This window comes from Peribacillus sp. FSL E2-0218 (genome assembly GCF_037992945.1).
In the GTDB taxonomy this organism is placed as follows: domain Bacteria; phylum Bacillota; class Bacilli; order Bacillales; family DSM-1321; genus Peribacillus; species Peribacillus simplex_B.
This window is the reverse complement of record NZ_CP150304.1, coordinates 1,763,945-1,821,615: the sequence shown is the minus strand read 5'-3', so window position 1 is coordinate 1,821,615 and position 57,671 is coordinate 1,763,945. Positions and strand designations below refer to the sequence as shown.

At 42.1% G+C, this 57,671-nt stretch carries 49 protein-coding genes and 1 pseudogene (1 of these 50 cut by a window edge); 4 read left to right on the top strand and 46 right to left on the bottom strand.

The genetic code is table 11. The annotated features are described in order from the left end of the window. Positions 1 to 731: 731 nt before the first annotated feature. Entirely contained in the window at positions 732 to 1,628 is an 897-nt protein-coding gene (locus MHI53_RS08760; RefSeq protein WP_340373217.1) for a LysR family transcriptional regulator, read from the bottom strand. A gap of 130 nt (positions 1,629 to 1,758) precedes the next feature. On the opposite strand from MHI53_RS08760, the gene MHI53_RS08755 reads away from it, so the two are divergent. Then, positions 1,759 to 2,805, top strand: a complete 1,047-nt coding sequence (locus tag MHI53_RS08755; RefSeq protein ID WP_340373216.1) for a 2,3-butanediol dehydrogenase — start codon at positions 1,759 to 1,761, stop codon at positions 2,803 to 2,805. A gap of 80 nt (positions 2,806 to 2,885) precedes the next feature. Here MHI53_RS08755 and MHI53_RS08750 read toward each other — a convergent pair whose 3' ends face one another. From MHI53_RS08750 to coaA, 7 genes and pseudogenes are all read right to left on the bottom strand, one after another. Beyond that, complete coding sequence (locus MHI53_RS08750; protein WP_340373215.1) at positions 2,886 to 3,659, bottom strand: SDR family oxidoreductase; 774 nt, start codon at positions 3,657 to 3,659, stop codon at positions 2,886 to 2,888. 193 nt (positions 3,660 to 3,852) lie between these two features. Further along, a complete protein-coding gene (locus MHI53_RS08745) occupies positions 3,853 to 4,755 on the bottom strand; it encodes a hypothetical protein (protein WP_340373214.1) in 903 nt (300 codons plus the stop codon). Positions 4,756 to 5,290: 535 nt separating this feature from the next. Continuing rightward, positions 5,291 to 6,478, bottom strand: a complete 1,188-nt coding sequence (locus MHI53_RS08740; RefSeq protein WP_340373213.1) for an amidohydrolase — start codon at positions 6,476 to 6,478, stop codon at positions 5,291 to 5,293. Continuing rightward, on the bottom strand, positions 6,475 to 7,707 hold the full coding sequence (locus MHI53_RS08735) for a Zn-dependent hydrolase (RefSeq protein ID WP_340373212.1): 1,233 nt from the start codon (positions 7,705 to 7,707) through the stop codon (positions 6,475 to 6,477). Before MHI53_RS08735 ends, MHI53_RS08740 begins: the two co-directional genes overlap by 4 nt. Before the next feature lie 18 nt (positions 7,708 to 7,725). Continuing rightward, entirely contained in the window at positions 7,726 to 8,913 is a 1,188-nt protein-coding gene (locus MHI53_RS08730) for a hypothetical protein (protein ID WP_061144697.1), read from the bottom strand. A 232-nt stretch (positions 8,914 to 9,145) separates the two neighbouring features. Continuing rightward, positions 9,146 to 9,904 carry a GyrI-like domain-containing protein gene (locus tag MHI53_RS08725; protein WP_340373211.1) on the bottom strand — a complete coding sequence of 253 codons (759 nt, stop codon included), beginning with the start codon at positions 9,902 to 9,904 and terminating at the stop codon, positions 9,146 to 9,148. A gap of 293 nt (positions 9,905 to 10,197) precedes the next feature. After that, positions 10,198 to 11,121, bottom strand: a pseudogene (coaA, locus tag MHI53_RS08720) (type I pantothenate kinase). A 353-nt stretch (positions 11,122 to 11,474) separates the two neighbouring features. Between coaA and MHI53_RS08715 the strand changes: the two are divergent. Beyond that, the gene (locus MHI53_RS08715) at positions 11,475 to 12,023 is read left to right on the top strand and encodes an SAR2788 family putative toxin (protein ID WP_340373660.1); all 549 of its coding nucleotides are present in this window, start codon (positions 11,475 to 11,477) and stop codon (positions 12,021 to 12,023) included. 8 nt (positions 12,024 to 12,031) lie between these two features. Beyond that, on the top strand, positions 12,032 to 12,454 hold the full coding sequence (locus MHI53_RS08710) for a hypothetical protein (protein WP_340373210.1): 423 nt from the start codon (positions 12,032 to 12,034) through the stop codon (positions 12,452 to 12,454). Positions 12,455 to 12,907: 453 nt separating this feature from the next. Here MHI53_RS08710 and mutL read toward each other — a convergent pair whose 3' ends face one another. The 27 genes from mutL to MHI53_RS08575 all read right to left on the bottom strand — a co-directional run bounded on the left by mutL (position 12,908) and on the right by MHI53_RS08575 (position 44,692). Then, positions 12,908 to 14,854: a DNA mismatch repair endonuclease MutL gene (gene mutL / locus MHI53_RS08705; protein WP_061144694.1), complete on the bottom strand. Its 1,947-nt coding sequence runs from the start codon at positions 14,852 to 14,854 to the stop codon at positions 12,908 to 12,910. Between the two features lie 20 nt (positions 14,855 to 14,874). Further along, complete coding sequence (gene mutS, locus MHI53_RS08700) at positions 14,875 to 17,499, bottom strand: DNA mismatch repair protein MutS (RefSeq protein WP_340373209.1); 2,625 nt, start codon at positions 17,497 to 17,499, stop codon at positions 14,875 to 14,877. Between the two features lie 217 nt (positions 17,500 to 17,716). After that, a complete protein-coding gene (locus MHI53_RS08695) occupies positions 17,717 to 18,256 on the bottom strand; it encodes an outer spore coat protein CotE (protein ID WP_061144692.1) in 540 nt (179 codons plus the stop codon). 213 nt (positions 18,257 to 18,469) lie between these two features. Beyond that, positions 18,470 to 18,898 carry a RicAFT regulatory complex protein RicA family protein gene (locus tag MHI53_RS08690; RefSeq protein WP_061144691.1) on the bottom strand — a complete coding sequence of 143 codons (429 nt, stop codon included), beginning with the start codon at positions 18,896 to 18,898 and terminating at the stop codon, positions 18,470 to 18,472. A 1-nt stretch (position 18,899) separates the two neighbouring features. Then, entirely contained in the window at positions 18,900 to 20,444 is a 1,545-nt protein-coding gene (gene miaB, locus MHI53_RS08685; protein ID WP_340373208.1) for a tRNA (N6-isopentenyl adenosine(37)-C2)-methylthiotransferase MiaB, read from the bottom strand. A 448-nt stretch (positions 20,445 to 20,892) separates the two neighbouring features. After that, complete coding sequence (gene tdh / locus MHI53_RS08680) at positions 20,893 to 21,936, bottom strand: L-threonine 3-dehydrogenase (protein WP_340373207.1); 1,044 nt, start codon at positions 21,934 to 21,936, stop codon at positions 20,893 to 20,895. A gap of 224 nt (positions 21,937 to 22,160) precedes the next feature. Beyond that, positions 22,161 to 22,322, bottom strand: coding sequence for a hypothetical protein (locus MHI53_RS08675; protein ID WP_155645602.1), 162 nt, complete (start codon positions 22,320 to 22,322; stop codon positions 22,161 to 22,163). 216 nt (positions 22,323 to 22,538) lie between these two features. Beyond that, positions 22,539 to 23,405, bottom strand: coding sequence for a 2-oxoacid:ferredoxin oxidoreductase subunit beta (locus tag MHI53_RS08670; protein ID WP_061144689.1), 867 nt, complete (start codon positions 23,403 to 23,405; stop codon positions 22,539 to 22,541). Further along, complete coding sequence (locus tag MHI53_RS08665) at positions 23,392 to 25,149, bottom strand: 2-oxoacid:acceptor oxidoreductase subunit alpha (protein WP_061144688.1); 1,758 nt, start codon at positions 25,147 to 25,149, stop codon at positions 23,392 to 23,394. Before MHI53_RS08665 ends, MHI53_RS08670 begins: the two co-directional genes overlap by 14 nt. Before the next feature lie 217 nt (positions 25,150 to 25,366). Next, the gene (locus tag MHI53_RS08660) at positions 25,367 to 26,344 is read right to left on the bottom strand and encodes a dipeptidase (protein ID WP_061144687.1); all 978 of its coding nucleotides are present in this window, start codon (positions 26,342 to 26,344) and stop codon (positions 25,367 to 25,369) included. A gap of 82 nt (positions 26,345 to 26,426) precedes the next feature. Further along, entirely contained in the window at positions 26,427 to 26,687 is a 261-nt protein-coding gene (gene spoVS / locus MHI53_RS08655; protein WP_029281188.1) for a stage V sporulation protein SpoVS, read from the bottom strand. Positions 26,688 to 26,875: 188 nt separating this feature from the next. Then, complete coding sequence (locus MHI53_RS08650) at positions 26,876 to 27,673, bottom strand: TIGR00282 family metallophosphoesterase (RefSeq protein ID WP_061144686.1); 798 nt, start codon at positions 27,671 to 27,673, stop codon at positions 26,876 to 26,878. A gap of 150 nt (positions 27,674 to 27,823) precedes the next feature. After that, on the bottom strand, positions 27,824 to 29,383 hold the full coding sequence (gene rny, locus MHI53_RS08645; RefSeq protein ID WP_061144685.1) for a ribonuclease Y: 1,560 nt from the start codon (positions 29,381 to 29,383) through the stop codon (positions 27,824 to 27,826). Between the two features lie 355 nt (positions 29,384 to 29,738). Next, a complete protein-coding gene (gene recA, locus MHI53_RS08640) occupies positions 29,739 to 30,782 on the bottom strand; it encodes a recombinase RecA (protein WP_061144684.1) in 1,044 nt (347 codons plus the stop codon). A 345-nt stretch (positions 30,783 to 31,127) separates the two neighbouring features. Further along, positions 31,128 to 32,360, bottom strand: coding sequence for a competence/damage-inducible protein A (locus MHI53_RS08635; protein WP_340373206.1), 1,233 nt, complete (start codon positions 32,358 to 32,360; stop codon positions 31,128 to 31,130). 22 nt (positions 32,361 to 32,382) lie between these two features. Then, positions 32,383 to 32,967, bottom strand: coding sequence for a CDP-diacylglycerol--glycerol-3-phosphate 3-phosphatidyltransferase (gene pgsA, locus MHI53_RS08630; protein WP_061144679.1), 585 nt, complete (start codon positions 32,965 to 32,967; stop codon positions 32,383 to 32,385). Between the two features lie 179 nt (positions 32,968 to 33,146). After that, positions 33,147 to 34,064: a RodZ domain-containing protein gene (locus MHI53_RS08625; RefSeq protein WP_340373205.1), complete on the bottom strand. Its 918-nt coding sequence runs from the start codon at positions 34,062 to 34,064 to the stop codon at positions 33,147 to 33,149. 8 nt (positions 34,065 to 34,072) lie between these two features. Beyond that, entirely contained in the window at positions 34,073 to 34,864 is a 792-nt protein-coding gene (locus MHI53_RS08620) for a DUF3388 domain-containing protein (RefSeq protein ID WP_057913349.1), read from the bottom strand. A 237-nt stretch (positions 34,865 to 35,101) separates the two neighbouring features. Further along, positions 35,102 to 35,359, bottom strand: a complete 258-nt coding sequence (locus MHI53_RS08615; RefSeq protein WP_061144677.1) for a DUF3243 domain-containing protein — start codon at positions 35,357 to 35,359, stop codon at positions 35,102 to 35,104. 80 nt (positions 35,360 to 35,439) lie between these two features. After that, the gene (locus tag MHI53_RS08610; RefSeq protein WP_340373204.1) at positions 35,440 to 36,165 is read right to left on the bottom strand and encodes an SDR family oxidoreductase; all 726 of its coding nucleotides are present in this window, start codon (positions 36,163 to 36,165) and stop codon (positions 35,440 to 35,442) included. A 19-nt stretch (positions 36,166 to 36,184) separates the two neighbouring features. Continuing rightward, positions 36,185 to 37,471 carry a pitrilysin family protein gene (locus tag MHI53_RS08605; RefSeq protein ID WP_340373203.1) on the bottom strand — a complete coding sequence of 429 codons (1,287 nt, stop codon included), beginning with the start codon at positions 37,469 to 37,471 and terminating at the stop codon, positions 36,185 to 36,187. After that, positions 37,471 to 38,751, bottom strand: coding sequence for a pitrilysin family protein (locus MHI53_RS08600; protein ID WP_061144674.1), 1,281 nt, complete (start codon positions 38,749 to 38,751; stop codon positions 37,471 to 37,473). The genes MHI53_RS08605 and MHI53_RS08600 overlap by 1 nt, the downstream gene beginning before the upstream one ends. Positions 38,752 to 38,975: 224 nt before the next feature. Continuing rightward, positions 38,976 to 39,935, bottom strand: coding sequence for an ABC transporter permease (locus MHI53_RS08595; RefSeq protein WP_100534137.1), 960 nt, complete (start codon positions 39,933 to 39,935; stop codon positions 38,976 to 38,978). Further along, a complete protein-coding gene (locus MHI53_RS08590; RefSeq protein ID WP_061144673.1) occupies positions 39,936 to 40,979 on the bottom strand; it encodes an ABC transporter permease in 1,044 nt (347 codons plus the stop codon). Further along, a complete protein-coding gene (locus tag MHI53_RS08585) occupies positions 40,972 to 42,507 on the bottom strand; it encodes an ABC transporter ATP-binding protein (RefSeq protein WP_061144672.1) in 1,536 nt (511 codons plus the stop codon). The genes MHI53_RS08590 and MHI53_RS08585 overlap by 8 nt, the downstream gene beginning before the upstream one ends. Positions 42,508 to 42,717: 210 nt before the next feature. Beyond that, positions 42,718 to 43,818 (bottom strand): BMP family protein, encoded by a 1,101-nt coding sequence (locus MHI53_RS08580; RefSeq protein ID WP_061144671.1) that lies wholly within the window; start codon positions 43,816 to 43,818, stop codon positions 42,718 to 42,720. Between the two features lie 148 nt (positions 43,819 to 43,966). After that, the gene (locus MHI53_RS08575; protein ID WP_061144670.1) at positions 43,967 to 44,692 is read right to left on the bottom strand and encodes a GntR family transcriptional regulator; all 726 of its coding nucleotides are present in this window, start codon (positions 44,690 to 44,692) and stop codon (positions 43,967 to 43,969) included. 311 nt (positions 44,693 to 45,003) lie between these two features. Here MHI53_RS08575 and MHI53_RS08570 point away from each other — a divergent pair, with 311 nt between their 5' ends. Then, entirely contained in the window at positions 45,004 to 45,303 is a 300-nt protein-coding gene (locus tag MHI53_RS08570; RefSeq protein ID WP_061144669.1) for a DUF6509 family protein, read from the top strand. Positions 45,304 to 45,333: 30 nt separating this feature from the next. On the opposite strand, the gene MHI53_RS08565 is transcribed toward MHI53_RS08570, so the two are convergent. The 11 genes from MHI53_RS08565 to MHI53_RS08515 form a co-directional block, all read right to left on the bottom strand. Further along, positions 45,334 to 47,664, bottom strand: a complete 2,331-nt coding sequence (locus MHI53_RS08565; protein ID WP_061144668.1) for a DNA translocase FtsK — start codon at positions 47,662 to 47,664, stop codon at positions 45,334 to 45,336. A gap of 233 nt (positions 47,665 to 47,897) precedes the next feature. Beyond that, entirely contained in the window at positions 47,898 to 48,128 is a 231-nt protein-coding gene (locus MHI53_RS08560; protein WP_340373202.1) for a YlzJ-like family protein, read from the bottom strand. After that, positions 48,125 to 48,871: a ClpP family protease gene (locus MHI53_RS08555; protein ID WP_061144666.1), complete on the bottom strand. Its 747-nt coding sequence runs from the start codon at positions 48,869 to 48,871 to the stop codon at positions 48,125 to 48,127. Before MHI53_RS08555 ends, MHI53_RS08560 begins: the two co-directional genes overlap by 4 nt. Positions 48,872 to 48,998: 127 nt before the next feature. Then, complete coding sequence (locus tag MHI53_RS08550; protein ID WP_061144665.1) at positions 48,999 to 50,669, bottom strand: ribonuclease J; 1,671 nt, start codon at positions 50,667 to 50,669, stop codon at positions 48,999 to 49,001. Between the two features lie 289 nt (positions 50,670 to 50,958). Beyond that, complete coding sequence (gene dapA, locus MHI53_RS08545) at positions 50,959 to 51,828, bottom strand: 4-hydroxy-tetrahydrodipicolinate synthase (protein WP_340373201.1); 870 nt, start codon at positions 51,826 to 51,828, stop codon at positions 50,959 to 50,961. Between the two features lie 37 nt (positions 51,829 to 51,865). Continuing rightward, positions 51,866 to 53,092 (bottom strand): aspartate kinase, encoded by a 1,227-nt coding sequence (dapG, locus tag MHI53_RS08540; RefSeq protein WP_061144663.1) that lies wholly within the window; start codon positions 53,090 to 53,092, stop codon positions 51,866 to 51,868. A gap of 102 nt (positions 53,093 to 53,194) precedes the next feature. Next, positions 53,195 to 54,250, bottom strand: coding sequence for an aspartate-semialdehyde dehydrogenase (gene asd / locus MHI53_RS08535; RefSeq protein ID WP_061144662.1), 1,056 nt, complete (start codon positions 54,248 to 54,250; stop codon positions 53,195 to 53,197). 217 nt (positions 54,251 to 54,467) lie between these two features. After that, positions 54,468 to 55,070: a dipicolinate synthase subunit B gene (locus tag MHI53_RS08530; protein WP_061144661.1), complete on the bottom strand. Its 603-nt coding sequence runs from the start codon at positions 55,068 to 55,070 to the stop codon at positions 54,468 to 54,470. Next, entirely contained in the window at positions 55,067 to 55,969 is a 903-nt protein-coding gene (gene dpaA / locus MHI53_RS08525) for a dipicolinic acid synthetase subunit A (protein ID WP_340373659.1), read from the bottom strand. The genes MHI53_RS08530 and dpaA overlap by 4 nt, the downstream gene beginning before the upstream one ends. A 234-nt stretch (positions 55,970 to 56,203) precedes the next feature. Next, positions 56,204 to 56,470, bottom strand: a complete 267-nt coding sequence (locus tag MHI53_RS08520) for a YlmC/YmxH family sporulation protein (protein WP_100534128.1) — start codon at positions 56,468 to 56,470, stop codon at positions 56,204 to 56,206. Between the two features lie 168 nt (positions 56,471 to 56,638). Continuing rightward, positions 56,639 to 57,671: the 3' portion of a pitrilysin family protein gene (locus MHI53_RS08515; protein ID WP_061144658.1), read on the bottom strand. 194 nt of this gene lie beyond the right edge of the window; only the last 1,033 of its 1,227 coding nucleotides appear in the window; its start codon lies beyond the right edge, outside the window — the gene reads right to left on this strand; it ends in the stop codon at positions 56,639 to 56,641.

Sequence of the window (57,671 nt, the reverse complement as noted above, 5' to 3'; positions counted from 1 at the left end):
GGTGTCATTTCCGCCTTAGTCCTGATACGTCATTCAGCCTTTTGGATCATACCTTCATAGTCTTCCCCACTTGTCGTTTTTTACCTTTCCATCTTCACTTTCCTAAGACATTGCAGAATCACGGAAACCGTTTCCATTATTTTTCTCTCATTTAAAGCGTTGATTATTTTTATCATTTGTTACGTGCTTTATTATATGGACAGAACAAATATAATAAAAATATATATTTTTTATAGAATATATTCATAAAATTTATAAATAGAGTACTATGAAGATTCATAAAAGATTACACAGCAAATATTCCTTTATGGATTAGAAAAGGAGGGAGAATAATATCTTGTTACAGTTACTTAGGGGTGAAAATAGGGGCTTATTTACAGAGACCTTCAAGTTACGGAGGTTTCCAAACATGTAGAAGCAATGAGGAAATTCGTTAGTAAGACAGCTAGAAAACTTGAGCAATCGACACAGGGGTGCCCATCAAAAATGCACCGTTGGTTTCCTGAATTATCAACATATTTATCATCAGTGTCATATCGTACATGCGGAGGAAATAATCCACAAAAGGACCATAATGATCTTTCCAATAATTAAATGTAATTCCTAACCAATCACAAAAGGCTAACCTCCTCCCTGGAGAAAAGTTACCGCACCATTCCTCCATATTTATCACTTAGCTTCCTTGCATCCATAATGGGGCCAAACCATACGGGAAAATTTATACAAGTGCACTACCCTACTATCGTGCCATGGATCCGTTTTAAGAACTCTCTTATAATTCTTGAAAGTCCATTGTTCGTGTTATAAATGTATCCGAAGGAATACGTTTTATAATGTGGAGCAGCAAAGTTAATGACCACATACTCGTCACTTTTGGATAAACCGGCGTCCGTTTTGAAGGCATAATCAAATCCAATATTGATTGCCGTGTTGTTTTCCAGCGTGTTACGAATCGTATCTACATTGTTGGTGGTAAACAGAATATCAAACGGGAATGAAGTAAAGCCCTTCATAAAATCGTGTATGTAAATATCATTGTATAAAACGATTGGTTCATTCATTAACATTTCTTCTGTAATCAGATCATTTTGGGCTAATGGTGAGTTCTTGTTTACCGCAGCAACCATATGACCTTCCAACAATTTTTTAAACACAAGATTCCGATACTTTTTTTCCTCTTTTTCCGTGTATGTTATGAATCCAACATCTACTTCACTTTCGAGTACTTTCGTGATAATCGACTCGGTACTGTTTTCATAGATGGATGCTTTAATTTTCGGATACTCACGTTTTATATCTGAAATAACCCCCACCAGCATTTCCATTGGCCCTGGGTATGTGGCAATTTTTATTTCTCCATTCATTGTCTGTGTATAAGCTTCTGCTTCATCAACGAATTCTTGAAGCTTCAATAATACGTTATTTGCTTTCTCAATCAGCCTATATCCTTCTTCTGTTGGAACAGATCCTCTTCGAGAACGGTGAAAAAGGATAATATTTAATTCCTTTTCTAAATTCTTTATCGATTGGCTCAGAGCTGGTAAGGTAAGATGCAGATTATCGGCAGCTTCTTTAAGTGAACCCGTTTTCGCTATTTCCACCATATATTTTAATTGTTCGATATTCATATTTACCTCTTATTCGTTTTTCTATAATTAAGCAGCACTTAACTATAGTTAATAATAACTAAATTTATCATAAGCAAAGTTCATAGTACAATTATATTGAAAAAGAAATTAACATAAGGGGATGGAATGAATGAAAGCGCTAATATGGCATAATCGAAAAGACATTCGTCTAGAAGAGATAGATGAACCGGTTGTACAAGCAGGTCAAGTAAAAATGAAAGTAAAATGGTGCGGCATTTGCGGAAGCGATTTGCACGAATACTTAGGGGGTCCGATCTTCATTCCAGTGGATAAACCGCATCCTTTAACTAACGAGGTTGCTCCAATAACATTGGGACACGAATTTTCAGGTGAAGTAGTGGAGGTTGGCGAAGGAGTTATTAACTATAAAGTGGGCGATCGTGTAGTGGTTGAGCCGATCTTTGCTACACATGGCCACCAAGGTGCCTATAACCTTGATGAACAAATGGGATTCCTGGGCTTAGCCGGCGGGGGCGGAGGTCTTAGTGAATATGTTGCTGTCGACGAAGAATTATTGTTTAAACTTCCAGAAGATTTGTCTTATGAGCAAGGCGCATTGGTAGAACCAGCAGCAGTTGCTCTTTATGCCGTACGTTCAAGTAAAGTGAAAGCTGGGGACAAGGTGGCCGTGTTTGGCTGCGGACCAATTGGACTGCTCGTAATCGAAGCATTGAAGGCAGCAGGTGCCACTGATATTTATGCAGTCGAAATCTCCCCTGAAAGACAGGCAAAAGCAAAAGAATTAGAAGCCATCATCATTAATCCAGCTGATGTTGAGGATACAGTAGCTGAAATTGCTAGATTAACAGATGGCGGTGTCGATGTCTCATTTGAAGTGACAGGAGTACCTGCTGTATTGCGTCAAGCCATTCAATCCACTGGGATTGGCGGCGAAACGATTATCGTCAGTATATGGGAAAAAGGAGCAGAAATCCTGCCAAATGATATCGTAACGAAAGAACGCACGGTCAAAGGCATCATTGGCTACCGCAATGTATTCCCGGCCGTATTATCCTTAATGCAAAAAGGATACTTTTCTGCCGATAAATTAGTAACGAAAAAAATCGCATTAGACAATGTTATTGAAGAAGGATTTGAAAGCTTGATCAAGGAAAAAAACCAGGTAAAAATCCTAGTAAAATCTGAACGGTCTTAATGAAAGGCTTGACGGACGACAAAATCAGCTGCAACCTAGCGGCTGGTTTTGTCTGCCTAACGCAAAAAAAACAGTTTTACTCACCTTCTGAAACCGCCCTCTGAATGAATAACCTGGCCTGTTACCCAATCTGCTTCCTCGCTTACGAGAAATTTGATCGTTTTTGCAATATCTTTCGGTTTTCCGATTCTACCGAAGGGAAACATCGGTTTAAGTTCATTTTTTATCTCCTCCGTCATCCACCCCGTATCAGTTGGACCAGGGTTTACTGCATTAACCGTAATTCCTAAGGGGGCCAATTCAGCCGACAATGTTAGGGTTAGCGCATCTACAGCCCCTTTTGTTGTGGCATAGGCCAATTCGCCTGGCATCGGCCCTTGAAATTGGCCTGAAGTGAGGTTGACTATCCTTCCGCCTGATTTCTTTTCGAACCTTTGGGCAAATTTACTGCTCAGCAGGGTTGTTGCACGGACATTCACCAGATAATGTTGATCCAATTCTTCGGCCGTTATATTGGAAAAATCGTTGTTGGTCGAGTATGCTGCGTTATTAATCAAGATATCCGGATGACCTAGCTGTTCGGAAACTTGGTTCATAAGCTGTTCCGGGGCATCATTTTGAGTTAAATCCAACTCCATACACGATACCTTTATACCTTTTTTCAATAACTCTTCTTGCAATTTCATGGGCTCATCGGATTCAATGCCCCAGGGCATTTCTTTATCATATTCGGTCCAATAAGTGAAAAATATATGATACCCGGATTCAGCTAACTCCTGACAAATGGCAGCCCCAATCCCTTTCAGCCGGCTTACTCCCGTTATGATCGCAATTTTTCCTTTTAACTGATCCATTGATATCCCTCCATGATAAAAGTGAATTTACCCTTTAATAATCATTCATATTGCGGTATTTCTTTTTAAATAAATAATCGAGTTGAGTATGCATACCCCTAAAATTACTAGAAACGGATTTGAAGGAATAATGTCTCCTGCTTCTCTACCTGCCACCCCCCTCTGCTTAGCAGCTATTCAACCATCATTTCTATCATTTCTCACCAACAATCACATCTAATAGATACTCAGAGTATTCAGTGCTCTCGAAGCTTTCTTGTGAGATATTCCCTCGATCATTCCTTTTTTCTTCCGTTTTCTTCATGGCAAATGTGGAAATGATATACCCCTCAACTGGTACCTGGTCATTTTCCACTAATTTTATTTCTCCATCTGTTAGGATATGGGTTGGATTTCCTTCAGAATAATGAATTCGTTCCCCAGTACTTTTGATAACATAGGAAGGAAAGTCACCCTTAGCATGTGTAAGATCTTTTATATCAAGCACACTAAGATTTTCAAAAAAACGCTCAGCGTCAAGAAATTGGTTGGAATGGGGACCCGGTTCGAGTTGACTTTTCATGACTTGGTATCTATTCTTATCCATATCATATTCGATTTGATAGAGGGTATAGCCATCATCATTTTGCCCACCCAGTTTCCAGCTTAAATCCGTAATACTGCCATCTTCCGTATAGTCGACCTCGAAGTTATCAAGCCTCAAACTGCTGCTCTTTACATTCAATTCCTGCATAACCCGTTCATTTTCTTCTTGAAAATCGACTGTATATACTGAACCAAGCTCATGCTCCATCGATATTGGCCGATTTTTCCATCCATCAATGACATACGGTGTCATCCATTGGACGATTATAAAGGCCAAAAAACCAAAGACTGCAGCTATTCGTTTACCCTGCACATTCAATTTTGGCCGAAAAAATATCAAGTAGACGATAAACCCAAGTGGAAGGGAAATTTGATTGATATTAAAGGTAAAAGAACCTAATATAAAATATCCCAATATTTTTAACGGAAAATAAGTTTCTTTATCGACATTTTTCCTCGCTAAAAATATTATGCTACTAATCAATATGGCTGTGTAAACAATGGATGCCATTTTCAGTCCTCCTTCCTGCTAGAACATTGTCTTGATTGATTATCCGTTACAAGCTAATCAATATGAATATTTCACCATTATTATGATTGGCCGAAAAGACAATAAGACTACCTAGCCAAAATGAAAATGCTTTATCGTGACCAACTATCTTGATTCCACGCAATTTTCTTTTACATATTTTTTGGATTCAAACCTTGCAGCAGAACAAAGCGAGATTAACATTTGGAACGAACTTGCCAATGTTTTTTTGTCCGTTCTTACAAATCTATCGAGCAGTCACGTGAAGCAGCGGAAAAACGGTGTGAGCGCATCACGCTTGCTTTCAGCTGTAGCAATCCCCAATACCGAAGACCAACTAATAATTGTCCACGGAAAGGATGTTTTGATCAGACCAAGTCTTTGATTGGAAAATAACACCACTTTCCATCTGTGGATTCTCTATTGTTTGAAACAAGCAAGCGTCCTAATGGGGCGATTACAAAAGAAAGAAGGCAGCCAATCAGCTTCCTTCTTTACCCATATTTGCAGGTTCCCCCTATTTTTCAGTCCCTTCGTTCAGATATGCCCATGCATATTGAGCATAAAGCTCTGCTCCTGTAGCCAGCGCATCCTCGTCGATATTGAATTTTCCGTGATGATGGGCCCATTGCGTATCTTTTTCTCGGTTTCCAGCTCCAACCAAAGCGAAGCTTCCAGGTACTTCATCTAAATAAAAGCTAAAGTCTTCCCCGCCCATTGTGGGCTTTTCATTATATATGGCCTCTTCGCCAAATGCATGGGCAGCCACGTTTTGCACTAACTTGGCACTGGATTCATCATTGATGACAGCTTGCGTGCCGCGATAGTACTCAACCTCCGCCATCGCCCCATATATATTAGCGACATTTTCAGCATAAATCTGAAGCTGTTTTTCAATATGATCACGGGTCTTCGGATCAAAGCAACGGACAGTCCCTTCAATCACGGCATTTTCAGCAATGACATTAAATCGGGTGCCTACTTCCATTTTTCCAACTGTCAAAACAGCGGGATGTTGGGGATCGACCGTTCTTGATACGACCGATTGAACATTCATGACGAAGGAAGAGGCAACGATGGTTGCATCAATACAATCCTGTGGCATTGCACCATGCCCCCCTCTTCCTTTAAACTTTACGGTAAAGATATCTGCTGAAGCGAATGAAGGGCCTGGAGTACAAGCGACCTTGCTTGTCGGCATTTGCGACCAAATATGAATGCCAAACACATTATCGACACCTTCGACTGCCCCTTGTTTAACCATTTCCTTTGCACCTGTTGCCACTTCTTCGGCTGGTTGGAAAATTAATCGAACATTTCCTGGTAATTCTTCTTTACCTGCATTTAGGGCCTTCGCTGCAATCAATAGCATGGCTGTGTGTGCATCATGACCGCAAGCATGCATTTTACCCGCTTCTTTTGAAGCATACGGCAAATCCTTATTTAACTGTTCAACAGAAAGTGCATCCATATCCGCTCGTAATGCTACCGTTTTTCCTGGTGTGCCTCCTTTAATTTCCGCAATAACGCCAGTTGGTTCCGCTTTTCTATAAGTGATGCCTAATTTTTCAAGATATTCACAAACAAAGGCAGTCGTTCTTACTTCCTCCCAGGATACCTCAGGTTCGCTATGTAGTTTTCTGCGTATTTCCGTTAATTCAGCACCATGATTTTGAATGGTTGCTTTTATCATTTGATTGATCATCCCATATCTACCTCCGTTAAACGTTTAGCCAATTCGTAAAATATTTGCACACCATTCGCCAAATGACGTGCATCAGACCATTCCTCTGGACAATGACTTAGTCCTGCTTTACTAGGAACGAAGAGCATGCCGACATCAGTGACATCGGAAAAAACCATCGCATCGTGACCTGCACCGCTGTTAATCGAGCAGTATGGGATACCTAAATCGGCACTGATTTCTTTCATCAAAGCGCTGATCTCCTCATTCAAGATTTTAGGGGGCATATATAATAACTGTTCAGCCGTTGTCTGAAAACCTTGATTTTGATAGGAATCGATTAATTCCCGTACCTTGCTGATGACATGGTTCATATTTTCTTCCTTGCCAGATCGTATATCCACTGAAAATACCACTTTATCGGGAATGACGTTTGCTCCATTTGGAAAAACATGAAGGCGGCCCGTCGTGATGACCGTTCCTTCTCCCTCCTCGATCGCTAAGCCCGGTAATCGGGAAATGATTTGGGCGGCCGTAACCAATGCATCCGTTCTGCGATCCATCGGAGTTGTGCCTGCATGTCCTGCCTTTCCTTCTATCGTTACTTCCAGTTGCGTTAAACCAACGATAGCTTCTACAACCCCAATGGGGATATCCTTTTCTTCAAGAATGGGCCCTTGTTCTATATGCAATTCAAGAAATGACTTAATGGTCATCGGCTCTCTCTTCTTTGGAAGCGAACCATCCAGTCCGATCTCCGCCATCGCTTCTAAGGTTGTGATGCCATCTTTGTCCTTCAATCTTTTAAAATCGTCCTCACTAAGGGAGCCAACCATGCCTCTCGACCCCATTAGCCCCCCGCCAAAACGAGACCCTTCTTCTTCAATGAGCGCAACGATTTCCAACGGATATTTAGGTATCAATTGATTCTTGGCAAAAAGGGCTGCCACTTCAAGAGCGACAATTACGCCCGCTGGCCCATCATATGCACCGCCATTTGGGACGGAATCAAAATGTGAACCGATCAGAACGCTCGGAGCATCTTTTACGGTACCCTCAAGCTTTCCAAAAATATTCCCCAAGCCATCTTCCCGAACCGTTAGTCCATACTCCTGCATTTTATCTTTCATATAATTTCGGGTAAGTAAGTCTTCCTTGCTATAAGTAAGCCGGGTAGTCCCTTTTCCTGGTGTTGCTGTGAATTTGCTCAACTCATTTATTTGCTTTTCTATACGTTCATCAAGACTCACCTAGAATTCCTCCTCTGCTTACAAAAATTGCACGAATATTCCTGCTAGAATGACCGATACAATAGTAACCGATATGAATCCGCCGACTAGCATCGGCGGCAGCATATGGCTTAGCAATGCTTCTTTTTCTTTTTCATCTTTTGTCAATGAATTGACCACTTCATTGGTGATAATGTAATCAGCTGGAAATCCATATAAGGCCGTTAAAGATACAGCAAAGGCCATTTCTTTACTGACTTTTAGTAACGTACCTGCAATGAATGAGAATATATACATTCCAATCACCGCTAAGATAATGCAAACAACAAGTGGATAAAGGATCTCCATCATCATGCTTGGCGTTGCACTTTTCAATCCGTCAAAAACGAAAAGCATAAGGGCCATGATGGCAAAACCAAACCCATTCGCTTTTTGCAAAGCCTGTCTTTCCAGGAAACCGATACTTTTTGCAATGACTCCAAAAAGCAAGCAAAGAACAAAGGCATTGATGGATATGATCGGTGCCAAACCAGTTGAAACAAGGTAAGCTAGAAAAGCAACAACCGCGAGCCTGAAAAATTTAAAATATTCCGTATTATATTTATCGGGAAGTTTTTTAAACAGCTTAAGTTCCGCCATGCCTCCAGCTTCAGATGCCGAATCACTCTTTTTTACCGTTAATTGTCCAGTTCGATATTGCCCAAGAAGCTTCTTGCCTTCTTTCTTTAAAAAAATGGATGTCAAAGGATAGCCAGCGAAACCTTGCATCACATAAATAACGATGGCAAAGACGGACAAACTCGTCAGACCTGCATCTGCAGCTCCTTCCGACATGATTATTGAAGATACCATGCCGCCGACTAAAGGAGGTATCGCGACAAGCACCGTTTGCAAATCAAAGATTAATACGCCGATTCCGAATAGTAGCGCTACAATACCAAGAATGCCAGATAGGGAGATGACAATCGTTTTCCATTGATTCATCAATTCCCGTATCGAAAGCAATGTTCCCATATTCGTGATCAAAAGGTACATCATCATGGTTGCCACTACAGGCGGAATACCTGCGATTGAAACGATGTCTTTCGGGAAGAATGTCCAATAGCCAGCCAGAAATAGGATCGCGGAAATAAAAACGGAAGGTACCCAGGCTTTGGTTCGAACAGCCACTATGTCTCCTGCAAATAAAATCAAAATAACAATAACTAAAGCCAACATCTGTGACATTTGAGTGCCTCACCTTCGAATTAATAGTTTGAATATTCTAATAAAATAATATCACTGAATTATATTAATTTAAAGTCAATTCAATATATTCAGGTAATTATACATAGATAAAAGGAAATGTAAGTGTTTTATCACAGAGATGCAATCCAATACATTAACATAAATTGAAACAAACGGAATATTAAAATAGTTTTATTCTTTTATAATTTTGGGACTGATTTAAAATGTGTATCTAAACAAATAAAAAAAGACCCATTTTATCTGGCCTCCTTGATTGCAGTCTATAAACATAACATATCCGGTACTCAGAGCTCACGCCTCCATCGATAAATTCGATAGCAATGACATGTGGGTAGTTAACAAAACATTCAATCGCCTTAACCTTATAACGCAACACAGTCTTTAATTTTGCAGGTTCAACTTTCCTGAAATCAGAAAGATATATTTCTCTATGTTGTAATGAAATTCGTTCCAGATTATTATTTTCGGTGAATTCTTTCATGAGTTGGAAACTTTGGGGTTCGTCATCATATGGACCGACATGAAGCATCTGGACAGTTAAACCATCTTCATATGTACCGAACTTCGCTTCATTTAGAAAGGGATGAGGTTTCTTTTTTTCTACATGTTCAAACGCTCTCTCTGCTACTTCTTTTGTTACAAAGTCCGGCTGTCTAATCATGATCGTATATAATAATTCTTCCTTATCCAATGTATTTAATTTCCTGCCCGCTTCTGTTAGATTCCATACACCTTCTAATGGATATACAGTATATTCGAAATACCCATCGGGAGTTTCCCCCTGCTTCGGTATCATTCTCACCGCATAAGCTAATGAATAAAGAACACCTATCTTTTCAGCAAATTCCTGCTCATTTGGATTTCCTTTTCCCCCTATCGAGAAAAAATATTGCTCCGGAATTGTGACAAGTTCAGGCTTTCTCTTTGGAATATATAATTCCTTCTCTTTTTTTCTCCACTCGTATTTCATTAATTTCTTTCCCTTCCACTGTTTGATATTTTTGTTATCTCCTACTATTATACCCTCCCCCCGGCAGTGTACGTAGATAATGCTTTTTAATTACTTTTTGACGTAACATTCGTCATGAAAGCAACCCAAATGTAGCTGACGAAGCTGGTAAAATACAAGTTGGTTTTTGCTTTTTTTGAACAGCATAAGCCTAATCTGTCACAGGGTTGAATAATATAGGATTGAATATGCTTAGGATAAACCAACCTCCAATCGGGATTTGAAAAAAACCATAAAAAGCTGCCAAATGGCAGCTAGAACTTCTTTAAATATACTTTTTCAATTTCATGATCGTGATTTTTTCTAAGTATTAAATCAGCCCTTCTCATCGTAGGCAGTATATTTTCTTTTAAATTTTTAGCATTAATGTCTGCCCAAATTTCAGTAGCTTTTTCCATTGCTTCTTTCTGAGAAAAATCTTTATACCGATGAAAATAGGATTGTTTATCCTCGAATGCTGTCTTTTGAAGGAGAAAGAACCTTTCGATATACCATTGCTTTATATCACTTTCTTCGGCGTCAAGATAGATTGAAAAGTCAAAAAAGTCACTTACAAATAAAGGATTGGAATTTTTAACTTGAAGAACATTAATTCCCTCTACAATAAGGATATCTGGATTTCTTATAATTTCAGCTTTGTCGGGCACTATGTCATATGTTAGATGAGAGTATACTGGTGCTTCCACTTAATCTACTCCGGATTTCACTCTAACCATGAAATCAATTAATTTTTGGGTGTCATAGCTTTCTGGAAAACCTTTTCTACTCATCAGTCCCTTTTTTTCTAAAGTATCCGTAGAGTATAAGAAACCGTCTGTTGTAACCAGATCCACTTTTTTATGGCTTTCCCACCTTGATAAAAGGGTTCTCAACACTCTAGCAGTGGTGCTTTTCCCAACTGCAACACTTCCTGCAACACCAATAACAAAAGGGACTTTTTTAGGTTTTTTATCTAAAAATGAGCAGGTTACCCCCTTCCATTGTCTAGATGCTTCCACTTTTAGATTAATTAAACGTGATAAGGGTAGGTAAATCTCCTCCACTTCTTGAAGAGAAATTATATCATTTGTTCCTTTAACATTCTCCAATTCATTTTTTGATAACAACAACGGTGTTTTGTTACGTAATTTAGCCCATTCTTCTCTATTTAATGCTGTATGGGATTGTAATATATTCATATCTAAATTTACCTCATTGGTTTTTCCTGATTTCTTGTAATATAAATTTACCATGTCCATATCCAAACAACACGACTTTTTTTAATAATGATTTCTCCCTTACTATTATATTTTTGCTTGCCTTACATAAATATACCCATGAAAAAGTAGTGGTATAAGTGAAAGGATATCCAGTTTGATCCAAATACTTCACTTATTGAAATCATCCTCATGCTGATTTCTCAAAGGTCGCTTGATGAAACTATTCAATCTCATTATGAGCGGAGAACAGTAATGAGAAACACTTTTCATATCACACTCCGAGATAAAATCCTAATAAGCCATTCTGGTGTAAAAAAGATAAATCGCAAAAGATAAAAGCACCATTTACTATTGTTTCAAATGAACCAAATGAAACTGGAGAGATTCTAAAAAAAACGTATAATGTCATAGTTGAAAAAGCTACAGATAAAGAATTCATAGCAACATTTATTGATGCAGAGACTGGAGAGGCTTATAATGTTAACTCAAATGAATTTAAAGCCTCACTTGTGTGGTTTATTCCTCTATGTGTAGTATTAGGGGAAGCCTTAATTGCTCACCTGATTTCTGCTGGATTGGCTGTTGTTATTGCTGGTGTAACTTATACCGCTGTAAAAGAGGTATCAAGTAAACTTAAAAAGAATAAACATAAACACTATATGGCTATGCTGACTAAGGGCGATTTATATATTGGAAATTCATTATCAAAAACACAAGCAGTTTCTCGACTAAAATCTTCAGATAAAAAAAATAACAATGTTTGGTCTGTTTCGTATACTGAGACAAAGGTAAATCTTCTGCAGAAGGTTATTATCACCACTTCCACCTATATAATCGTAATGGTGGGCATTCATTTTATTATTAAAAGATTAAAAGGATGATATAATTCATGGATGTAAGAATTGAAGAACTATACAAAAAATATCTTAAACGTTCGATACCTAATAAATTTTTATTATCTGATGTAGAAGATGTTCTAATAAATGAATATCTTTCTAAATCACTAGATAAAAAACAGATGCGTTTTCTAGTTGATCCAAAGGAATTTGATTTATATAATAAGTGTTATATCATTGATAGTGTTGAAATTCTACACAACTTATTTACAGTTCAAGAAAAAAATGAATTTATAAGTTTAAAAGAGTTAAACAAACAATATACTCTTGATTCTTCTGAAACTACAAAAGAAGAAATCGAATATACTCTTATTCAAGAAGGAGAATATTTAGTGATATTTTTAGGAATAGACAGTGATGTTTACATTAAAGATTTCAAAACAGTTGGGAATAGTGAGAGATTATTCCATAGATAAGTCGTATTAATGGGAATCGAAAAAGAAGATTGCAACCTAGAAAATAGAGATTTTCATGATTATTTAGAAGCCCTTTCAAATTTAGGCTACTTAGATTAATCGCCCATCACCATAAAAATCCAGAATGAATTTTATAATCTATAAAGTCGATTCCTAAATCTTTAGGGGTCGACTTTTTTTGGGCTGAAGTAATTAAAAGAGTGTTTAATAGGGATGATTCAAAACATAATCTTACAAGAGATAATTGTGAGTCATAAACAGTATCTTTTTAAAAATATAAATTAGGTTTTTTCCATTACCTATAATCTTCGTATCCAGTACCTCCGCCCGCATTAGGAAAATATCGGCCCCCCAAAACTGTTAGTGGCCTTGGCATGGACCTATGAATGTGGTCATTTAACGAAAAAAAGCAATGGAAAACCCCATTACATAACGGTTTTCCATTGCTTTTACTTACATGACCCGTTTGAACATTTTCTCCATTTCGTAAATGGAATAGGAGATGATGATGGGCCTTCCGTGCGGGCATGTGAAGGGGTCGGTCGTCCTTCTTAGTTCATCGAGCAGTGCTTGTATTTCGTCATTGCGCAGATGGCGGTTTGCCTTGATGGAGGCTTTGCAGCTCATCATGATGGCTGCTTCTTCGCGCAGTTTCTTGATGTCCACCTTTTTCATCGACAGTAATTGTTCGATCATTTCTTCCAGGATTTCCTGTTCAATCCCTTTTGGGAACCATTGCGGATGTGACCGGACAATATAGGCGTTGTAGCCAAACTCCTCTAAGTAGACGCCGACTTTTTCCAGCTCATGCTGATATTCATTTATCCTGATGCATTGGTCTGTCGAAAATTCAAGCGTGATCGGGACAAGCATATCTTGTAGCTCATTTTCGACCTGTCCGACTTTTTCTTTAAAATATTCGTATTTGATCCGTTCCTGGGCGGCATGTTGATCGATGATATATAAGCCATTTTCATTTTGGGCGAAAATATATGTTCCATGCATCTGCCCGATTGGATACATCGGCGGGACCCGGCTTGCCGATTCATCCTCTTCGACTTCTTCCTCTTGCTCGACTGTGTAGGTGGTATACTTTTCAGCCGATTCGTAATATGGTTTGCTTTCTCCCTCTGGCAATACCGGGATATAGACGTCGGCCATTTGCTGCTGTTCCTCATTGCTGTAGATCAATTCCTTGATTGGTTCTAGATTGAAATCCGATATGAAAGCCTCATGATTCTTTTGTTCCTGCTTTTCACGGATCAATGTATCCTTCAAAAGTGACGCTTCTTTCTTCGCTTCTTCAAGGACACGCTTGCCGCTCTCCACGACATGGTCCAAATCCAGCGTTGTTTGCTCACTCTTTGCCTGTTCCGGCTTAGGGGCAGGCGGTGCATACCCGCTTGGAATGAGGGATAGCTTCTTAAACGCAGATTTGATCGTTTCCGATACTAAACTGTACAGTTCCTGTTCCTTGCTCAGCCTTACCTCCATTTTTGATGGATGGACGTTGACGTCGACAAGGATCGGATCCATTTCAATATTCAGCAAGGCAATCGGAAAGCGGCCAATCGGCAGAAGCGTATGATATCCATCGAGGATGGCCTTCACAAGTGCATAGTTTTTGATGAAACGGCCGTTGATCATAGTTGAAATATAATTCCTTGAAGCCCGGGTGATCTCAGGCATCACGATATAGCCAGATATCGTGAAATCCAGGGAGCTTGCTTGAACAGGGATCATCTTTTTGGCAATATTCGTACCATAGATGGCCGCCAGCACCTGCCTGACATCACCGTTACCATTCGTATGCAGGATACGCTTTTCATTGTGTGATAGCCGTATCGAAACATCCGGGTGCGAAAGGGCGAGCCTATTGGCGACATCGGTGATATTTCCAAGCTCTGTATGAATGGTTTTCATATATTTCAATCTTGCAGGTGTATTGTAAAATAGATCGGAAACGAGGATATCCGTTCCTTTACGGCTCGACGAAGCTTCCAGTTCACTGACCAAGCCGCCTTCGAGAAGGATGCGCGTACCTGCCCCATCGCCTGTGCTCGTTTTCATTTCGAAGCGGGAAACGGAAGCGATACTTGGCATCGCTTCCCCGCGGAAACCTAGCGTTCGAATTCGGAACAAGTCATTTTCATCCTTTATTTTACTTGTGGCGTGACGTTTGAATGCTGCCTCTACATCATCAGCCAAGATCCCATCGCCGTTATCCACAATCCGAATCGAGCCAAGTCCCGCCTCGACCAATTCAATTTCAATGATGGTACTGTTTGCATCTATGGCGTTTTCAACCAGTTCCTTTACGACTGAGGCAGGGCGTTCTACAACTTCGCCGGCTGCGATTTTATTCGATAAAGACTCGTCCAGCTGTATGATTTTTCCCATTTCTATCGCCTCGCTTTATTTCATTTAAGTTTCTTCTGCAATTTATAAAGGATATTCATCGCCTCCAGCGGCGTCATTTCAAGAATATCAAGAGATTTGATATCATCCAGCACCTTTTTTTCCTTAGGTGAGGAGGTCGCTTTTCCTCTAGGAGCCTCTTCACCGAAGAAGGAAAGCTGTGCCTCATCGGCAGATTCCGGAACCACTTCGGCAATAGGAGCTTTTACCCGTTCAACCGGCTGTTCAGGCATGGCCTTTACTTGTCCATTTCCCTTCTCCAAATGTGCTAATATGGCTGCCGCCCGCTCAATTAACGGCTTCGGTAAATCAGCAAGCTTGGCAACATGGATTCCGTAGCTTTTATCCGCTGGCCCTTCTTTGATTTTATGAAGGAAAACGACGTTTCCGTTCTGCTCAATAGCACTGACATGGATATTACTTAACTTAGGCAATTCCGATGCCAGGATCGTCAATTCGTGATAATGCGTTGAAAAAAGGGTCTTTGCCCCGATTTCTTCATGTATATATTCAATGATGGCCTGAGCAAGTGCCATACCATCATAAGTGGATGTACCCCGCCCGATTTCATCAAATAATATCAAGCTATTTTCGGTTGCATTCATGATCGCATTTCTCGCTTCAAGCATCTCGACCATGAATGTACTCTGACCTGAAATCAAATCATCTGCCGCGCCGATCCGGGTAAACACTTTATCAAAAATAGGCAATTCGGCTATGCTTGCCGACACGAAGCAGCCGATCTGCGCCAAAATCGATGTCAGCGCAACCTGACGCATATATGTGCTTTTCCCCGACATATTCGGCCCTGTTATCAGAAGCAGCTCCCGCTCACCATCCATCATGCAATCATTGGGGACATACTCCTGTGATTGGAGCACTTTCTCCACTACCGGATGACGTCCTTCCTTCAAAACGATTCTCCGGCTATCCGAAAAGACAGGCTTCACGTAATGACGTTCTTCACTGATCGTCGCAAAGCATTGAAGGACATCCAGTTCACTGACGCCTTTGGCTAACTCCTGTAAACGGGGGATATAGCTTTTGACCTCTTCACGCAAATTGAGGAATAAGTCATATTCCAGACCAATGCTCTTTTCTTCTGCTTGTAAAATCAAAGCTTCCTTTTCTTTTAATTCAGGGGTAATATAGCGTTCAGCATTCGTTAACGTTTGCTTCCGTTCATAGCGCCCTTCTTCAAGCAAATGCAAATTGGCCCGTGTGACTTCAATATAATAGCCAAACACACGATTATAACCGATCTTCAATGATTTGATTCCAGTGCGTTCGCGCTCTTGGCGTTCCAGCTGGGCAATCCACGTTTTTCCGTTTCGGCTGGCATCCCTGTATGTATCCAGCTCCTCATGGAAACCGTCCTGGATGATATTCCCTTCCTTGACGGACAACGGGGGATTTTCAACCAACGCAGTTTCCAGCAGATCCGTCACTTCTTCACACGGATCCAATTTCCCGGCAAGAATCGATATGTCCTGATTGGTGGCCATCGACTTGACAATTTCACGGATGATTGGAACCTGCTGCAAAGAGCGTTTCAACTGAATCAGGTCCCTTGCATTTACATTACCAAAGGCGACCCTTCCGGCAAGCCGCTCCAGGTCGTAGACTTCCTTCAGTCGTTCACGTAAATCCTGCCGTTCGAAGTATTGATTTTTCAAGGTTTCAACAAGACTCTGCCTCCGCTCGATCTGTTTTTTATTAATGAGCGGCCTGTCAATCCATTGTTTCAGCAGCCTTCCGCCCATCGCCGTTTTCGTCTCATCAAGCAGCCATAATAATGAACCTTTCTTTCCTTTGGAACGGATGGTTTCAGTCAATTCCAAATTCCGTTTACTATAATAATCGATTTTCATATATTGTGACGTCTCATAAGCCAGCACTGGCTGTAAATGATCCAGGCTGCGCTTTTGTGTACGGTATAAGTAATTCAACAAACGGGAGGTGGTTGCAGCTTGTTTTGGGTCTTTCAATTGCTGCAACAAGGAAAGGAATGACTCGCTTTCGATCAGGTTATTCTCGATCGATAGGGCCGCGGCTCCCCGTTCTTGCAGCTTTTTTTTCCATTCTTCATTGAAATCATCTGCAATGACCACTTCGCTCGCACCAAGTATCGCGAATTCATTGAGAACTTCGTCGAAACTCTCAATCAAAGTGACCTTATTTTCCCCTGTCGAAAGATCATTGTATCCAAATCCGAAGAGACCATCAGGAAAAGATGTGATGGTGGCAATATAGTTATTTTCCTTTTCACGAAGGCCTTTACTATCCATTTTCGTTCCCGGTGTAATCAGCTGGACCACTTCCCTGCGGACTACACCTTTTGCTTGTTTTGGATCTTCCGTCTGTTCACATATAGCTACTTTGAATCCTTTTTCTATCAAGATATCAATATAGTTAGCAGCCGAGTGATAGGGAATGCCGCACATCGGAATTCGGTCTTCACTTCCGCCTTCCCGGCTCGTCAATGTGATTTCAAGCTCCTGGGAGGCATTCAATGCATCATCAAAAAACATCTCATAAAAATCGCCTAAACGAAAAAATAAAAAGGCATCTTGATACTCTGCCTTAATTTTTAAATATTGCTGTATCATCGGAGTATATCCAGCCATTCCTTCAAAACCTTTCCAAACTATAATCTATTTTCTCAGTCATATCCTTCATTATAACATACGAGGAAGCAATCTTGCCTGTATTCAAAATTGCATGGAAACTCGATCAGCAGTGAAAATAACGGGGCATGTCGGCCAACTCTGGGATGGACTCGTCCCGATCCACAATAAATAAAACCGGATGAAAATGTGTCATCCGGTAGTTACTTTCTATATTTTATTCGTCTTCGAATTCATCTAGGAAATCCGGATCTAAATCTTCGAATTCCTCATCATCGAAATCACAGCCCCAGTCATCTTCACAGCGGCCATCTGGACTAACGGCGACACAAATTTTCGTTTCGCCGACGACCTCCACAAAGAATTCCCTTTCCACGTGGACAATGATTTTTTGTCCGCATGGCGAGATGCAAGCTTCTAAGCAATTCGGCTGTTGGACAGCTTTTGCAACGATTTCATGGTCATCAAGACAATCGGGATCACGGTATTTCAGCGAAATCACGTCGGTATATTGCACCTTTTCAGTGACAACTTCCGTTTTTGAATTATGGTTATAGGAATACCAAACGTTGATTTCGTAGCTGCCGTGAATTTCTACCTTTTTGCCGACTTTCTTGGCATCGTATTTATGGTTGATGATCCAACAACCTAGAATGCTAGAAGGATGATGAGCCGGGCAAATGGTGTGAGAGGACTTTGTGAATTTACGTCCCTTTGCCACCACCGCTTTAGTAATTATCTCTCTATATTGTGACATGCTAGCGAACCCTCCTCATACAGTTTCCATTCATCCTATGCGTGGTAAAAGTCTAGTGTGCGTAGAATTTTTTTTGTTTGAAAACTGCTGTAATGTTTTAAACCTAGGTTATTTTATGCGCATGTTTTGGGATATGTGTCACGAATGGGCGCTGTATAAGGATTTCCGGGTGTTAAAAAAGCCCTTCTATTTATCAGAAGGGCTTTTTTATATTCATGAACAGCTTCCGCCGCCAGCTTGTACGTGTGAACCTGTTTCGCCGCGAAGGATGTCGCCTTCAGTAGCTTCAATGATTAGGTCCGTTACCTTATTCGATACTTGTGACGAAACCATTTGCAATAGATCATTCACGTCAACTTGAGATTGTTTGAATTGCTGGACGATAGGAAGCTCATCCAATTGTTTTTCCAGTGCATCAATTTTGGCCTGAACTTGGTTATACGCCTTATCCTTGCCATAATGCTGGAAATTGACCGCCTGTTTTTGCAAACTTTTAATACTGGCAATCATCTCGCGGATTTTTTGATTTTCATTGATGTGAGCTTCTGCCCGTTTAAAGAAATCGACTTCTTCCGTGCTGGCAATCATTTCTGCAAGCTCGGCCGCTTTTGTCAGAATGTCATCTTTAGTATATTTCGTCATCTTACTCCACCTCGATTGCCGCTGCTTCTTCAACCATATCTCCGTTTAGTGACCATGTTTTCGTTCCAGTGATTTTTACTTTCACGATTTGACCGATGGCAGATTTTGGTCCTTTGAAGTTCACGAGCTTATTTTTCGTTGTATAACCTGCTAATACTTCCGCATTCTTCTTGCTTTCACCCTCTACTAGCACTTCAACAACTTGCCCGTCATACTCTTTCATTTTCAAGGCGCACGTGTCATTAACGAGGGCATTCAAGCGCTGCAGACGCTCCTTTTTCACTTCCATAGGCACGTTATCCTGCATCTTAGCAGCCGGTGTCCCTTCACGTGGCGAATAAATGTACGTATATGCTGCATCAAACCCGACTTCACGGTATAAAGACATCGTTTCTTCAAAGTGCTCTTCCGTTTCATTCGGATAGCCTACAATGATATCAGTCGTTAATGATGCACTCGGAATGGCTTCCTTAATCTTCTTTACTAGCTCCAAATACTGTTCCCGTGTATATTTGCGCGCCATGATTTTTAGTGTGTCGGTACTTCCCGATTGAACAGGAAGGTGAATATGATCGACAAGATTGCCGCCTTTAGCGAGAACTTCAATCAAGTGATCATCAAAGTCACGGGGATGACTCGTCGTGAAACGAATTCGCGGAATGTCGATTTTGCGGATCTCATCCATCAAATCACCAAAACGATATTCAATATCGGTAAAATCTTTCCCATATGCATTGACATTCTGTCCGAGTAACGTAATTTCTTTGTAGCCCTGAGCGGCAAGATGACGTACTTCCTGGATGATATCTTCCGGTCTGCGGCTTCTTTCTTTCCCTCTTGTATAAGGCACGATGCAATATGTACAAAACTTGTCACAGCCATACATGATATTGACCCATGCCTTCGTTTTACCTTTTCGTATCTTTGGAAGGTTTTCAATTACATCGCCTTCTTTGGACCAAACCTCAATGACCATTTCCTTGGAAAGATAAGCTTCATTAAGGATTTGCGGCAGACGGTGGATATTATGCGTTCCGAAAATCATATCCACAAAGTGGTGCTTCTCCAGAATCCGCTTGACGACTGATTCTTCCTGGGACATACAGCCGCATACACCAAGCAATAAGTCCGGCTTTTCCAACTTCAATGATTTCAGATGTCCCAATTCACCAAATACTTTATTCTCTGCGCCTTCCCTGATCGCACATGTGTTAAGTAAAATGACATTAGCATCATCGACCGTGTTTGTCGACTGATAGCCAAGTGCCGTAAAAATGCCCGCCATAACTTCCGTATCATGTTCGTTCATTTGGCAGCCATATGTACGAATATAGAATTTTTTGCCTTCTCCCATTCCGCGGAATGCTTCTGGAATGGCAAAATCATCATGATATTCTACTTCTTCTTTCCCGCGCTTTTTCGCATCTTTTAAAGAAGGCGGAATATAAACCGCTTGAAAGTATTTGCTATAATCCTTATCGGATTTTTTGTCCGCTGGATTTTCAGCATTCACTTGCTGTGATTCTAATCGTTGTTTCTCGTTCATGGTTATTCTCCTTTCAAAATAGTTAGTTTATTTCTATCACCAACTATTACAACACCTATCTTGCTACAAACGCTTTTATGCAGCTTTCATTTTTGAAATTACCAGTCATGGTACGTTTTTTAAGTGTGATATACCCACATTAACTTAGTATAAAGCTTTTAAGAACAAGAAACAATCATTCTGTCATGTCATCCGCAATTGTAAGTAATATGTAACATTTAAGGTAATTTAAGAACACAAAGGAGGAAGCCTTAACATTTTGAAAATAGCGGAAAACGCCATTCCTCGAATTTATCCCTTTTACTCTCGCTTCTGAAGCTTTTCTCGTGAGTTTGGGCTTTAACTCACCAATTTGGGCCTTTTACTCGCGAGTATGGCCGCTTTACTCGCCAATTTAGGCCTTTTACTCGCGAGCTTGTGCCGTTTCTATATGAATTCTTTTATCTCTTTAGGGAATCAGGAGTACCTTGCCACATTGACCTTTTATCATCAAATCAAAGCCCTTTTCAAAGTCGCTTAATGAGAAGCGGTGCGTAATCATCGGTTTTACATCCACTTTCCCGCTTCCTAGCAAACTTGACACCTGCTGCCAGGTTGAGAACATTTTCCTGCCGGTGATTCCTTGGACAGTAAGGCCCTTGAAGACAATATCCTCGGTTATATTGAGCATGACAGGCTGCGCTGGCAAACTTAGGATGGATACCCTTCCACCATTTGTCACCATCTTAAACCCTTGATCGATTGCTGCTGGATTGCCGCTCATTTCACAAACCACATCCACCCCGTCCGTATTTGTAAGCCGTTGGATGATCTCCAAAGGGTCATCCTTGTTCGATTGAATGAGGTGTGTAGCTCCCATCTTTTTTGCAAGCTGAAGGCGATATTCATTTATATCAAGAGCGATCACTTTGTCAGCTCCCGCGGCCTTTGCCACGGCCACTGCCATCAGCCCAATCGGTCCACAACCAATGATGGCTACCGTTTTGCCAAGTACATCGCCAGCAAGCACGGAATGGACCGCATTCCCCATCGGTTCTTGGATGGTAGCAATATCGGTGGGCATATCGATTGGATTTTTCCATAGGTTCTTGGCCGGCAGCGCCACATACTCCGAAAAGCATCCATGTGTATCGACACCGATTATGCTTGTATGTTTACAAATATGAAACTGCCCCGTTAAACATTGCCGGCATCTACCGCAAACAATATGTGTTTCTGCAGAAACAGAATCACCAACTGATACATTGGCCACATTTGCTCCTACTGCCACTACTTCCCCAGAAAATTCATGTCCGAATACATATGGCGGTTTCACTCTTCCCTGTGACCATTTATCCCAAGTGTATATATGGATGTCCGTTCCGCAGATTGAAGCCATGTTTACCCGAATCAAAACCTCGTCCTCACGAAATACCGGAATATCGACAACCTGCAGTTGTGCTCCATAACCTCGGTGATGTTTGACAACTGCATTCATTTTACCTCTCAACATGTACATTCCCCCTGAAATAGGGCTGTTTCTTTCATCATCCTTAATATGTAAATGTATGAAATACTACTCTAAAAAATACCATAATCGCTTGTGTACCAACCTCATTGGATTTTAGGGGCATACGTACATTTTTATTAAATGGGTCATGTTTCTATAGCATCTTGTCCGCTCTTGAATAAGATATCTTGTACAACAAAAAAACAAACCAAGGAGTGACTTATATGTCATGTAACAATAATCACCACCATAATAACAACAACAACAATAACGATAACGATCGGATTGCAGACGATTTTTGTCGTGCGGTGAAAGGTTGTCAAAAACGCGACAACGATCGTGATCGGGACCGCGATAATGACCGTGATTGTAATCGCGTGCAGCACCATCATCACCATCACAATAACAATAACAACAATAACAACAACAATAATAACTGTTGTTGTAGAAGAAATCGTTGCAATTTCTTCTCATTCGGCTGCGGATGTAATCGTAACTTTTGGTAAGCTAAACCTGAGAGGGTGAGGAATCCCCTCTTGTAACAGCTTTTCAATAGAACACAAAAAGGGTTCACCCCATCTTGAGGGGTGAACCCTTTTCATTTTTCACATGAATTCTGCAACAAGCTTATCAAAATGAGCTTGATCCAGAGTCAGGTCTGATTTATTCAGAGCTTCTTCAGCATATCCAGGGACCAATTCCTGGTAAGAAGGTCGGGAAGAATCTTGATAGATAATCCCCGTCACAAGGCTGTCATGCTTCATCAGCGTCTGCATGGCCTGTTCTTTATTTGTAGAATCGTAACCTTCAATCGTATTCAATTTCGTTAAGTTTTGTTTAAACCAATCATACGTATTGATTTTGTTATATGTTACACAAGGCGAGAACACATTGATGAAGGAGAAACCTTTATGATTGATTCCCGCTTCAATGATTGCCGTCAAGTCCTTCAGGTCAGTGGAAAAGCTTTGGGCAACAAAGGTTGCGCCGGCGGATAATGCCAATTCCATTGGTGAAACAGCCTGCTCAATCGATCCTTCCGGCGTGGACTTCGTTTTGAACCCTGCCGCTGATCGAGGGGAAGTCTGCCCTTTTGTCAATCCATAGATTTGGTTATCCATGACGATATACGTAATGTCGATATTACGGCGGATCGCATGGATGGTATGACCCATCCCGATTGCAAAGCCATCTCCGTCACCGCCAGAGGCTATAACGGTCAATTCACGGTTGGCCATTTTCACTCCTTGTGCGATTGGAAGTGAGCGGCCATGGATGCCGTGGAAACCATATGACTTGATGTAACCAGATATCCGGCCTGAACAGCCAATACCGGAAACGACAGCCAAATTCTCTGGTTCCAACCCTACATTAGCCGCCGCGCGCTGCATGGCAGCCTGAACGGAGAAATCCCCGCAACCAGGACACCAGTTAGGTTTTACATCATTACGGAACTCTTTAAACGTTGCCATATTCGAACATCTCCTTGCATTGTGTGTGAATTTCATGCGGGAGGAATGGATTGCCATCATATTTTAGGATGCTTTTGATTTTATTAACATGCCCGACATTCATCTTGATGATATTAGCCAATTGTCCGGTCGCATTATTTTCGATAACCACTACCTTCTTCGCCGCTTGCACTAAAGAAAGGACTTCATCAGCAGGGAATGGGTGTATCAAACGGATTTGCGCATGGTTCACTTTCATGCCATCCGTTTCTAATCGGCCGATCGCTTCGTCGATCGTCCCGCGTGTGGAATTAAAACCAAGTATTAATAAATCCGCCTCTTCATGCGGAGTTTTTTTGTATACCGGTGTATTGAATGTATTCGTTAAGTTATCCAGCTTACGCATCCGTTTATCCATTTGCGCCTTACGATTCAAAGCCGTCTCCGAAGGTCTTCCGGTTTCATCATGCTCAACTCCCGTAACATGGTGGATACCGTTTTTCATACCAGGTACGACTCGAGGTGAAACACCGTCTTGCGTGACTTCATAGCGCTTGAAGTATGACTTGTTTTCAGACTCTTCAATTTCATGGTCCACCAATTTCCCGCGCCTTATTTCCACTTTACTGTAATCAAGCGGCTGAACCGTCTGTTTACCTAAAGAAAGCTGCAAGTCCGATAATACGATGACTGGGCATTGATATTCTTCTGCGAGGTTGAATGCTTCTGCCGTATCATAAAAAGCTTCCTCAACAGTACTTGGAGCCATGACGATTTTAGGGATTTCACCGTGTGTGCCGTAAATCATGGCCATCAAATCCGATTGCTCCTGCTTCGTAGGAAGCCCAGTGGATGGACCGCCACGTTGCGTATCGACAATGACGATCGGCGTTTCGGTAATGCCAGCCAAACCAATCGCTTCCATCTTCAAGGATAGTCCAGGACCAGCTGAAGCCGTGATGGCACGAACACCGCCATAGTTTGCCCCTATCGCCATTGTAGCTGCCGCAATTTCATCTTCAGTCTGGATGACCGTCCCGCCCAATTGCGGAAGTTTTTTTATCAGGTATTCCATGATTTCCGAAGCGGGGGTAATTGGATAGGCCGCCATGAAGCGGCAACCGCCTGCAACTGCGCCCAATGCGATGGCATCGTTACCGATCATGAACAATCGTTTTTGTCCATCTGCCTTTTCCAGCTCCATTGCACCCAGTTTTTCTCCAAGCAAGACTTCCATTGCCTTGTAGCCAGCGGTAATGGCATCCATGTTCTTCTTGACGATTTCTTCGCCTTTACGGCCGAATATTTCATCAACAACATCGTTGAAAACGGAAATTTCCATTCCAAGGACTGCACAAGTCGCACCGATGGCAACCATGTTTTTCATTAATGATGTTCCTAGCTCTGCTGCAATTTCAGTAAATGGAACAATATATAATTCTGCCTTCGTATCTTCTGGGCAGACAGGTTTGAATTTTGCATCCGCGATTATGATGCCACCCTCATGTAATTCTTTATAATTGACGTCAATCGTTTCTTGGTCAAAAGCGACTAAGATGTCTAAATCATCAGAGATAGCACGAGTTTCGGTAGTACTTACACGAATTTTATTATTCGTGTGTCCACCCTTGATTCGGGATGAGAAATGACGGTAGCCATACAAGTAATATCCTAAGCGATTGAGGGCAATACAGAAAATCTCTCCTGTACTTTCAATACCTTCACCTTGTTGTCCGCCAACTTTCCATGAAAGTTGATTGATCATGTCTTACACTCCTTTAGAACGTTCGTATATAAATGCATTTAAATGCACCTCTCTTCAGAACATTCGTTTATGTATATTAAATCGTTCTAATTTAGGAAAGGTGTACTAAACGCTTTCAATTCTATCGGTTAAATCATTAAATTGCAACCTTTTTGATTCTATTTTTTATATTTTCAGAATATTTATTCATATCTATATAGTATGAATTAAACATCTTCTAAAATCTTTCCGTTTTTCCAGGAAAGTGACGCGCGAAATTCCCAAAAAGAAGCCCATTGACAAACTCACTGGAATAAAGCCTGTTCAATTCATTGATCAAATTATGATAATCCTTATATGAGGTTAGATTTTCCACCATATGATCGATGCCATCAAAGTCCGATCCCAATCCAATTTGATGCTCTCCCCCTAAACTGCATATATGATCTATATGCCCCACAATATCCTTTATCGAAGCAGAGTCACCATCGGATAAAAATTGCGGGACAAAGGTTACCCCAATCACTCCGTTTTTTTGTAAAAGGGCTCTTATTTGGCTGTCTTTTAAATTTCGCGGATGGGAACAAAGAGAATGTGCATTGGAATGGGAGGCAATGGGAAATTCCGCTCTCTTTATGGTGTCCCAAAATCCAGCTTCTGATAAATGAGATACGTCGCACCAAATTGCCTTCTCATTTAACAAGGTCACCACCTCTGCCCCAAAATCCGTTAAACCCGCTCCCCTCGTTTCCAATGCCCCATCAGCTACCAGGTTCGCGTGATTCCATGTTAGCCCCACAGAGGTAACGCCAAGGTGAAGGAGCGTTTTCAATTTCAATAAATCATTCCCGATGCAATCGCATCCTTCCAGCGTCAGCACTGCACCGATTTCAGTTTCTTTAAGAGATTCAATGTCAGACTTCGTCTTAACGAATTTCATTTCTGGCTCAGATACTACCTTTTCATGAAAAATATCAACCATGGCCAATGCAGCCTGGAATCTCATATCCGGATGGACTTTTTCAGGGATGTATATCGCAAAACATTGGACTTTTCCCCCTTCATCCAATAATCCCCGCTTGGTTATATGTAAAGTGTCACTATCCAAAAAAGATAGTTCCGGATCGATGAACATCTTCATTAACACATCACAATGTGCATCAAAAATCGCCAACGTGATCCCCCCTTCCTGTCCGCATTCATTTAATGTATACATGTTCCATTATAATCCGTACCGTCATTTTAAGACAAAAAAGAGCCTGCTCGCCAATGGACAAACAGGACACCCCTTCATGAAGTTATCTTGGTTCAATGATTAACTTTATAGCCGTTCTCTCTTCACCATCAATAAGTATATCTGTAAAGGCAGGAATACAAATCAAGTCAACTCCACTAGGTGCGACGAATCCTCTTGCGATTGCTACTGCCTTGACGGCTTGATTTAACGCACCTGCACCGATAGCTTGAATTTCGGCTGCCCCTCTTTCCCTGAGCACTCCCGCTAGTGCGCCTGCTACAGAATTAGGATTAGATTTTGCTGAAACCTTTAATATTTCCATTCCTAGTCCTCCTTGTCTTCCCTGCCGATTATGATCATAGGCTCAATAGTTATAACACTTTCCACTGCTACTATATTCATCAAGTAAAACTTGTATGACAAAGAAAACCGGGATTGTCCAACAAGATTTATATGGAATGAAAAAATGGATGGACAGCATTTGACTGTCCATCCACCTCATTTAATCAATCAATGATAAAAGGGATGATCCTCATTAATGAGGATCCTATCTATTTTTTTTGCCTTACCGGTTTTGTCATCGATTTCCAAAAGGATCGCACTTAATAGGGTCCTGCCCTCCTTAGGCACCTCGAAACGGACAGGAAGGCTTGTCAGGAACCGTTGGAGCACCGCGCCTCTTTCCATGCCAAGGACACCATCATACGGCCCTGTCATGCCCACATCCGATATGTAAGCAGTTCCCGCAGGCAATATGCGGTTATCGGCAGTCTGAACGTGTGTATGCGTTCCGGCAACGGCTGTAACTTTGCCATCAAGGAACCACCCCATAGCCTGCTTTTCGCTTGTTGCTTCACCATGAAAATCAACAAAGATGATGGGTGTCCTTTTTTGCGCCATCGCCACAAGCTCCTCCGCTTTTTTGAATGGACAATCTAAATCCGGCATGAATGTCCTGGCTTGTAAATTGATGACCGCAATTTCCTGCTGGTTCCATTTTAAAAATTTCATTCCTTCTCCCGGTGCACCGTCAGGAAAGTTTGCTGGACGGACGAGATATTTCGCATCATCAATGAAATTGAATATATCGCGATTATCCCATGTATGGTTTCCCATTGTCACCGCCTGTGCGCCCCACTCTAAAAAGTTTCGGTAAATCTTTTCCGTGATTCCACGGCCACTTGCCGCATTTTCCCCATTGATGACCGTAATATGCGGCCGATGCTTTTCCTTTAATTTCGGAAGGTATTCTTGAACCATTTCACGGCCTAGAGACCCTACGACATCTCCAATAAATAGCAGTTTCATTGTAAAACCCTTTCTAGATTCACATTTCTCGTGATAAGAATATCAAGTATGTATTGTAACATAATATCGGATGAATATCGGAGCCGTTACCTGTTAAAAACAAGAAAAAGCGAAGAGGTTTCCCCCTCTTCGCTTTTTCTTTAACGACTTTTATTTAGCGTATTCGACTGCTCTTGTTTCACGGATGACCGTGACTTTTATATGACCTGGGTAATCGAGCTCTTCTTCAATCCGTTTGCGGATATCACGTGCGAGTCGATGGGCCGAAAGATCATCTATTTGCTCTGGTTTCACTAGAATCCGCACTTCGCGCCCGGCTTGAATCGCAAATGATTTTTCCACTCCATCGTAGGATTCGGAAATCTCCTCAAGCTTTTCAAGTCTTCTAATGTAATTTTCAAGTGTTTCACTTCTAGCGCCCGGCCTTGCAGCTGATAAAGCATCAGCGGCTGCAACAAGCACTGAAATAATGGAAGTTGGCTCCGTATCGCCATGATGTGAAGCGATGCTGTTAATGACAGTAGGATGCTCTTTATACTTAGTTGCCAATTCCACGCCTATTTCAACGTGGCTGCCTTCCACTTCATGATCGATCGCTTTCCCGATATCATGCAATAAACCGGCACGACGGGCAAGGACTTCATCCTCTCCAAGCTCAGCAGCCAGCAACCCTGAAAGCTGGGCCACTTCAATGGAATGCTTAAGCACGTTTTGTCCGTAACTTGTACGGAACTTCAAACGTCCCAGTATTTTGATAAGGTCTGGATGGAGACCGTGAACGCCAACCTCGAAAGTTGTTTGTTCACCAATTTCACGAATATGTTCATCTACCTCACGTCTTGCTTTGTCTACCATTTCTTCAATTCGAGCCGGATGGATCCGTCCGTCCTGAACAAGTTTTTCAAGAGCCAAGCGTGCCGTTTCACGTCTAATTGGATCAAATCCAGATAAAATGACAGCTTCAGGAGTATCATCAATAATAAGGTCAATACCTGTTAGCGTTTCTAGCGTCCGGATATTTCGTCCTTCACGTCCGATTATCCGTCCTTTCATTTCATCATTTGGAAGATTCACTACAGAAACGGTGGTTTCTGCAACATGATCAGCCGCACAACGCTGAATGGCAAGAGAAAGAACTTCTTTTGCTTTTTTATCAGCTTCTTCTTTGGCACGGGTATCACTTTCTTTAATCATAAGCGCTACATCGTGAGCCAGCTCGTTTTCCATTCGGTCTATAATGATTGCTTTAGCTTCTTCACGAGTTAAACCTGAAACACGTTCAAGCTCTGTTTGCTGCTTACGAACCGTCTCGTCCACTTTGCTTTCCATCTCTTCAATATGCTGTTGTCTTTGGTTTAGAGAATCTTCTTTTTTCTCCAAAAGGTTTTCACGTTTGTCTAACGTATCATCCTTACGGTCCAGATTCTCTTCTCTTTGCAATAACCGATTTTCTTGTTTTTGTAATTCATTCCTTCTTTCACGGGATTCCCGATCAGAATCTGAACGAATTTTATGAATTTCATCTTTTGCTTCCAACAAGGCTTCTTTCTTAAGTGCGTCCGCTTCACGTTTTGCATCCTCAAGGATGTGTTCTGCAGAGCCCTTTGCCCCTGCTATTTTACTCTCAAATTTTGATTTGTGAATAAAATAACCAACAACTGCACCGACGATTAGGCCAAGCAAAGTGAAGATGATTGTCATGGGTTCCATCGTTTCACCTCCCCTTGCTATGAACTTTTTACATAAAATGTTGAACTGTCGGCAAGTACATTGCACATAAATTCAATATACAGCACTTAATTTTCAAAATTTTAGTTTGAAAAATTGTAAAATATACATATTAATTGTATAGTTGAGAATTTTCATTGTCAAGCGTTTGTCCCTTATGTATCAATGATTATTCAAGTTTTCTTAAATATTCACCACCGGAAAGTGCTACATTCTTCATGGAAGGAGACGGCAATTCTGTTTTCCAGCCATTGAATTCGCTGAAAATTTCGCACTTTTCATTTCATAATATTTATAGAAAAGGCCCAAGCAAATAAGCTTAGGCCTTTTCCTACCATTAATCAAGTAATTCAAAATGTTCATCTTCCGCTTCCTCTGGCGGCAGCTCATGCTCTCCATCAAGATTATAATGATCCCTGATTTTCTGAGAAATCTCCAGAGCGATATCTTGATTTTCTTTCAAGAACATCTTCGCGTTTTCCCGTCCTTGTCCAACACGCTCTTCGTTGTATGAATACCACGAACCGCTTTTAAGGACGATATCAAGCTCTGCACCCATATCAATGATTTCACCTTCCTGCGAAATACCTTGACCATACATGATATCAACTTCCGCTTGGCGGAATGGCGGCGCAACTTTGTTTTTCACCACTTTGATTTTGGTTTTATTACCGACGATTTCATTGCCTTGTTTTAACTGTTCCGCACGACGCACTTCCAGACGTACAGTCGAGTAGAACTTCAATGCCCGGCCTCCTGGAGTGGTTTCCGGATTCCCGAACATTACCCCGATTTTTTCACGGACTTGGTTAATGAAAATGGCAATGGTATTTGATTTATTAATGGCACCAGATAGTTTCCTTAACGCCTGGGACATCATCCGGGCTTGCAGACCCATATGGGAATCTCCCATTTCACCTTCGATTTCAGCTTTAGGAACAAGGGCTGCAACCGAGTCAATGACAATGATGTCCACCGCTCCACTGCGAACTAGCGCTTCAGCGATTTCCAAGGCTTGTTCACCTGTATCGGGCTGTGACAGCAGTAACTCATCGATATTCACACCTAGTTTTTCTGAATAGGCTGGATCCAAAGCATGCTCGGCATCAATGAATGCTGCAGTACCGCCAGTTTTTTGCACTTCTGCAATCGCATGTAATGCAACAGTCGTTTTACCTGAGCTTTCAGGTCCGTATATCTCAATGACCCGTCCCCTTGGATATCCGCCCACTCCCAATGCTACATCCAATGCCAATGAACCACTTGAAATCGTTGAAATCCTTCGATCAGACTGTTCTCCAAGTTTCATAATGGAACCTTTACCAAATTGCTTTTCAATTTGTTTTAAAGCCATATCTAAAGCCGCTTGACGATCACTCACTCAATTTCCTCCTCTATATTCAAATAATCGGCTGTCCGATTAATGATGCTCTTACGTTAGCAAATATCTGCGAGACAAATGTTTGTATCTTGTCTCAAAACCTATCTTTACTATATACTCTTTTTTCTATTTTGCCAAGCAAAAAGTCGAACATTCATTCGTTTTTTTCTTTTCGGATATTCTTCTAAAAAAAGCGTTTTACCTTAACTAAAACTTCATTTTCATTCCACTTCATCCGCAGTAATTGAAAATCATGGAATTAACTGTTTTCTTTTTCCCCTTTTTACAGGAAACAAACTCATCAAACTAAATAAAAGCAGAGCTATAAAAGCCCTGCCTCCTCATTCACAAATCATTAAGCAAGTAATGACAGCCATACTTGACGCTTCTGATGCGGTTCTGCTCCCTGCTGCCTGATAGATTCAACTCTTTAAAGTGCGTGTTTCCATCACGATACGAAATGCCAATGAATACGGTACCTACAGGCTTGCCTTCTTGTTCATCGGGCCCTGCAACACCCGTGAAGCTTATGCCCACATCCGCATCGTGCATTTTCCTGACATTGGAAGCCATTTCCTTGGCACACTCACCGCTGACCACACCATGCTCGGAAATGATTCCGCCGCTGACGCCGAGGACACTCGACTTCGCATCATTCGTATAACTCACAATGCCGCCCTTGAAGACTTTACCGGCACCCGGGATGGTTGTCAACTGTTCCTGAAACATCCCCCCGGTCAAGCTTTCCGCCGCCGCAATCGAAAGCTTGCGGACCGTCAATTCTTTTACAAGTTCCTTTATAAGCGAAGTATTATCAGTTCCGTAGTAAAACTTCCCAACCCTGTCCATAATTTCTTTTTCTGCGGATAAAATGAGCTCTTCGCATTTTTGTTTGGACGAGTCCTTCGCTGTGATCCTTAATGTCACTTCGCCTTCGGATGCCAACGGTGCAATCGTCGGATTCGTTTGATTGACAAGTAGATCATCAATCACCGTTTCCAATTCCGCTTCACCGATGCCAAAGAATCGAAGTACTTTCGAATCGATTCGATCATGCTTATCCAATTTATTCATGATCGATTCATAGCCATAACTTAAAAACATCGGTTCCATTTCACTAGGTGGCCCAGGCAGGAGCATATATGTAATCCCGGATTTGGACAAAACCATTCCCGGTGCCATGCCATGATCGTTTGCCAGCACTTCACTGCCTTCTAAAACAAGAGCCTGCTTTTTATTATTTTCCGTCATCGGCCGCTCCCGTTTTTTAAAGTAAGCTTCGATGGATTGCAGGGCTTCATCGTTAAAAACGAGTTTCTTGCCAATATGGCGAGCAATCGTTTCCTTCGTTAAATCATCCTTGGTAGGGCCTAGTCCACCAGTAAAGACAATCAAGTTCGCCCTTGATTCTGCAATCTCTATTGCTTGCTGCAAACGACGATCGTTATCCCCAACCACAGTATGGTAAAAAACATTGATTCCCATTTGGGCAAACTGCTGTGATAAGAATCTCCCATTAGTATTATTGATTTGTCCTAAAAGAAGCTCGGAGCCTACTGCAATGATTTCTGCATCCATCTTTTCATGACCACCATTCGTTTTACTTGGAATTAACAAATACTTGTTTGTTTTTTACAAAATAATCCAACCCTGACCAAATCGTGAAAATCAAGGCAATCCATAAGGCGAGATTGGCAAATGGAAGTGAAATGAGGGCAAAGGGAAGGTTATGCAGCAACAATGCCGAAATCGCAACAATTTGCGCCCACGTTTTAATTTTACCAAGCTGGTTCGCCGCTACGACTTCCCCAGTGCCGGCAAGCACAAGACGCAATCCCGTCACGGCGAACTCACGGCTTATGATGACAATGGCAATCCAGGATTGACCGTACATCAAATCCAAATCGACCAATACAATCAGGGCAGCCGAAACCAGAAGCTTATCCGCCAAAGGATCTAGAAATTTCCCTAAGTCAGTGATCATATTATATTTCCTTGCAAAATGTCCATCGATCCAATCCGTAGTGGAAGCGATTATGAAGAGGAGGGCCCCAGCCAAGTGTGCAACTGGCAAGCTGTATTCCCCCCATGTCAGCGTGCCCCATGAAAAAGGGACGAGCATGATGATTAAAAAAACTGGTATTAAGCAAATTCTTGCTACTGTAATCTTATTAGGCAGATTCAAAACATTTACCTCCAAAATTTACGCAGCCCTTTGGGCCGGGCAATGCGTTATAGATCTTAAAATGATATGGCGAAGCGCCATCCGGTGCATTTATGTATAATTTAACTCAAAACCCAATCTTATATGCCGAAACCCGGCTTAAATAGTATGTAGAGAAAAAATAGTCATCTATAAGATGACTATTCGGCTTTCGTAAATTGTATCGTGACCAATTGCGTATTCACTTCAGTCGGTGAAATGGAATACTCCAGCTTCTTATCATTCACAAAAATTTCAGTTTCATATGCCCTGCCTATATTGATGACAGCTTCTTTTTCATTGGTGAAATCAATTTCCTCGCTCTTGTCCTTATCGATGGTACCCTGATAAAGCAACTTGCCTTCACCATTTTTAATGCCAACCCATGGTGAACCCTTGGATGTCACTTTTAATTTGAAGGTATCCGTATCTTTCAATTCATACGTGCTATTTTTACCGCTGGAACTGATAACGTCGAGTTTTTGCTCTTTCTTTTCTTCATCTTTTTTAGCATCAAGGTCATCTTCATTCTTCTTATCGGAAGAAGTGGGTTGTTTTTCTTCGTTCTGTTTCTTGCTTGCATTCTTTTCTTCCTTGTCGAACTCTTCACTCTTGCCGTAGCCCACGGATTCACTCTGTTTGTCGTCCTTTTTATCGGCATCATCCGGTTTACTCATATTGCTCGATACCAGTACATATATCAAGATGGCCGCACCAATGACCAAAACGACTGCCAATATCTTGGGTAACATTTCAACAACCTTGGAATCTCCTGCGGGTAGCGTTTTCCTGGATTGGACCCTTGAAAGCTGTTCCGGTATTTCCTCGCTATAGACGGAAGGAACCTCACTCTTGTATTGTTCAAAAATCTCTTCTGAATCAAGGCCGACCGCTTCACAGTATTGCTTGATGAATGCCCGTACATAGAACTTTCCAGGCATCATGCTGTAATTTCCTTCTTCAATGCCAACAAGGTAACGCTTTTGGATCTTCGTTAAATCCTGTAAATCTTCTAAGCTAAGGCCTTTGGCTTCCCTAGCTTCCTTTAATCGATTACCTAACTCAGTCAAATCAAACACCTGCCATCTTAAAAGTCAAAGGAACCAAAATCGGACCCCGAAAACTGGTCTTTTTGGTCGACAACTTCATATGTTATTTCCTCGTCCGGATTGTTTCGCAACTCAATAATATAATCAAAGTCTTCGAGAGTATATTCCGTATTTTGGACAAATACATCCGGATGTTCAATGACCTTGACCGCATCAAGTCTCATGATTTCACGAATCAATTGCCAATGCCGCTCATTCGCACGGCGAGTGGAAACAATTCCGTCTAAAATGAACAAATTATCATTATTATATTCATCCTCGATAAGCTGACTGCGAATGGTCTGCTTTAAAAGGGTTGACGACACGAACAACCATCTTTTGTTTGCACATACACTCGAGGCTACGATCGATTCGGTTTTGCCGACACGCGGCATGCCTCGTATCCCGATTAATTTATGGCCTTCCTGTTTAAACAGCTCGGCCAGAAAATCGACAAGCAAGCCCAGCTCATCACGAACGAACCTAAAGGTGTTCTTCTCATCCGCATCGCGCTGGATATAACGGCCATGCCTGACAGCCAGTCGATCACGTAATTTAGGCTCCCTAAGCTTAATGACCTTTATCGTATCCATCGTATGGAGGATTGATTCGAATCTTTCTATATTACGGCTATCTTCCGCTTTTAAAAGTAAACCGCGTCTGCCTTCATCCACACCGTTTATCGTAATGATGTTGATGGACAGCATTCCCAGGAGGGATGATATATCCCCTAATAAACCCGGACGGTTGACTTGGATTTCATATTCAAAATACCATTCTTTTTTCTCCACGATAACACTCCTTAAGCCTAGAAGCTTTTACCCCAAACATCCGAGCAAAACTTATCCATCGTAAATTTCAAGGTCTGTACGCATAATTATTGTCTAGCTTCTATAATATAGCATTTCATGAGAAGTTAAAAGGAAAAACCCTATAAAAGTATCCATTTTTATATTCGAGGATAATTACCGGTCATCCTCAAGCCAAAGGCCCTGTTAATTAATAACAGGGCCTTTGGCTTAAAATGTTTACTTTGTTCCGTTGTTCTCGACTAACTTGACCATAACGCTTGCCATGGCATGTTTTTCTTCTTCGTTAGCGACTGACCAAAGATCAGCAAGGACTTTTTCTTGATCATTCTGGGGCTCAACCTGCTTAGCTAGATAATCACCGATTTCAAAAGCCAAATTGTTCACAGCGCCTCCTGATAATCCTTGTTGCTCACCTTGATTTAATCTGTCGCCTAAGAAATTTTTCCATTGATCCCAATTGTCTAGTACAGACATGAATGGTCACCCTTTCCTTCAAAATAGTACATAGATATTTTGTGAAGGAACAGAGGAAATTATACATAGCATAAAAAAAATCACGTGTACCATCCACCATTGACGCCTAAGATTTGTCCAGTGATATAAGATGCCTTGTCGGAAAGTAAATAGAAAACAGCCTCGGCGACTTCTTTAGCGCTTCCCATCCTTCCCATCGGGATATCACCTTTGATGATTTCCAAATCGTCAGCACTGAAAGATTCAAGCATGGATGTCGAAATCGCACCAGGGGCAATTGCATTCACCCGGATTCCATTAAGTGAGACTTCCTTGCTTAACGCTTTGATAAAAGCATTTTGACCGCCTTTGACCATCGAATATAATACCTCACAAGATGCCCCCGTCTGCCCCCATATGGATGTGACGGCAACAATGGCAGCCCGATCTTGATACATCAACTTTGGAAGCAGTTCCTTCGTTAATTGGAAAGGACTGGTTACATGCAATTGGACCATTTCACTAACAACCTTGTCATCCATATCAGATATGAGCCCATAATAGCTATTCCCGCTATTGAGGACGATCGCATGAAGGGCGAAGATATTTTCCGCCAATACCTTGTATCCGTCCGGTTTAGATAAATCCGCTTGTATCGGAATGAGTTCCACCTGATGATGCTTAAGCTCTTCTATTAACTCCATGATTGCTTCTTCATTGCTGTTATAATGTAAATAAAGTGAATAATTCTCTTCGGCAAGCTTAATGGCGATTTCCCTGCCGATTCCTCCACTGGCACCAGTTATAAGGGCAAAACGTTTCCCCACATTCCAGCCCCCTTTACTATTATTTAGGAAGTACCTGACACACTGTCATCCGTTCATCTGCAATTAAATCTACGGCGACCTTCCTGATATCTTCAATCGTTAGTTTTTCCAGTACCGAAACCACATCAAACAAGTTCATATCATTGAATGCATATCGGGTAAACTGATTAGCGATATACTCCGGTGAATTCAGCGAACGAAGGAAAGAACCAATTTTTTTCTTAATCGTCCTTTGCAGACTTTCTTCATTCAAACCGGTCCCGGCTTTGGAATTTTGCAGGATCGTAAATATCGACTCGGTCAATTCTTCAGGCTTGGAACTGTCCCCGCCAACCAATGCAAATCCAAAGCCCTGCTCCTGTGTATAGTCATAAGAGAAGCTTTGATCGATCAGTCCTTCCTCATACAATTCTTCATGCAATGGCGAGCTTTTGCCAAACAGCATTTCCAAATAAATATTGGTCGCCAATTCCCTTTTCAAAAGCTGTATACCTGATTGATGAACATTGATGGCCTTGATTCCAAGCATGACCTTCGGAGTCTGGACATTCATCTTTAAGATTTCCTTCTTCTTGGCAACGGTGTTTGGCTCATCCTCGAATTTGCGCTCCACCTCAGGCTGTTCCCTATAGCCTTTGTTCGTTTGATTATCGCGGATTAACTTCATAGTACTCTCGACATCGACAGGCCCTACAACGAACAAAAGCATGTTGCTCGGATGATAAAACGTGTTATAGCATTCATAAAGCATATCTTTCGTAATATCGGCAATCGATGCCACAGTACCAGCAATATCAATTTTCACTGGATGATGATGATACATGTTGGCAATCGTCCCGAAATAAAGCCGCCAGTCAGAGTTATCGTCATACATATTGATTTCCTGTCCTATGATTCCTTTTTCCTTCTCTACCGTCTTCTCCGAAAAATAGGGATCTTGGACAAAATCGATTAAGGTCGTCAAATTCTTATTGAAATCGGACGTGCTGGAAAACAGATAGGCCGTACGGGTGAAAGAAGTGAAGGCATTAGCTGATGCCCCCTGCTTTGAGAATTGCTGAAAAACATCGCCATCCTCCTTTTCAAAAAGCTTATGTTCAAGGAAATGGGCAATTCCATCTGGCACCTTAGAAAATTCGGTTTCATTCAAAGGCTTGAAATGATTGTCCACTGAACCGTAGTTCGTCGTGAACGTCGCAAATGATTTATTGAATCCTTTTTTCGGAAGGATATATACCTCAAGCCCATTGGCCATTTTTTCATGGAAAAGTTCTTCCTTCAATTGAGTGAATTCTATTTTTTCCATTACTCTTGCACCCCCGCTTCTGTTAGGAAATAAATTGTATCAAGCTGAATCTTCTGACCGACGGCAACGATTTCTTCCTTCGTCGTCCGTTCCGTCTTAGCAAACCAATCGTCCAATGATATATTCTGTCCGGAAATCACATTATGGTATAAAATTTCAACAAGCCCTCTAGAAACGTCAATCGTTTCAAGAAGCTGATTCTTTACGACCGCCTTCGTCTGTTCCAGTTCGGCATCGGAGAAATTCCCTTGCTTCATTTCATTCATTTGGGCATGAATGATTTCGAGTGCTTGCTTGTAGTTCGCATTTTCAATGCCCGCCATCACCATCAATAGCCCTTTATGACTCTCGAGCCTTGAAGCTGCATAATACGCTAAACTGGCTTTCTCCCTAACATTGATGAATAGTTTTGAATGTGAAAAACCACCGAAGATCCCATTGAAAAGCTGCAGTGCATAATAATCCGGATCACCATAGGCAACATGGGTCCGGTAGCCGATATTCAGTTTTCCTTGTTTGACATCCGAGTTTTCGATGACTTCCTTTTCCTTCTCCACTTCCTTGCCCGTGTTCCTTGGCAAACGTACCGGTGCTCGATCCTTCAATGAAACATACTTGTCAGCTAAAGCCTCCACCTCTGATTCATCAATGTCACCGATCACATATAAGTCGATTTCATCCTCAGCCAGCATTTTTTGATAATAAGAGAAAAGGGACTCTGGCGTAATCGTTTCCAAGTCCTCCAGGTTTCCGCTTGCTTCGAGGGCATATGGTTCAGTTTTGCACATTTCCTCCACAAGCCTTGTAGCTGAATAGCGCATCTTATCATCGGAAATGGATTGAAGCCGCTGTTTCAATGAACGGATTTCGTTGGAAACCGTTTTAGGATCAAAGGCTTCGCCATTCTTTTTCGGGTGAAAGATCACCTCAGATAATAAGGTAAAAGCTTTTTCAAGAAGCGGTGTGGAATCACTAAGGAATTTTTCATTGACGATATCGATAGTGAAACTAACGATTTGATATTCTCCTTTTTTAGCAACATCCACATAAAAGCCTGCGCCGTATAACTCATCAAGATAGGATCGAAGCTCAGGCGTCGTAGGATATTTACTCGTATTGCTCTGTAATACATATGGCACCAATGCACGATATGTAACTTTCTCTTTCGTCAATGGAGCCTTCATCTTCAGGACGAGCGTATTCGTTTTATATTTATCCGTACGGACCACATGAAGTTTGTAGCCGCTTTTTTCCATTATTTTATCGGAAGCGATAGACATGAATAATCCTCCTCAATATATAAATCACCTTTAGTAGCTTATTGTTTGTATATAGCAACCCTTTTAAACATCTACTTAAAATATACATGTGAAAGGAAAAATCATGCAAGTAACAGCTACTTTTTTTAGGTTATCACTATGCCCTCTGCAATTATGATCTGATCTTTTGCACGTATCCTACGGAAAAACCGGCCAGCAATGTTGACTGACCGGTTGGAAATAATTTATCTTTTACCCTTGATATATGGCTGTCCAGATGCTTTTGGAGCATCTGCACGTCCAATGAATCCTGTTAAGGCAATGATTGTCAAGATATATGGCATAATCAATAAGAACACGGACGGTATGTCTTTTATGAACGGAAGGCTGGAACCGACGATGCTTAAACTTTGTGCCAGACCAAAGAATAGTGCAGCCCCCATTGCCCCAAGCGGATTCCATTTACCGAATATCATCGCAGCAATGGCCATGAAGCCTTGTCCATTGATGGTAGTATGGCTAAAGTCATTCGCAAACAAAGTCGCATGAATGGCTCCCCCGATACCCGCGAAGGCTCCTGATAGAAGGACAGCTTGATAGCGGATCTTGGTCACATTTACACCCATCGTATCAGCAGCCATCGGATGCTCCCCTACCGAACGGAGTCGGAGTCCAAATGGTGTTTTAAAAATGATATACCAAACGAAAATTGCCACGATGATGGCCAGATAAGCAATATAGTAGCCGTTGGAGAACAAAATTGGACCAATGAAAGGGATATCACTTAACAGAGGAATATCGATCCTCGGGAAAGTTTCGGTGATGATATCCGTTTGTCCTTTATCATAAATCTTCTTTACGAGAAATAACGTAAGCCCGACTGCCAATAAGTTAATAGCCACCCCGCTTACGGTTTGATCCGCCCGGAATGTTATGGACGCGACTGCATGAAGTGCTGAAAATACCAACGCAGCAATCATGGCCACTAAAACGGAAAGCCATGGTGTCCAGGCTCCCAAAACATCTGCATACATTAAGTTAAAAACGATTCCTGTGAAGGCCCCAATCACCATTAGCCCTTCCAGCCCTATATTGATAACACCAGATCGTTCAGAAAACACACCACCAAGCGCAGTGAAAATCAGCGGGGCAGCGTAAGCAATCATGGACGGAATGATGATTTGTAGCACCTGATAAAAGTCCACTTATTTCGCCCCCTTCTTAAAGCGTTGCACAATCCAGCGGATAAAATAGCTTGATGCAACAAAGAATATAATCAATGCAATGACAATATCAACAATTTCACTTGGGATGCCGGTCTGTAATGGCATATTGATTGCCCCTGCTTTAAGTCCACCGAACAAGAAAGCTGCCAGGACAACCCCGATTGCGGAGTTGGCTCCTAATAAGGCAACGGCAATTCCATCAAACCCGATTCCCGTAAATCCGCCCTTGATCGCTGCATAGCCAAATGTCCCCAGACCTTCCATCGCTCCAGCCAAGCCTGCGAATGCACCTGAAATGACCATGGATAGAATGATATTTTTGTTTACGCTCATCCCGGAATATTCGGAAGCCTGCTGATTAAAACCAACAGCTTTCAACTCGAAACCGGTTTTCGTCTTTTCCAAGATGAACCACATGATGAACACACAGATGATCGCTATGAAGATTCCCCAATGAAGTCGGGAGAAATCTGTTAAACTCTCAAAAAACGGCGAGCGGAGGGATGCTGTTTCAGCAATCCTTTCCGTTTTATCCTGGTTATCGGAAATAACGTTTTGTATTAAGTAATTCGTTACATACAAAGCTGTGTAATTCAGCATGATGGACACAATTACTTCATGCACGCGGAATTTAGCCTTCAAATACCCTGGAATAAAGGCCCAAAGCGATCCAGCTACAGCTCCTGCAAGTATGGCTAATGGCAAGTGGATGATTTTCGGGAGATCAAAAGCGACCCCAACCCAAACCGCTGCCAGCCAGCCAACGATCAATTGCCCTTCAACACCAATATTGAACAATCCTGTTCTGAATGCGAAGGCAACAGCTAAACCAGCAAGGATATACGGTATGATCGTCCGTAATGTTTCACCAGTATAATAGGAATCGCCAGCGATACCGGCCAACATTGCCCCATACCCTTCAACTGGATTATATCCACTCACCAACATGATGACTGCCCCAGCCAGCAAGCCTAGGATTACAGCAAACAACGGACTCGTTAATTTATAGAAATATTTAGACATGTTCTTTTTCACCTGCTTCCGGACGCTTACTTCCAGCCATTAATAATCCCAATTCTTGTTCTGTCGTTTCTTTAGGATCGACGATCGCAACGATTTCCCCTTCATAAATGACTGCGATTCGATCACTGACATTCATGATTTCATCTAGTTCAAAAGAGATGAGAAGAACCGCTTTACCAGCGTCACGCTGTTCAATCAATCGACGGTGGATGAACTCGATGGCACCGACATCCAACCCACGTGTTGGCTGAGCCGCAATCAATAAATCCGGGTTTCTATCCACTTCTCGGCCGATGATCGCTTTTTGCTGATTCCCTCCTGATAGTGCACGGGCAGGCGTATACTCATCAGGTGTCCTAACATCATATTCTTTAATGATCGTACGAGCCTTATCGAAGATTTTCTTGGAATGCAAAATGCCGCCTGTCGAAAAAGGCTCCTGATAATATGTTTGCAGAACGATGTTTTCCCCAATGCTAAAGTCCAGGACAAGTCCATGTTTATGACGATCTTCAGGAATGTGCCCTACCCCAGCCTCGGTGATTTTACGGGGTTTCATATTCTGTACCTGTTTCCCGTTCAATGATATAGTTCCATTAGTCACTTTCTTCAGACCTGTCAGTGCCTCGATAAGTTCAGACTGTCCATTGCCATCCACTCCCGCAATTCCGATGATTTCGCCAGCACGTACTGAAAGGTCAAGGTTATGGACCGCCGATACGCCACGAGAATCTTTCACTTCCAAGTTTTTCACTTCCAGCACCACTTCTTGAGGATTTGCTGCAGATTTATCCGTTTTAAAAACGACATCCCGTCCAACCATTAAACTGGCCAGTTCATCAGGATTTGTTTCTTTAACATTCACGGTCCCGATGCCCTTTCCTTTTCGAATAACCGTGACTCGATCGCAAACTTCCATAATTTCCTTTAACTTATGGGTGATCAGGATTATGGACTTCCCTTCCTTGATAAGGGCTTTCATGATTGTGATCAATTCTTTTATTTCCTGGGGTGTCAATACAGCAGTAGGTTCATCGAAAATGAGAATTTCCGCACCTCTGTACAGGGTTTTCAAGATTTCCACCCTTTGCTGCATCCCTACGGAAATATCGGCAATTTTAGCATCTGGATCCACACTTAAATGGTATCGTTCCGAAAGTTTCCTTACCTCTTCACTCGCTTCCTTTACATTAACCTTTCCATATTTCGATGGTTCTTTTCCAAGAATGATATTTTCGGTAACAGTAAATGGATCTACTAGCATAAAATGCTGATGCACCATTCCAATTCCGAGGTCATTGGCAACATTCGGACTTGTAATCTGAACTACCTGCTCATTCACACGAATTTCTCCCTGCTCTGGCTGATATAAACCGAACAGTACGTTCATTAGCGTGGATTTCCCAGCTCCATTTTCGCCTAACAATGCGTGAATTTCCCCTTTTTTCACCTGAAGGGTTATATCATCATTTGCAACAATACCTGGAAATTCTTTACGGATATTAAGCATCTCAATTACATGTTCCACGTATAATCAACTCCTATAGAAATGAGGATTCTGATACCTAACTAGGAGATATTGATAGATTCCTAATAGTTCTCATTTGGTTTTTTTCATAAAAAACCAAATGAAAAACTACAAAATCTGTCATAGTCTTTCATTCGGTTTTTCATTCATATGAAATAGGATTAGAAGGCCTTCAACAGGCCTTCTCATTCCTTATCATTTCTGAGTGAATTATTTGAATCCCAATTCCTTTAATTCTTTTTCAGTACCAGGAGTTTTTTGTTCGCCAGATTTAATTTTTTCGACGTATTCATTAACCGCTTTCAATGATTCTTCAGAAACATTTTCTTGAGATTCCGATATCATGATCCCGTTTTCTTCAAGACCGTATTCAATCGTTTCTCCACCAGGGAATTTACCCTCTTTTGTCTTTTTCGCTAAATCTTGAACTGCAACATCCACACGTTTTACCATTGAAGTCAACGTAACATTATAATCCTTGCCATCAACTTTCAATGCTCCTTCTTCTTTTTGGTCACGGTCTACCCCGATAACCCAAATGTCTTTTTTAGGATCTTTTTTCTTCAACTCTTTAGCAGAAGTGAATACACCGTTTCCTGTACCGCCAGCTGCTTGGTAAATGATATCGATTCCAGAAGAATACATGTTATTTGCCATTTGCTGACCTTTTGCTGCGTCCCCAAACGACCCTGCATATTGTGCTGTAATTTTCGCATCCGGATTCACTGATAGGACACCAGCTTTGAAGCCTACTTCAAACTTCTTGATCAGCTCGGAATCAACACCGCCGATGAAGCCCACTTTATTCGATTTCGTCTGTAAACCAGCAATAACGCCCACTAGGAATGATCCTTGTTGTTCTTTAAAAACGATGCTCGCCACATTGTCTTGTTTAACCACGCTGTCAACGATTGCAAATTGAGAGTTAGGACGCTGTGTAGCCACCTCATCAACCGATTCAGCCAAAGCATACCCAATCGCATAAATAATATTGTAATTTTCTTTAACTAGTGTATTTAGGTTTGTCGTATACTCTGAATCCGATTTTGACTGGATGTAATTATAGCCGTCTTTTCCTTTTTCCAATCCATTATCTTTACCAAAAGCTTGCAGACCTTCCCAAGCAGATTGGTTGAAGGATTTGTCGTCGATACCGCCAATATCGGTAACCATCGATACTGTGAAGTTATCTTTCTTGTCTTTTCCATTTGAAGAATCTTTATCATCATTCTCTGAATTACCACATGCCCCCAATAGCGTACCCGCTGCAAGAACAAGTGATAGAGCTAGACCTAATTTGCGCTTTTTCAATTTTTATCCCCCTAATATGCATAGTTTGTAGAGCAGGAATGTTCTGAAAAGTCATTCATGTTTGCGTTTTCACTTCTCGTTAATTTTTTTTACATGCTTTTGATTTTAGTACAAGCGCTTGCATTCATCCGCATGTAATGGGTAAAGGTTATACTCGTTTACGGAGAACATGAAAACTGAACATATTGGCTTTAAAGTAGTTAACGGAATACAGTATCGGCTGGTCCCAATCATCGAGATGCATCTGCTTCAAAACGAGTAGCGCTGCTTCTGGAGAGCATTTAAGGATAGGAGAAACTTTCTCGTGATATCCTATAGGCTCGATTTCTGCCACGGCATACGTAATTTTACGATTTGCATCCCTTTCCAATATATCGAAAAGAGACTCATCGTTGCGGTCGAAATTTTCTGATAGTATTGACTCAGGAATTTTATCGACACAATAGATTACTGGCTCTCCATTCGCTGTCCTTACACGTTCGATGATCACGATGCGCTCATCTGGTGAGCAAGAAAACCTGCGGATATCCTCTTCCGTCGGTTCTTGAGCCGTCAAGCTTAAGAAAATCGTACCAGGTTTCATCCCTGCCTCTTCAATCATGGAAGTGACACTTTTTAATTGCTCGATACCTGAAGTGAAACGAGGTTTTGGATTGACAAAAGTACCAACTCCATGGCGGCGAATGATAATGTTTTCTTCTTCTAAAATCCGCAGCGCTTCTCGAAGTGTCGCCCTACTCACGCCCAGTTTTTTGGCAAGATCGAATTCGGAAGGGAATTTTTCATTTTCCTGATAGACTCCTGCTTCGATGTCCTGCTTCAGGTAATCAATGACCTGCAAGTATAAATGTCGACTATCTGATTTTATTGACATACAGTTTCCCCCAGCTAATTTCTTAAGACATCAGACCTCTGATGTTGAATCATTCCTACTAATCGAAAATAATATAACATTTTTTTTCATATAAATAAATAGTGTTTTCCTAATTCGCAGAAAAGAATTTAGGAGGAATTACCCTCCTCTGTGTCTTTCAATCTAGTAAACACAACGAAAATTGTACGATTATTCTCCTAAATCAGATTAAAAAAAATTTTTGGAATGCCTTCTGAACGCAGCCAGCTTTCTTCTCAAGTTGCGGTTTTCCTGTATAATAAGGTTATCTTCTTTGAAGGGATGTACACATCATGTTAACTATAACAGAATACAGTATCGAAAAATTAAATGATCCATTCGGCATTTTATCCGGGGAGCGTTACGAATTATTCCTGGATATCGAAGTGCCGGAAGAGGACGAGCTCTTTTCAGAAAATGGATTATATATCCGGGTTCTTTTTGCAGTGGAAGAACAAGCAGGCAAACTGATTAAATATGATATTTTTGAAAAAGGGAATGAAGGCGCGCTCGAATTCGATTTGGATGACGATGAAGAAGCGATGATTGCCGACTTCTGCCTTACACATTTGGACGAAGCGATGAATAATTAAAAAACCGGGCAGCTGAGCTGCCCGGTTTTTTTAGGATAAATGCGCTTCATCCTGTTCATCTTTTGACACCAAAACATTCCGCGGCTTACTGCCTTCATAAGGGCCGACGATTCCCCTTGCTTCCATTTCATCGATCAGCCTCGCTGCCCGCGCGTAGCCGATTCGGAATCGGCGCTGCAGCATGGAGACCGATGCGGTTTGCATTTCCATGATCAATGCTACGGCATCGTCGTATAAATTGTCGTCCACTTCGCCGCTTGAGGTTTCAGTAATTTCATCCGGTATCATTTCTTCGTTATACTGGGCCTTCTGCTGTGAAATGACATATGTGACAACTTCCTCGACTTCATGATCGGACAGGAACGCTCCCTGCACCCGTACAGGTTTTGAAGCTCCCGCTGGCAGGAATAACATATCGCCCCTGCCTAACAGCTTTTCGGCACCTCCCATGTCCAGGATCGTTCTTGAATCCGTCATCGACGAGACACTAAACGCAATCCTAGATGGGATGTTCGCTTTTATGACCCCCGTTATGACATCAACGGAAGGGCGCTGCGTTGCAATGATCAAATGGATGCCAGCAGCCCTTGCCATTTGTGCAAGCCGTGTGATGGCATCCTCTACATCGTTAGAGGCCACCATCATTAAATCAGCCAACTCATCGACAATGACCACGATATAAGGCAGCAGCGGCTGCTTGGCATCTTCCTCTATGTTATACCGATTAACATAATCATTATAGCCTTCAATATTACGCGTACCTGAATGTGAAAACAGCTCATAGCGGCGTTCCATTTCACTGACGACCTTTTGTAAGGCCTGCGCCGCTTTCTTTGGATTCGTCACAACTGGCGCAAGTAAGTGGGGAATGCCATTATAGACATTAAGCTCCACCATTTTGGGATCGATCATCATCATTTTCACTTCATGGGGTTTAGCCCGCATCAGGATACTCGTGATAATGCCGTTGATGCAAACAGATTTACCGCTCCCTGTCGCTCCGGCAACCAGTAAATGGGGCATTTTATTGAGCTCTGCCTTCACTGCTTCACCCGAAATATTCCGCCCCAAGCCTATTTGCAATTTAGCATCGGGCTTGTCAACTTCTTTCGCCTCCAAGACTTCCCTTAAGGATACCATTGCCACTTCGGAATTAGGAACCTCTATCCCAATAGCAGATTTTCCTGGTATCGGAGCCTCGATCCGGATGTCCTTCGCAGCCAGTGCTAAGGCCAAGTCATCAGATAGGCTGACGATTTTGCTTACCTTCACCCCAACATCGGGATGAACCTCATATTTGGTCACCGCTGGTCCCAAATGGACTTGCGTGACCCTTGCTTTCACCCCAAAGCTATTGAAGGTCCGTTCAAGTTTTGCTGCATTATCATGAATCAATTGGTATTCTCCGCTCTGATCCGTTTTTTTAGGTTGCAATAATAAGGAAAGCGGCGGCAACAGATATTCTTTATTTTCCACTTCAGTGAAATTCATCGGTAATACGGCATCATCCTGCTCCTCGGCAGCTTCAGGTACAGCTTCTGCAGCAACTGGAGGTTCAGTTTCGTTGTCGCTATAGGCTTTATCAGCAAAGCTGGAGATGATCCGTTCCGTTGCCATCTGTGGTGTTTCCTCTTCTTGATGAAGGGGCTGATCGGTTTCTGCCACCGGATCCTTTTCGCGTTTCTTCCTTTTTTGCGGATTTTTTTTCTTTTCTTTTTTCTCCTCATTCCACGTTTTCATGTCATCCCTGAAAGCCGACCATTGATTCGCGATGAAGTTCCCAAGGCCGAGGAAAAACCTTCCAAGGGTCTCACCCAAGGTTTTCCCAGTCAACAGAACAATGCCCGTGATGATAAAAAGGAAGGATATGATTTTGGAGCCCGCTTCATCAAATAAAAAGTAGGAAGCCGCAAATAGTATCGCTCCAATCATGCCGCCTCCCAGATCCCTCGAACTGGCCTTCCCGGTCACTTCCATCCAGAATAATTCCCATGTATTCGAAATGACGCTTGGCTTCGTGAACGGGCCGCCATCTGCCAGCATGTTGAACAGCGTCACATGACTGAGCAGGAGCATGCTCGCAGCAAGGAAGTATAATCCGATGAACTGCCGTTTTAACAGGTAAGGAACCTCCCTTTTAATCATCAAATAAAAGCCTGCTGCAATGGCAGCCAACAACAAAAGGATGTACCATTCCCCCATAAAGAAGCGAATTAAAAGAACCGTCCCATTTCCCACCGCTCCAAGCTTGGCAATCGCAATGACGGCCAGCCCTATTAAAGTCAAGCCACTCAATTCATATTTAAGTGTTAGTTTTAATTTATCGGTACTTTTGTTTTTTCGTTTTTTCTTCTTTGCCATCATATCACCTGATTCTTCATGAAACTATTCTAACTTTCCTATTCAACATAACATCTTGATTTCCCTTCACAAAACAAATGTTCGTTCATAAATTATACCAAAAAAAGATGACACTGTCCTTGTTATATGTACATTTTCAACTAAAGGATCCAATTGGCCCAGATACTGAATAAAGCAGCCAAATGGCTGCCGATTTCAATCCAGTATACCATAATTGGTTTCATTAGTCGTTTTCAGTGGCCGTTGGGCTGTTCGAACACGTTGATGACTGTCCCCGGATGGATGTTTGCGTTCATATAATCCGCGGGATCGGTGCTCACAATTCGATCAATTCGAAATGACCGTTGACCATCATGTTCAACCATTACATGCACACCATTATAGATCATTTCGATTAAATTCGCCGTTTTTTCATGGTGATGGGGAAAGATGATTACTTCAGGGACGATTGTATAGAGTGTCATTGCAGGAGCCCCTCCTCTTCACCGGCTGTTTTTGGTTTTCTTTCTTCCATGAAGCTATTCAGCTTCCTCATGGCCTGGCCCACACCCCCGACATCATCGATCATCCCGATTTCGACGGCCTCAGCCCCGACTACATTCGTACCGATATCACGGGTTAGATTACCTTTGGCAAACATTAATTCCTTGAAACTTTCCTCCGTTACGTTGGAGTGCCTCGTTACAAACTTGATGACTCTTTCCTGCATCTTATCCAAGTATTCAAAGGTTTGCGGAACACCTATGACAAGGCCTGTCAGACGAATCGGATGAATCGTCATCGTCGCCGTTTCAGCGATATAGGAATGGTCACATGATACGGCAATCGGAACTCCGATGGAATGCCCTCCGCCGAGTACGATCGAAACGGATGGCTTGGACAGGGAAGCAAGCATCTCTGCAATCGCCAGTCCCGCTTCAACATCCCCACCCACAGTATTCAAAATGACAAGCAGTCCCTCGATATTCGGGTTTTGCTCAATCGCCACGATTTGTGGGATAACATGCTCATATTTAGTCGTTTTATTTTGAGGCGGCAGCTGCATATGTCCTTCAATTTGACCAATGATCGTCAAACAATGGATTTTCGAGTCCTTTGATAGTTGTGGGACATTCGTTGCCCCCAGCTGCTGGATCTTTTCGATTAAAGTGGAATTCTTCCCTTCCTGCCGGCCTTCATTTTCATTTGGTAATGGTGCATTATCCACGATGCCAACCCCTTTCTCTTTTAACCTATAGCTTTATTATGTCTCGAGTCTTCGACTTCATTCTTGAAGATATTAGAGGTTGGGCAAACGGAAAAAACCCCTGACTTGATTATCAGGGGAGGATTGCTTAATATTCCATGATGATCGGCAAGATCATTGGACGACGTTTCGTTTTTTCGTAGAAGAACTGATTCAAGGCATCACGCATTTCCTGTTTCAGTGTAGACCAATCGAATGGTTGGCGCGATCCATTTTTTTTGACGATTTCACTTACGATTTCGGTCGCTTCCGCGATCATTTTTTCGGATTCACGAACATAAACGAATCCCCTTGAAATGATTTCAGGACCAGCGGCAATGCTTTTATCTTGACGGTTCAAGGTTACGACGACGATCAAAATGCCATCCTGGGATAACAAGCGGCGATCACGAAGAACGATATTGCCGACATCCCCTACACCGCTGCCATCTATCAGGATATTTCCTGAAGGGACTTTGCCGGCTAGGCCGATTTTATTTCCTTTAAGCTCGATGACATCACCTTTTTCGGCAATCACGATATTTTCCCGTTTAATTCCAGCGGCGATTCCGACTTTTTGGTGAGCATATAATTGGCGATATTCACCATGCACCGGGATAAAGAATTTAGGATTCATCAGGTTGATCATCATTTTCAGTTCTTCCTGGCTTCCATGTCCCGTTACGTGAACTTTATATTTATTGGACGATACCACTTCAGCGCCAACCCTATAAAGCAAATCCACGGTCTTGGATAAAATCAGTTCGCCTCCCTGGAGCGGTGAAGCACTGATCAGTACGGTATCACCTTTTTTGATCGTCACCTGTTTATGAGTTTGTTTAGCCATTTTTTGAAGCGCCGCAATCGGTTCTCCTTGATGGCCTGTAGATAATACGACGATTTCACGATCGTCATATTGGCTAATTTCATTGATAGGGATGATCAGCTCTTCTTCTGCCTTTAAATAACCAAGATTCAATGCTGTTTCATAAACACGCTGCAGGCTTTTCCCTACAACGGCCACTTTCCTGCGACTTGCCGCAGCTGCATTGAAAACATGTTGAATCCGGTTGATGTTCGAAGCGAAGCACGCAACGACGATCCTGCCTGAAGCGGCAAGGAAAGCTTCAGTAATGTCTTTGGCCACAATGGCTTCTGACGGCGTGTACCCCGGCCTCTCGGCACCCGTACTATCCGATAGCAAGCATAGAACGCCTTCTTCGCCAATACTGGCCATTTTTCCGATCTCTGGTTTATACAGATCGCTTGCCGCTTGGTCGAATTTGAAATCCCCCGTATAAACGATGGCACCATCGCGGGTGTGGATTACCACTCCGACAGAATCGGGGATGCTATGGTTAGTCCGGAAAAATGATACGGCTGCTTGAGGGAAACTTAACAGAGAATCGGAATCGATCTCGGTAAATGTCGCCCTTCCGTTAAAGCCATCTTCCTTTAATTTCGTTTTAATTAGCGCAAGGGTAAGCTTCGTTCCATAAACGGGAACGGGTAAAAATTTCAAAACATATGCAAGCGCTCCCATATGGTCTTCATGACCATGGGTAATGAATATTCCCTGAATACGTTCTTTATTATCGATCAAGTAAGAAATATCAGGGATAACCGCATCGATTCCCAGCATTTCTTCTTCCGGAAGCATCAAACCTGCATCTAGCAGATAGATATCCTCATTCACCTCAACAACGTACATGTTTTTACCAAGTTCCCCTTGTCCTCCAAGAGAAATGACCTTTATGCCATTATGTTTATCTTTACCCAATCGAATATCCTCCTTAAAAAATCCCGTTCATAATTTCCAATGCTTTCATTATAACCGAAGTTTAAAAAACATGACAACACTTACCATTTTTCGTGGTTTTTTTTCATTCGTCCCTTTAAAAATGAGCGGTACCGATATGTATCATTTATTCATCACCTATACTAATGTGGTTTCGATTGACCGGGCTTAAAGACCATTCTTAAACCTGCTTTAGTTAGGAATTGTCATTTCAATGCATGTTTATGTAAAAACAAGCCAATCTTTAACGATCAGCTTGTTCCATGGCTATTTATTTTTTTAATACAGAGGCTAAAGAAAGTCGTTCCTGTTCCGTCAAAGGCACGATCGGCAGCCTGACGGACCCCACATCAATTCCATTTAACTGAAGCGCTGTTTTGACAGGTGCCGGGCTTGGGGCGGCAAATAAGCCTTTGATCAGCGGTAATAGTTCCTGATGCAGCCTGGCTGCCTCTTTCAAATTCCCGCTGATGAATGCCTCGACTATTTTCTGTAACTCATTGCCCGCAACATGGGATGCAACTGAAACTACCCCAACGCCCCCTATTGCAAGGACTGGGAGAGTTAAAGCGTCATCACCGCTGTACAACGCGAAATCCTCATCCGTTCCGGCTATGATCTCGGTCATTGCATTCAAATCTCCGCTAGCTTCTTTCACCGCTAAGATATTAGCAATTTTTGAAAGGCGGATGATCGTTTCCGGCTCGATGTTAACCGAAGCACGGCCAGGGATATTATAAATCATTACAGGCAGTGTCGTGCTCGCTGCGATTGCTTTGAAATGTTGATAAAGGCCTTCTTGATTCGTCCTGCTATAATAAGGGGCCACCAGCATGATCGCATCGGCACCATTTTGTTCTGCTTTTTTGGTCAGCTCAATGGAAGCATACGTATTGTTGCTACCTGTACCCATGATGATGGGCACTCTTTTTTCCACAATCTTGGAGACATGCCGCAATAAGGCGATCTTCTCCTCCGAAGATAAAGTTGGAGATTCCCCCGTCGTCCCCGAAAGTACAAGGGAGTCTGTTCCATTCTTTATTAAGTAATTGACCAATTTGGTCGTTTTCTGCAAATCGATATTTCCCTTGCTATCGAAAGGGGTGACCATTGCGGTTGATACTCTACCAAATATCATCATCTAACACCTCTTCATAAAACTTTTATTGAAATCCGGATTATTTAATTTCACTTTCATGCAGCTGAAATGCGTAGTGAAGTGAATTAACAGCTTCTATCAAATCTTCTTCCTTGACCAAGACCCATATCGTCGTATGGCTGTCAGCGGATTGAAGAATGGCTATTTCCTTCTCCGAAAGTGCCGTTACGATCTTCGCAGCAACACCAGGCACCCCGTTGATGCCTGCACCGACGACAGAGACTTTGGCGCAATTCCGTTCAATGACCGGTTCGTGACCAAGCTCGGCCAAAATTGAAAGAGCGAGATCCGTCATTTCCTCGGAAACGGTATATACGACACCGCTCGGATATATATTGATGAAGTCGACCGAAATGGAGGCGTTGGCCATTGCCTTGAAAACCTCGGCTTGTAAATTATATTGATCCTTTTTCGCACGCACCTTGATTTGTGTGATTTTCGGAACATGGGCAATTCCTGTGACGAGCCTCTCACGGATATCACTGCCCTGGCTTCCTTTATTCACACTTGTAACAAGTGTCCCCAAACCTTCGCTGTATGTGGATCTGATCCGGATCGGCACTTTTGCCTGCATGGCAATTTCAACAGCGCGTGGATGTATCACCTTCGCACCTTGATAGGCCATGTTGCAAACTTCGGTATAGGAAACGATCGATAACGGACGCGCAAGATCTGCAATTCGTGGATCGGCCGTCATGATGCCTTCCACATCCGTAAATATATCTACCCTCTCCGCTTGCAAAGCTGCGCCTAACGCTGCAGCTGATGTATCACTTCCACCACGTCCGATGGTGGTGATATCCCCATTTTTTGCCGCACCCTGGAATCCTGCTACGACGACTACATCCTTCAATTCCAATTCCTTCATGAGACGGTCGCATTTCATTTCCATGATTTTCGCACTTGAATAGTCGGTATTCGTCAAGAATCCCGCCTGTGCCCCTGTATATGCTACGGCTTCAATACCGTGTTCCAACAGCATGTTGGTAAATACTACCGAGGAGATCGTTTCACCAACTGACATAAGGAGATCCTGTTCACGTTTCGAAAGTATCGCTTTCGAGCCATTCACTAAAGAAAGCAAAGTGTCCGTTGCATAGGGATCGCCCTTCCTCCCCATCGCTGAAACCACGACCACCACCTTAAAGCCTTCTTGAATTGCCTTTTCTATATGCCCTCGGGCAAATGACCGGCTTTCCTCATCACGAACGGATGTCCCACCGTATTTCTGGACAATGATTTTCATAATATGCACCTCAAATATAAGCCAGCTTCCCGCTCCGGGAAGCTGACAAAAACTCTCTATTCTGTTGGATATCACTTTTTTCGAATGTTTAAGAATGAATTATTACTTGACGGTCACTAAACCTAATTTTAAAAGGCTTTCTGCAATCTGGACGGAGTTCCAGGCTGCTCCCTTTAATAGATTATCGGAAACCACCCATAAATGGAAGCCTTTATCCTCATCCAAGTCCTTGCGAATCCGACCGACGAATACGTCATTTTTGCCAACGGAAGAAGCAGGCGTTGGATAGATTTGTTGTTCCGGTTCATCCTCCAGCACTACTCCAGGAGCCGTTTTCATCAAATCCTTGATTTGAGAAGCTGTCACTCCTTCTTTTTCCACTTCAATATAAACAGATTCCGAATGACCCGTAACAACAGGAAGCCTTACACATGTTGCAGCTACCGGAAGATCATTCATATGCATGATTTTCTTAGTTTCATTAATCATTTTCATCTCTTCGAACGTATACCCATTATCTTGGAATTTATCGATTTGAGGAATGACGTTGAATGCGATTTGATAATGCTTTTCGTCGCCCTTGACCGGTAAAATCCTTGGTTCTATTTCTTTATCATCAAGCAAGTCGCGTGCTTGTTCTTTTAATTCATTTATTGCAGCAGCCCCAGCACCTGAAACGGCCTGATAGGTGGAAACCACGATTTTTGATAATCCATAGGTCTCGCGGATAGGTTCTAATGCCACGACCATTTGAATGGTTGAACAATTTGGGTTGGCAATGATTCCATTATGCTGTCTTAAGTCAGCTTCGTTTACTTCAGGGACGACAAGCGGCACATTTTCATCCATACGGAATGCGCTCGTATTATCCACTACTATCGCTCCGCGCTTCACTGCTTCTGGAGCCAATTCCTTAGACACGCTTCCTCCAGCACTGAATAAAGCGATATCGATGCCTTCAAAGCTTTCAGGTCTTGCTTCCTGCACTTCGATTTCTTCGCCCTTAAACGTAAGTTTGGTTCCCGCGGAACGAGCCGATGATAAAAAGATGATTTTCTTGATCGGTAAATTCCGTTGTTCGAGTGTTGAAATCATTTGTTGTCCCACTGCTCCAGTTGCTCCCACAACTGCAATATGCAATCCCTGTGTCTCAGTCATTTGTCCATACTCCTTTTCTATCTCTAAAAATTATTTTATTTATTGGATATATTTCTACTTGCTCAGAATATCATTAATTTTAACACATTAACATTCCAAAGGGTCGGACTTTAACAAAATATTCTGGTAGTGTAGTGTTTTTTTATGACTTTCCACACGGAAAAGCCCTGCATATAAATCAGTCATTATCACATGGGAGCGTATCCGAACACTAAAATCAGTCTAAACTATCCTTGAACTTTTCGACGATGACTGGCTGAATTTGCTCCCTTTCGAGTGCCGATATGATTGTGTCCCTTATCATGCTCATCCTCGCAACCATCGAGCTCGGCTTACCTATAGGATTATCCTGGCCATACGGAACGAAATAAATATCCTTTGCTGCCATCAACCTCATGAGATTGACACCATTTAACCCAAGTGCATCGTTCGTGGATATTGCCACCACAACCGGACGGTGGTTTCTCATCGTCGCTTTTGCAGCCATAAGTACGGGCGAATCGGTAAGGGCATTTGCCATTTTGCTCATTGAGTTACCTGTCAAAGGGGCGATCACCATACAATCAAGTGGCAATTTCGGCCCTAATGGCTCCGCTTTGACGATTGTATCAACGACTCGATTCCCCGTCAATTTTTCAATTCTTTCAACCCAATCATCGCCCTTCCCAAAACGCGTTTCCGTATTCTGCACGGTCGATGTTACGATTGGGATGACCTCCGCCCCTTCATTCACAAGCTTTTCAATTTCAGGAAATACTTCATCATATGTGCAATGTGATCCTGTCAATCCAAAACCAATCCTTTTCCCTTGGAGACTCATATCTTATTCCCCTTCCTTTTCCTGAACTCATCCTGAATCAATACTCCCAGCGCGTTCGCCAATATCTGACCAGCTGTTTTCGGGGCTACTATACCCGGTAAGCTCGGTGCCAACAGCGCCTTTATTCCCCTTTTTTCAGCATAACGAAAATCCGTCCCCCCTGGTTTTGAAGCAAGGTCGATGATTAATGTGTGAACGGGCATATTTGCCAGCACGTTTGCCGTAATGATCTGAAAAGGGATCGTATTGATACAAATATCAACATTTTTCATTTCAGCAGCTAGATTTTTTAACTGAAAAGGGGTTAGTGCCATTTCGCTTATCCTCGCGATATCTTCACTTTTTCTGGCCCCTACCTTAACTTTTGCTCCAAGAGCATGGAATGATCTGGCTACACTCATGCCGACCCTTCCTAAACCAAGAACAGCTACATTCGAACCATGGATTGTAAAGTCGGTATGCTGGATGGCCATCATGATTGCACCCTCCACGGTAGGAATTGAATTATAAATGGCCACATCATCGCGCTCGAACAAGAGAACAAGTTTGCGGTCCGCATTCTGAAAAATTTCATTGAGGTAGTTATTACTGATCCCTGCATAAAAAATGCAGTGTGCCGGGGTATCTTTTATCATTTCTTCCGTCAAGACAACCTCTTCGCTGGAAAAAATCGTTTCCACTTTTCCATCAGGATCCGTCCCCCGGACAGGCAGGATTACTGAATCAATTTCCTTGAAATTTATATCTTCCATTTTTTCCTTAACCGCTCCGGTAAAAGCATGGTCGAGCTGTTCAAAACCAACTAATAATAGCTTCGCATCAAGCTCCGTCAGTTTACGGACAACTTCGAGCTGACGCGCATCTCCACCAATTACAGCGATTTGCATACCTGTGAGCATTAAAACCGTCACCTTCTTCATATAAAAGATCCTAAACATCCTCGCTTCAAGGTACATGCCCTTCAAGAAGCAATTTAAGTTTTTCCGACAATCTCTAGTTACCCTGCCATCTTATGTTTTCAGTTAAAAAACGGTGATAAGAAAAGAAAAAACGCCTTAGCTATCCGCAGCTGAGGCGTTTTTTGACTATTCATGGGAAGCATGCCAAAGAGGACACCGATCTGTAATCATGCTCTATCCGTCCATATGCTCCCCATCTTTCGAAAGCCCTTCCTGGAAATCAATGATCACCATATCCGTCCCGATTTTTTTTATATGGTTCCAAGGTACCCGGATTTCACTTCCATTCCTCATAAGGCCGAACCATTTGACCGAAGGGATGATCAATGTGGTAATTTGTCCAGTTTCGTCTATTTCCAGATCCGTCTGTCCGAGAACCCCCAATCGTTCCGCCCTGTTTACATCAACTATCTCCTTACCGCTCATTTCACTCAATCTCACTTATAGCTCCTCCTTTTTCACCTTATAATCCATCTATATCCGAAAAAGAAAAACTTAGAAGGCTTTTCCGCAAATATTGTCCACATCTCATGCCCCTTCCATTTTCATGATTTTTTGCAAAAAAAATCCGACCTTCCATTTGCAGAGGAAGATCAGACGTTTTGATTATTATTTGTCCCAGTTTTCCAGGGGGCTCACCAATGACAGGGAGTGTTCCGTAAAGATTTGATTTGCCAGTTCATTTACGGTACCTTCCGTCACCTCGTCAATCTTGATGATAATATCATCGAGGGAACGGTGCTCACCCAACATGAGCTCATTCTTGCCATTTCGGCTCATGCGGCTATTCGTGCTTTCAAGACTAAGCATCAAGCTGCCTTTAAGCTGCTCTTTACTATTGCGCAATTCCTTTTCAGTGATGCCGTCCCTTTTTAAAGTATCCAATGTTTCCTGAATCGTTTCATACAGGCTATCCAATTGGCTTGTGCCTGTCCCGCCATAGACTGTCACCAAACCGCTATCTTGGTAGCTGGAGTGATAAGAATATACGGAATAGGCAAGGCCGCGTTGCTCCCTGACGTCCTGGAATAAACGGCTGCTCATGCTTCCCCCAAGAATATTGTTCAAGGTAATCAAGCTGTATGTTTTATCATTGCCGATTTCCAATCCTTTGTACCCAAGGCATAAGTGGGCTTGCTCCGTTTCTTTTTTACGAGTGATCCTATTTTCATGAAAAGCTGGCTTGATCAATTCAGGACGGTGCTCCCCTCCTTGATACGAGCCAAAGTAGCTTTCGACTTCTTGAATCAACTTTTCATCGACATTCCCAGCTATGGAGATTACCACTTTATCTGGTGTATACATATCATGGACGTATTTCTTCAATGTTTCACTATTGAATGTTTCAAGCGTTTCCTCCGTACCCAGGATTGGATAGCCCAGCGGATGCTTTTCATATACCGCCTGGCTTAAGAGGTCGTGAACAATATCATCCGGTGTGTCTTCATACATTTTAATCTCTTCATAGACGACATTTTTTTCTTTTTTAAGCTCTTCTTCATCGAAGGTTGAATTAAAGAACATATCTGCAAGGATTTCAAGTGCATAGCTAGCATGGTTATCCATTACTTTTGCATAATAGCATGTATATTCCTTTGAGGTGAATGCATTCACTTGGCCGCCGACGCTATCGAACGACTCG

Excerpts from the sequence above, each read along its gene's own strand:
- MHI53_RS08760 (WP_340373217.1), bottom strand. The coding sequence starts at position 1,628 with ATGAATATCGAACAATTAAAATATATGGTGGAAATAGCGAAAACGGGT.
- MHI53_RS08755 (WP_340373216.1), top strand. The coding sequence starts at position 1,759 with ATGAAAGCGCTAATATGGCATAATCGAAAAGACATTCGTCTAGAAGAG.
- MHI53_RS08750 (WP_340373215.1), bottom strand. The coding sequence starts at position 3,659 with ATGGATCAGTTAAAAGGAAAAATTGCGATCATAACGGGAGTAAGCCGG.
- MHI53_RS08745 (WP_340373214.1), bottom strand. The coding sequence starts at position 4,755 with ATGGCATCCATTGTTTACACAGCCATATTGATTAGTAGCATAATATTT.
- MHI53_RS08740 (WP_340373213.1), bottom strand. The coding sequence starts at position 6,478 with ATGATCAATCAAATGATAAAAGCAACCATTCAAAATCATGGTGCTGAA.
- MHI53_RS08730 (WP_061144697.1), bottom strand. The coding sequence starts at position 8,913 with ATGTCACAGATGTTGGCTTTAGTTATTGTTATTTTGATTTTATTTGCA.
- MHI53_RS08725 (WP_340373211.1), bottom strand. The coding sequence starts at position 9,904 with ATGAAATACGAGTGGAGAAAAAAAGAGAAGGAATTATATATTCCAAAG.
- MHI53_RS08710 (WP_340373210.1), top strand. The coding sequence starts at position 12,032 with ATGGATGTAAGAATTGAAGAACTATACAAAAAATATCTTAAACGTTCG.
- mutL (WP_061144694.1), bottom strand. The coding sequence starts at position 14,854 with ATGGGAAAAATCATACAGCTGGACGAGTCTTTATCGAATAAAATCGCA.
- mutS (WP_340373209.1), bottom strand. The coding sequence starts at position 17,499 with ATGGCTGGATATACTCCGATGATACAGCAATATTTAAAAATTAAGGCA.
- MHI53_RS08695 (WP_061144692.1), bottom strand. The coding sequence starts at position 18,256 with ATGTCACAATATAGAGAGATAATTACTAAAGCGGTGGTGGCAAAGGGA.
- MHI53_RS08690 (WP_061144691.1), bottom strand. The coding sequence starts at position 18,898 with ATGACGAAATATACTAAAGATGACATTCTGACAAAAGCGGCCGAGCTT.
- miaB (WP_340373208.1), bottom strand. The coding sequence starts at position 20,444 with ATGAACGAGAAACAACGATTAGAATCACAGCAAGTGAATGCTGAAAAT.
- tdh (WP_340373207.1), bottom strand. The coding sequence starts at position 21,936 with ATGTTGAGAGGTAAAATGAATGCAGTTGTCAAACATCACCGAGGTTAT.
- MHI53_RS08675 (WP_155645602.1), bottom strand. The coding sequence starts at position 22,322 with ATGGTGCTGCACGCGATTACAATCACGGTCATTATCGCGGTCCCGATC.
- MHI53_RS08670 (WP_061144689.1), bottom strand. The coding sequence starts at position 23,405 with ATGGCAACGTTTAAAGAGTTCCGTAATGATGTAAAACCTAACTGGTGT.
- MHI53_RS08665 (WP_061144688.1), bottom strand. The coding sequence starts at position 25,149 with ATGATCAATCAACTTTCATGGAAAGTTGGCGGACAACAAGGTGAAGGT.
- MHI53_RS08660 (WP_061144687.1), bottom strand. The coding sequence starts at position 26,344 with ATGTATACATTAAATGAATGCGGACAGGAAGGGGGGATCACGTTGGCG.
- spoVS (WP_029281188.1), bottom strand. The coding sequence starts at position 26,687 with ATGGAAATATTAAAGGTTTCAGCAAAATCTAATCCTAATTCTGTAGCA.
- MHI53_RS08650 (WP_061144686.1), bottom strand. The coding sequence starts at position 27,673 with ATGAAACTGCTATTTATTGGAGATGTCGTAGGGTCTCTAGGCCGTGAA.
- rny (WP_061144685.1), bottom strand. The coding sequence starts at position 29,383 with ATGGAACCCATGACAATCATCTTCACTTTGCTTGGCCTAATCGTCGGT.
- MHI53_RS08635 (WP_340373206.1), bottom strand. The coding sequence starts at position 32,360 with ATGGATGCAGAAATCATTGCAGTAGGCTCCGAGCTTCTTTTAGGACAA.
- MHI53_RS08615 (WP_061144677.1), bottom strand. The coding sequence starts at position 35,359 with ATGTCTGTACTAGACAATTGGGATCAATGGAAAAATTTCTTAGGCGAC.
- MHI53_RS08605 (WP_340373203.1), bottom strand. The coding sequence starts at position 37,471 with ATGGAAAAAATAGAATTCACTCAATTGAAGGAAGAACTTTTCCATGAA.
- MHI53_RS08600 (WP_061144674.1), bottom strand. The coding sequence starts at position 38,751 with ATGTCTATCGCTTCCGATAAAATAATGGAAAAAAGCGGCTACAAACTT.
- MHI53_RS08590 (WP_061144673.1), bottom strand. The coding sequence starts at position 40,979 with ATGTCTAAATATTTCTATAAATTAACGAGTCCGTTGTTTGCTGTAATC.
- MHI53_RS08575 (WP_061144670.1), bottom strand. The coding sequence starts at position 44,692 with ATGTCAATAAAATCAGATAGTCGACATTTATACTTGCAGGTCATTGAT.
- MHI53_RS08570 (WP_061144669.1), top strand. The coding sequence starts at position 45,004 with ATGTTAACTATAACAGAATACAGTATCGAAAAATTAAATGATCCATTC.
- MHI53_RS08565 (WP_061144668.1), bottom strand. The coding sequence starts at position 47,664 with ATGGCAAAGAAGAAAAAACGAAAAAACAAAAGTACCGATAAATTAAAA.
- MHI53_RS08560 (WP_340373202.1), bottom strand. The coding sequence starts at position 48,128 with ATGACACTCTATACAATCGTCCCTGAAGTAATCATCTTTCCCCATCAC.
- dapA (WP_340373201.1), bottom strand. The coding sequence starts at position 51,828 with ATGATGATATTTGGTAGAGTATCAACCGCAATGGTCACCCCTTTCGAT.
- dapG (WP_061144663.1), bottom strand. The coding sequence starts at position 53,092 with ATGAAAATCATTGTCCAGAAATACGGTGGGACATCCGTTCGTGATGAG.
- asd (WP_061144662.1), bottom strand. The coding sequence starts at position 54,250 with ATGACTGAGACACAGGGATTGCATATTGCAGTTGTGGGAGCAACTGGA.
- MHI53_RS08530 (WP_061144661.1), bottom strand. The coding sequence starts at position 55,070 with ATGAGTCTCCAAGGGAAAAGGATTGGTTTTGGATTGACAGGATCACAT.
- dpaA (WP_340373659.1), bottom strand. The coding sequence starts at position 55,969 with ATGCTCACAGGTATGCAAATCGCTGTAATTGGTGGAGATGCGCGTCAG.